This window comes from Hydrotalea sp. AMD (assembly GCF_004100315.1).
GTDB classification, from domain to species: Bacteria; Bacteroidota; Bacteroidia; order Chitinophagales; family Chitinophagaceae; genus Hydrotalea; species Hydrotalea flava.
Window position 1 is genome coordinate 1 of the sequence record NZ_SCKY01000026.1, and the last position, 50,652, is coordinate 50,652.

36 protein-coding genes and 1 pseudogene are annotated in these 50,652 nt (G+C 37.3%); 7 read left to right on the forward strand and 30 right to left on the reverse strand.

Going from position 1 to position 50,652, the window contains the following annotated elements; genetic code table 11:
• The 13 genes from EO766_RS15425 to EO766_RS15485 form a co-directional block, all read right to left on the reverse strand.
• A partial coding sequence (locus EO766_RS15425) for a DUF4974 domain-containing protein (RefSeq protein ID WP_287101481.1) occupies window positions 1–468 on the reverse strand: 468 nt, incomplete at its 3' end.
• Window positions 469–496: 28 nt separating this feature from the next.
• The gene (locus EO766_RS15430) at window positions 497–1,384 is read right to left on the reverse strand and encodes a FecR family protein (RefSeq protein ID WP_074419612.1); all 888 of its coding nucleotides are present in this window, start codon (window positions 1,382–1,384) and stop codon (window positions 497–499) included.
• Between the two features lie 55 nt (window positions 1,385–1,439).
• On the reverse strand, window positions 1,440–2,045 hold the full coding sequence (locus EO766_RS15435; protein ID WP_074419613.1) for an RNA polymerase sigma factor: 606 nt from the start codon (window positions 2,043–2,045) through the stop codon (window positions 1,440–1,442).
• Between the two features lie 148 nt (window positions 2,046–2,193).
• Window positions 2,194–3,240, reverse strand: coding sequence for a DUF6588 family protein (locus tag EO766_RS15440; protein WP_074419614.1), 1,047 nt, complete (start codon window positions 3,238–3,240; stop codon window positions 2,194–2,196).
• 214 nt (window positions 3,241–3,454) lie between these two features.
• On the reverse strand, window positions 3,455–4,585 hold the full coding sequence (locus EO766_RS15445; protein ID WP_074419615.1) for a TIGR03364 family FAD-dependent oxidoreductase: 1,131 nt from the start codon (window positions 4,583–4,585) through the stop codon (window positions 3,455–3,457).
• On the reverse strand, window positions 4,578–5,858 hold the full coding sequence (locus EO766_RS15450; RefSeq protein ID WP_287101483.1) for a DUF5690 family protein: 1,281 nt from the start codon (window positions 5,856–5,858) through the stop codon (window positions 4,578–4,580). The genes EO766_RS15445 and EO766_RS15450 overlap by 8 nt, the downstream gene beginning before the upstream one ends.
• On the reverse strand, window positions 5,852–6,538 hold the full coding sequence (locus EO766_RS15455) for an HAD hydrolase-like protein (RefSeq protein WP_074419666.1): 687 nt from the start codon (window positions 6,536–6,538) through the stop codon (window positions 5,852–5,854). The genes EO766_RS15450 and EO766_RS15455 overlap by 7 nt, the downstream gene beginning before the upstream one ends.
• 1 nt (window position 6,539) lies before the next feature.
• Window positions 6,540–7,127, reverse strand: a complete 588-nt coding sequence (locus tag EO766_RS15460) for an HD domain-containing protein (protein ID WP_074419667.1) — start codon at window positions 7,125–7,127, stop codon at window positions 6,540–6,542.
• A 5-nt stretch (window positions 7,128–7,132) separates the two neighbouring features.
• Window positions 7,133–8,218 (reverse strand): alkaline phosphatase family protein, encoded by a 1,086-nt coding sequence (locus EO766_RS15465; RefSeq protein WP_074419668.1) that lies wholly within the window; start codon window positions 8,216–8,218, stop codon window positions 7,133–7,135.
• 46 nt (window positions 8,219–8,264) lie between these two features.
• A complete protein-coding gene (locus tag EO766_RS15470) occupies window positions 8,265–9,083 on the reverse strand; it encodes a glycerophosphodiester phosphodiesterase family protein (RefSeq protein WP_074419669.1) in 819 nt (272 codons plus the stop codon).
• A gap of 34 nt (window positions 9,084–9,117) precedes the next feature.
• Window positions 9,118–10,728, reverse strand: coding sequence for a SusD/RagB family nutrient-binding outer membrane lipoprotein (locus EO766_RS15475; protein WP_218331075.1), 1,611 nt, complete (start codon window positions 10,726–10,728; stop codon window positions 9,118–9,120).
• Between the two features lie 17 nt (window positions 10,729–10,745).
• On the reverse strand, window positions 10,746–14,057 hold the full coding sequence (locus EO766_RS15480) for a SusC/RagA family TonB-linked outer membrane protein (RefSeq protein WP_074420516.1): 3,312 nt from the start codon (window positions 14,055–14,057) through the stop codon (window positions 10,746–10,748).
• 167 nt (window positions 14,058–14,224) lie between these two features.
• Window positions 14,225–14,800 carry a helix-turn-helix domain-containing protein gene (locus EO766_RS15485; RefSeq protein ID WP_074418608.1) on the reverse strand — a complete coding sequence of 192 codons (576 nt, stop codon included), beginning with the start codon at window positions 14,798–14,800 and terminating at the stop codon, window positions 14,225–14,227.
• A gap of 188 nt (window positions 14,801–14,988) precedes the next feature.
• On the opposite strand from EO766_RS15485, the gene EO766_RS15490 reads away from it, so the two are divergent.
• The 3 genes from EO766_RS15490 (at window position 14,989) to EO766_RS15500 (ending at window position 16,678) form a co-directional block, all read left to right on the forward strand.
• Complete coding sequence (locus EO766_RS15490) at window positions 14,989–15,330, forward strand: hypothetical protein (RefSeq protein ID WP_074420515.1); 342 nt, start codon at window positions 14,989–14,991, stop codon at window positions 15,328–15,330.
• 107 nt (window positions 15,331–15,437) lie between these two features.
• Entirely contained in the window at window positions 15,438–16,349 is a 912-nt protein-coding gene (locus tag EO766_RS15495; protein WP_287101486.1) for a hypothetical protein, read from the forward strand.
• A gap of 20 nt (window positions 16,350–16,369) precedes the next feature.
• Window positions 16,370–16,678 carry a YHS domain-containing protein gene (locus EO766_RS15500; RefSeq protein WP_218836991.1) on the forward strand — a complete coding sequence of 103 codons (309 nt, stop codon included), beginning with the start codon at window positions 16,370–16,372 and terminating at the stop codon, window positions 16,676–16,678.
• A gap of 27 nt (window positions 16,679–16,705) precedes the next feature.
• Here the strand turns inward: EO766_RS15500 and EO766_RS15505 are convergent, their stop codons facing one another.
• Window positions 16,706–18,160, reverse strand: a complete 1,455-nt coding sequence (locus EO766_RS15505; protein WP_074420470.1) for a gluconokinase — start codon at window positions 18,158–18,160, stop codon at window positions 16,706–16,708.
• Between the two features lie 180 nt (window positions 18,161–18,340).
• Here EO766_RS15505 and EO766_RS15510 point away from each other — a divergent pair, with 180 nt between their 5' ends.
• Window positions 18,341–19,993, forward strand: a complete 1,653-nt coding sequence (locus EO766_RS15510; protein ID WP_074420471.1) for a SulP family inorganic anion transporter — start codon at window positions 18,341–18,343, stop codon at window positions 19,991–19,993.
• Window positions 19,994–20,391: 398 nt separating this feature from the next.
• On the opposite strand, the gene EO766_RS15515 is transcribed toward EO766_RS15510, so the two are convergent.
• From EO766_RS15515 to rhaT, 6 genes are all read right to left on the reverse strand, one after another.
• A complete protein-coding gene (locus tag EO766_RS15515) occupies window positions 20,392–21,552 on the reverse strand; it encodes an alpha-hydroxy acid oxidase (protein WP_074420472.1) in 1,161 nt (386 codons plus the stop codon).
• An 87-nt stretch (window positions 21,553–21,639) separates the two neighbouring features.
• A complete protein-coding gene (locus EO766_RS15520; protein WP_074421248.1) occupies window positions 21,640–23,025 on the reverse strand; it encodes an FGGY-family carbohydrate kinase in 1,386 nt (461 codons plus the stop codon).
• Window positions 23,026–23,154: 129 nt separating this feature from the next.
• Window positions 23,155–24,429, reverse strand: a complete 1,275-nt coding sequence (locus EO766_RS15525; protein WP_074421249.1) for a sugar isomerase — start codon at window positions 24,427–24,429, stop codon at window positions 23,155–23,157.
• Between the two features lie 34 nt (window positions 24,430–24,463).
• On the reverse strand, window positions 24,464–24,841 hold the full coding sequence (gene rhaM, locus EO766_RS15530) for an L-rhamnose mutarotase (protein ID WP_228733177.1): 378 nt from the start codon (window positions 24,839–24,841) through the stop codon (window positions 24,464–24,466).
• A 92-nt stretch (window positions 24,842–24,933) separates the two neighbouring features.
• On the reverse strand, window positions 24,934–27,054 hold the full coding sequence (locus EO766_RS15535) for a bifunctional aldolase/short-chain dehydrogenase (protein WP_287101491.1): 2,121 nt from the start codon (window positions 27,052–27,054) through the stop codon (window positions 24,934–24,936).
• A gap of 23 nt (window positions 27,055–27,077) precedes the next feature.
• The gene (gene rhaT / locus EO766_RS15540) at window positions 27,078–28,157 is read right to left on the reverse strand and encodes an L-rhamnose/proton symporter RhaT (protein ID WP_074420948.1); all 1,080 of its coding nucleotides are present in this window, start codon (window positions 28,155–28,157) and stop codon (window positions 27,078–27,080) included.
• Window positions 28,158–28,301: 144 nt separating this feature from the next.
• Between rhaT and EO766_RS15545 the strand changes: the two genes are divergently transcribed.
• Window positions 28,302–29,327 (forward strand): GntR family transcriptional regulator, encoded by a 1,026-nt coding sequence (locus EO766_RS15545; RefSeq protein WP_074420947.1) that lies wholly within the window; start codon window positions 28,302–28,304, stop codon window positions 29,325–29,327.
• Between the two features lie 264 nt (window positions 29,328–29,591).
• On the opposite strand, the gene EO766_RS18555 is transcribed toward EO766_RS15545, so the two are convergent.
• Both EO766_RS18555 and EO766_RS15550 read right to left on the reverse strand, forming a co-directional pair.
• Window positions 29,592–29,642 carry a hypothetical protein gene (locus EO766_RS18555; RefSeq protein WP_492991251.1) on the reverse strand — a complete coding sequence of 17 codons (51 nt, stop codon included), beginning with the start codon at window positions 29,640–29,642 and terminating at the stop codon, window positions 29,592–29,594.
• A gap of 85 nt (window positions 29,643–29,727) precedes the next feature.
• A pseudogene (locus EO766_RS15550) lies at window positions 29,728–32,301 on the reverse strand (family 78 glycoside hydrolase catalytic domain); the annotation flags it as partial.
• A gap of 365 nt (window positions 32,302–32,666) precedes the next feature.
• Here EO766_RS15550 and EO766_RS15555 point away from each other — a divergent pair.
• Complete coding sequence (locus tag EO766_RS15555) at window positions 32,667–33,995, forward strand: IS5 family transposase (RefSeq protein WP_287101493.1); 1,329 nt, start codon at window positions 32,667–32,669, stop codon at window positions 33,993–33,995.
• A gap of 52 nt (window positions 33,996–34,047) precedes the next feature.
• On the opposite strand, the gene EO766_RS15560 is transcribed toward EO766_RS15555, so the two are convergent.
• The 8 genes from EO766_RS15560 to EO766_RS15595 all read right to left on the reverse strand — a co-directional run bounded on the left by EO766_RS15560 (window position 34,048) and on the right by EO766_RS15595 (window position 49,120).
• The gene (locus EO766_RS15560; RefSeq protein WP_074419870.1) at window positions 34,048–37,095 is read right to left on the reverse strand and encodes a glycosyl hydrolase; all 3,048 of its coding nucleotides are present in this window, start codon (window positions 37,093–37,095) and stop codon (window positions 34,048–34,050) included.
• 305 nt (window positions 37,096–37,400) lie between these two features.
• Complete coding sequence (locus EO766_RS15565) at window positions 37,401–38,837, reverse strand: arabinose isomerase (protein WP_074419869.1); 1,437 nt, start codon at window positions 38,835–38,837, stop codon at window positions 37,401–37,403.
• Between the two features lie 26 nt (window positions 38,838–38,863).
• Window positions 38,864–39,940: a glycoside hydrolase family protein gene (locus EO766_RS15570; RefSeq protein ID WP_218836931.1), complete on the reverse strand. Its 1,077-nt coding sequence runs from the start codon at window positions 39,938–39,940 to the stop codon at window positions 38,864–38,866.
• 93 nt (window positions 39,941–40,033) lie between these two features.
• Window positions 40,034–41,521 carry a GH39 family glycosyl hydrolase gene (locus EO766_RS15575; RefSeq protein ID WP_074420945.1) on the reverse strand — a complete coding sequence of 496 codons (1,488 nt, stop codon included), beginning with the start codon at window positions 41,519–41,521 and terminating at the stop codon, window positions 40,034–40,036.
• Between the two features lie 13 nt (window positions 41,522–41,534).
• Complete coding sequence (locus EO766_RS15580) at window positions 41,535–43,046, reverse strand: RagB/SusD family nutrient uptake outer membrane protein (RefSeq protein WP_074419867.1); 1,512 nt, start codon at window positions 43,044–43,046, stop codon at window positions 41,535–41,537.
• A gap of 12 nt (window positions 43,047–43,058) precedes the next feature.
• Window positions 43,059–46,127 carry a SusC/RagA family TonB-linked outer membrane protein gene (locus EO766_RS15585; protein WP_074419866.1) on the reverse strand — a complete coding sequence of 1,023 codons (3,069 nt, stop codon included), beginning with the start codon at window positions 46,125–46,127 and terminating at the stop codon, window positions 43,059–43,061.
• A 558-nt stretch (window positions 46,128–46,685) separates the two neighbouring features.
• Window positions 46,686–47,549 carry an alpha/beta fold hydrolase gene (locus EO766_RS15590; RefSeq protein WP_074419865.1) on the reverse strand — a complete coding sequence of 288 codons (864 nt, stop codon included), beginning with the start codon at window positions 47,547–47,549 and terminating at the stop codon, window positions 46,686–46,688.
• 101 nt (window positions 47,550–47,650) lie between these two features.
• Window positions 47,651–49,120: a TlpA family protein disulfide reductase gene (locus EO766_RS15595; protein WP_081301262.1), complete on the reverse strand. Its 1,470-nt coding sequence runs from the start codon at window positions 49,118–49,120 to the stop codon at window positions 47,651–47,653.
• Window positions 49,121–49,244: 124 nt separating this feature from the next.
• Between EO766_RS15595 and rlmD the strand changes: the two genes are divergently transcribed.
• The coding region (gene rlmD, locus EO766_RS15600; protein ID WP_287101494.1) for a 23S rRNA (uracil(1939)-C(5))-methyltransferase RlmD at window positions 49,245–50,652 on the forward strand (1,408 nt) is incomplete at its 3' end.

Genomic DNA, 50,652 nt, shown 5'->3' on the forward strand with positions numbered 1-50,652 from the left:
AACGGTACCGGTTATTACATTGGCCTGTACCGAAGCATTTGTAAAATTTGGATCCTGATAAAGGGCTTGTAAAATTTGTGGATTATTAATCAAATCTTTGAGCGTTTCAATTTTAGTGTTTTTACTAAATAAAACATAGGTTTGATCCAGAACTTTTTTATAATGAATACCCAATGGTATTAAAATGCTGTTCAACGCCTGTTCTACATTTTTAAATTTAGTAATTGAAAAAGCTACTTTGGTGTCGGGCAATGTATTACTTTCATACACAAAATCAACCTGATAAACCTTTCGCAGTTCCGAAAGAACATCCACCAACATTTTAGTATTATTGGTATCATCTTTCCTGATTGTATGGTAAAGCGTACCATTTTTAAAAGGAACTGGCGTTTCTGAAAAGGCAATGCCAATAGACATGGAAAATAGTAATAGCTGCAATAGCAGTAGTTTTCCTACATTTTTTCTCATAATACAATCGTTTTAAAAATTAAAATGCTTATTGTTTGGGATATATATAAATGGTGTTTCCTTTCATTTCAATATTTACATTCATGGCAACAGATATTACCTTAATAAAATCCTGAATGCTTTTTGCTGTAAGATCTCCGGTTAAAAATTTTGTTGTAATAAGTTTTGCATCAATCACAGTGTGGTATCCATAATTATCCTGTATCATCTCGGCAATATCAGTAATGCTGGTATGCTCAAAATGATATTCATTAAATTGCCAGCTACTTCTAAAGCGCACATTATTATCAGACGCTACGCTCATTTTTTTATCTTTTGTTACAATAGCAACCTGTCCCGGAGTAATTTTCGTGAGTACTTTATTTTTGTCGGTAATTAATTGTATAGACCCTTCCTCTAATGAAATCACTGATTTATCTCTGCGGTCTTTTATATTAAAAATAGTTCCCAAAACCTCAACATTGGTTTGTGGCGTATGCACAATAAAATTCTGTTTTGTTACTGTTTTTTTTCGAACATGAAACCAAGCTTCCCCTTTTATCCATACCTCTCGTTGCGCATCATCAGCCCAAACTGCCGGAATTTTTAAAGTTGAATTTGCATTCATCATTACTTCAGTACTATCGGGCAAAACAATTCTTTTCATTTCACCAAAACCGGTTTGAACAATAGCATACTGTTCAGTACTATGCAAATTTTGATTCACAAAAAAATAAGTAAGGGCAACTAAAAGAAAAAAACTTGCAGCGATAAGAATGTGCTTCAGCATAGGATAAATGGATCGAAGCTGCTGACCGGTTATTCTATTTTCGATAGATGACCAGTTGGCATTTCGCTGAGCTTCAGTTGAAGGCTTGTATCTGAATTGAAAAGGAAAATTTTCGCCACTATTTTCTTCCCAAAAATTATCGGGCATAGCAATCTTTTAGTGTAAGACACTCGATTTTATTTTTTATACCCTTTTTTTAGGATTAATTTTTCACAAACTGAAAAAGAAAAGATAATGAAATGAGGGTAGATAACATTTTAGCATCTCGAAGCTTATGCAGTGCTTTTTGCGTGAGATTTGAAACGGACTGATAATTAATTCCCATAATTTCAGCAATTTGCTGATTGTCCATATTTTCGAAATAACGAAGGTAAATTACCTCTTTTTGCCTTTTTGGCAGCTGATTTAAAAGAATTGAAATTTTTTGTTGCAGTATAAAATCACTTTCTTTTTTTACAATAATTTCTTCCGGAGAAAATTCAATATTGGGTTGTTGAAAGAATTGTATTTTAATATTTTTTAATTTTAAATCGCGAAAATAATTTAAAATCTGCTTTCGCAAAGCAGCATAAAAATATGGCTTTACCTGCTGTATGGAATGAAGTGACTTTTTTTTGACCCATAATTTCACAAACAAATCCTGCACTGCTTCGTTTGAAAGGGTCTCATCATCCAGCAACTTCAAGGCATACGCATACAACCCTTCGAACAAATGATGATGCAGTGCTTTAAATGCATGCACATCACCTTCTCTGGCTGCCCTCCACCATTGCAATAATTGTTCGTTATTATGACTATCCTGCAGCATTACAGGATAAAAGTAACTATTCTCTATTTATAAAACCGATACGTGGGTATAATCAATATTAAATGCCATTGTATTATTCAAGCCCATCCATTTCAATTTCAAAAAATTTTAACTCTACTTAAATTTTACAAATAAATACCGGCTTTCATTACCTAAATGCAAATGCCACCCCTGCACCAATACCATTGTATTTGGCAAAAGTATAGTCGGCATAAATTTTTAGAATAAATAAATTGAAACGAACCCCCCATGTATTTGAAATACCGGATGCTGTATACGACATTGCCAATGGATCGGTAGCATTAATGGTAACAGTGTTATTCGGCGGTGGAAAATTGGTATTTAGTGTAGCCTGATACGTACCATTTACATTGATATTAGATTTACCCGAATTATAACCTATAGCTGTGTAAATTTCTAAAAATGAAAATTTTACAGATGCAATGGCCTGAACAGTATAGGCAGAGATATCATACTTCAAATCTGCATTATTGCTTCGAACAGAACCGGAATTGGTTAAATTAGGATAATAATCGGCTGAAAGGTGGTTATAGGCAGCCAAAGCCGACAAATGCAGAAATGGCACTTTTTTAAGAAATGGCAGGTAATTAGAAAATTCATGCTGCAAGCCTATGCCAAAAATGCCCATTGAAACATTACTTAAATCTGTTTTTGGGAAGTAACGCACTTTTAAATCGGTATGCTTAAAAATACCAATGCCCACCTGTGCTACCGGCAGTGGAACAGATACCGGCAAAAATGAAATATTCTTTTTAAAATCGTTTCCTATACCGGTTGGGGTTGTAAAATCGGTGTACGCCTGCTGTCCGTTTTCGGTAACATTTACATGAATGCTTTGTGATGAGCTGCCTCCCATAAACGTGGGCAGACTGGCGCTCGTTGCACCGCCATTTAATTTAAAGGTTGAATAATCAGCATTATTAAATGTAAAATTTTGTTTATCGGTTGGCACTACAGCAGCCTGTAAACTAACGGAAAGATCAAAACCCAATAGTTTATGAGCCCTTGCCGTACTATACCAGCCGCGATTCATATTGTAAATTTCTCCTTCGCCAAAAGGTTGTAAATAATTGCCAACAAATTTATTGGCATCGGCAATGGCCGCAGCAACACCTTGTGCATGAGATGGCAACATAGCAATAACGGTAATAAATAGCAGGGCTATCTTTTTCATATCAACACATTTAAAATTTAAAAATAGTGTTTATTTGATACAGCAAATGAAAGCGCTAAAATAGTTCAACAGCAATAAATATCATGATAAACATACTACAAATTGATGATTATTGATATTTTTTATGCAAATAACATGAAAAAGAGAAATTCAAGCTGTATTATGCTGCTTGAAAGAGAAAAATATTTTATAAAACAATAAAAATTTCTTAAGGCTATACAATTTCGTTTATTTTCTCTTCAGCCAAACCAAACGAAAGGGTCATTCCTGCTCCGCCCAATCCATTTAAAACATATACACCCGGCAAGGCCTTAAAAAATACTTCGGTATCACCATTGGTCATTTTAGGATAAATGCCATTCCAGCTTTGCAATAATGTCCAGTTGGTACAATGAGCAAACTGTTGTAAATATTGTATTACCAGATTGTTTAAATGTGCAGCATCAAACGGATCGAGTGTTAAGCCATACTCATGTGTATCACCAACAGTAAGCTCGCCTTCATCATTTTGTGAAACCATTACATGAATACCCCATTTTAAATATTCGGGCATATCGTTTTCATATCTTGCCTTTAATTGTGGCAAAGAGGCGGCGGCTTTAAAGCTTTGGTAATGAATTAAAGATAATCCGCCACATAATGAAGTACCAATATGCATACCATCATTACCTGCACTATAACGAAGCATTTGTAACTTACACTTTGTAATAGCCAACGCCGCAAATGCCTCGGGAAACAAAGTTTCAAAATCGGCACCACTGCATACCATCACCAAATCGGCCTGCAGGGTTTCATTCCCCATCCATACTTTACCCGATTCTACCCGGTTCACGGCCTTGCTCCAAATAAACTGAACATCTAAATATTCTGATAAATAAACAGGTATGGTTGCAATAGCTTTACGTGGATCAACCACCATTTCAGTGGCACTGTATAAACCACCTAATAAACCCAATTCAACTACGCCTTCAAATTCCTCAATAATATCTTTTTTACGCATTAACTCTACCGGCCTCCCATTTTGATGAAAGGTATCAAATAATTCTTCCAGCACCTGCATTTCATCTTCATAATAAGCAACATGTAAACTGCCGGATTCTCTATACCATATATTGGTACTATCTGCCACTTCTTTCCAAATTTCCTTACTCCGCATGGCTCTGTTATACAATACACCATCGGGTTGCCCTACAGGCCAAACCATTCCAAAATTACGAATGGATGCACCAACTGCTTTTTCGCTACGTTCTATTACAGTAACGGAATATCCTTTTAAACTCAAAGCCCTTGCCGTTGCCAACCCAACAATACCGGCGCCAATTACAATTGCAGACTGATTAGGCATACACAATATTTATTTTATTATATTTCGATTTAAAATAGTACAAAGCAATGGCGGTAACTGCAACACCTATTACAGAAAAAATAATAACGCCGTTTCCGTACAGAACAGACCATTCCATATGTCCACTAAAAAATGTTTTGAGTATAATTACACCTACACTTCCTAAATATCCGAACGAATCGGCCACATACATTAAAAAACCTACATTACCCATATACCGATAAGTGGCAATCATTCTATCAAATAATATACAGTTAAAGGGAATATAGCCCACATACAAACCTAAACCCACCAGCGTCATCCAATACAATGGCGGTAAATGTTGATATAAGAAAAGCCAGGAACTGATACCGACTATCATAAAACCGGCAATAATTAAATAATGCGTTATAAAAAAAGCACGTGCATTGTTTTTAATAAATATCATACTGCTAATCAAAATCAGGACAATAATTGAAATGGGCGTTTCTGTTTCAGTAAATACGGCAGCATTTTTACCAAAACCCATTTCGCGGAACATATCTGCCGCAAAATTGTCACGGATATCACGAAACACCGTTAATATTACATATACTAATACCAATAGCACCAATCCGGTACTAAAATTTTTAAAAAAGATTTTTCTTTCTGCTTTGTTTAATGAAGCCCTGATAACGCGTTGTGCTTTATCTGCCTCTGTTGGCGGCGGAATTTTTTCTAATAACCATAACAGTATTATCATGGGTATAGCAAAAACCAATCCGGTTACAAAAGGCATCCATAATTCTTTAATGTGAAATTGCACCATCAAAGTTTTACCTACCGATTTTACAAAACCGGAGGAGAAAATAAAACTAACTGCTAATGCTGCTCCAATAAAGTCGGTTGCCTTTCTTCCTTCAACAAAGGAAAAAACAATTCCCCAGATAATTCCTAACGGGAAGCCATTGATGAATAAGAAAAGAATATTGTATGGTGCCGGCACAATGGCAAATAGCAAAAGTGCCAACCACGAAACACCTACTAACATTAATATTAACTTGCCTCTTCCAAAATGTTTAAGCTCGGCAATAAATTTAATACCATAAAACTTACTGAACATATAACCTAATACCTGACTAATTACTAATGCATCTTTATACGCCAATCCAAAAATTGCAGGCATATCATGATATGTACCGGCTGTAAAAGGCTTACGGAAGGCGTATACCGTTGCATAGGTAAGAAAAGTAATTACGGCAGCATATAAGGCTACAAAAAACTCCCGATGCTTTTTAATATAATTTACTACCATTGCGGTTGTATAATTCCCTTAAGTTCATTAAGTGAATGAATGATATAATCGGGAGCATAGGTACGCAGTTGCAACTCGGTATATGTGCCTGTTGTAGTGGCTATTACAATACCACATTCTGCATTTCGCCCTTCTAATACATCTACCTTCGTATCACCTACTTTTGCTATATTTTTAGCATCCTGCACACGGGTTTTTTCCATAATAGATTGTATCATATAGGGTGCCGGCCTGCCTTCGGGCACTTCATCGCTGCAAACTACACAAGCAATATCGGGATGATGATTCCAATGTAATCTGTTTAAAATTGCATCCGTAATAGGCCTGGTAAATCCGGTATCTAATGCAACCTGAATACCCAAATTATTTAACCAGGAAAAAATTTGTTCTGCGAAAGGCAATGGTTGTAAGGATGGTGTTGTTTCATAATAATGCACCATACGATTGGTAAAATCGGTATGAATAGATTCGATGCTATGGCCGGGCAATAAAGGTTGTTTATATTGGCGCAGAATAATTTCAATGGCTTCTATTTTCTTATACCCCATTACTTTATCTACATCATCCGGTTGCACGTTTAATCCTGCTGCCTGAAAAGCATCTCTAAAAGTTTGATTGATGTTGCCATGATCGGCTACAGTTGTTCCTGCAATATCGAAAACTACTAATTGAATGGGCATATTAATTTTGTTGTTTTAAGTGTTCTATGATGCGCTGCTGATAAGTTTCTAAATCGGGTAATGATTTGTTGGTTACTTTGGCCTGTTCATCCCAACGGCGTAGTGCTATATATAATGGAAACAAGGGATCTGCTTCAAAAGCTGCAGCTTCTTCAGGTAACATTACCCCTCCCTGAAATTGAAGGGTTTGTTTACTGGCTTCAGATAATTGTGCATAATATTCGGGATCTTTATAAGTTAGGTATCTTTTTGCATTTACATGCGATTCAATCAGTTTTGCAATTTTCAAAGAAAAACCCATTTCCAAAACATAGGCTGCACCTAATTTTTCGTGATCCACCAATCCAAAATTATCCATATGGCCGGCAGCACTCCCTTCGGGCATTATGTGTTCATATAAATGCCCAATATCATGAAAGAAAGCAGCCAATATTACCTCATCATCATACCCGCCTTCTTCAGCCAGTTGAGCGCATTGGCACATGTGCTCTAATTGTGAAACCGGCTCACCTATATAATCTTCATGCCCATATTTTTTATATAACTCAATTATTTCATGGGCCATTTGTTCAATTTGTTCTTTGTTCATGCCGTTTATTTTTGTAACAGTTGCTCAATTGGTTTTGCAACGGGATGATTGGCTGTAAAATGAAATCCCAACATAGCCGCAATAGTAGCAGCAATTTGTTCCTGATACAATTGCATGTGTGTTTTTACTTCTCCTTCCGGTGTAATATCCGGCCCCATTACCGCCATCCAAATTTGTGAAGATTCCGGAATACGTGAACCATGACTGCGCCAGTTATCTTTATTTACATCACCTCTTCCATGATCGCAGGTAACAATTAAAGTGGTTTTGTTACGATATACAGGATTGGATTGCAGATAGTTCCACAAATCGTGTATCATGGCATCTTCGGCATGTGCACTTTTTAAATACTGATCATACATTCCGCCATGTGCAAAATCATCGGTTTCATCGAAAGCAATATACAATACCTTTGGCTGATAAGCTTTCAGATATTCGCGGGCTGCCATATAAGTTAAAATATCCGGGCGCACACTCAAGGGCTGTGCCGTTAAAAACTGCATATCATTAATTAATGCTAAGTTACTGTTTTTAAAATGCAAGGTATCTGTATCTGAATTTACATAAATGCCACTCCGCCATTTATTTAAAATATAAGGAAACACATCCCAGGTAGAAAAGGCAGCCACTTTTCCGTTGAATCCCTTCTGCTTATTCAAAAACTCTAAAACATTTTCGTTTTTATTTTTGATTTTATCGTTTGAATTAACCGTTGTGTCTGGATAACCGGTCATTATTTCATTGTATCCCGGATATGAAAAATGGTAGCGGTTGGCTACGTTCATATCATTCTCATATAAACGGTTGCCATAAAGCCGTCCCCGTTGTTCAACAGTAGACCAAAGAAAAGGAAATAATTTAGCCCTGCTTTCAGCGGGTGTTACCGCTGTAAACTTTTCAGCTATATAGTCGCTGTCGTGCATATAGTTTTTGTCGGCCAATAAATAAGAATCTACCCCTTTAAATACTTCCTGCCAACGTAATCCGTCTAAGGTTACAATAACCACATTTTCAGTTTTACGTTGTGCCAATAACGGATTTGTACAAAAAACCGCTAATAAAATTGCCAAACAAATCATACTTCTTTTCATAAATGCGTTTTAAAGTTATTAAATATTAGCTATTCGTTCATTGAATTTATTCAAGCTCCATTTGCCTTTGAGTTATGTATTTCAATAGTTGTTGCGGGTGGTCGGTTTGTAAACCATCCACTCCCATTTTCAAAAATTTATCCCAAATTGCTGTTGATTCTTGTGGGCTTTCTACATCTAACCAAACCTTTACATGATTTACATGGGCTATTTTAATTAAGTTTTCATCATACAAATTATCTACAACAGCTACATGCATGGTTATAAAAAATTTATTTAATTTTTTTTCTGTTGAACTTGTTTTGGGTACGCTGGTAATGATAGGTACTTGTGGTGCTAACTTTTGCCATTCATGGTATTGTTGTAAGGTATTGGGATATACAATAATTTGATTTTGCATGCCTGCCTGTTGTATCATGTTCCATGCTTTTGCAACATTGGCATTTTTAAAATCAAGGTAAATATTGATTTTGTTTTTACAAAGTTGTAATACTTCTGAAAATAACGGGATAGTATATAATTGCCCATCTTTAGCCGTTGTATGTAAAGCTTTAATTTGTGCATAACCCAAACTGCTCACCGCACCTTTACCATTTGTTGTCCTGTCAACTGTTGCATCGTGCATGAGTATCATTACACTATCAATGGTTTCTCGTAAATCTATTTCAACATATTGCGCACCTGCCTCTATAGCTGCTTGAATTGCGGAAATGGTATTTTCAGGATAAAACACATGGTTACCTCTATGCGCTATTACAACAAAAGCAGTTGAGGAATGAGGTAGTGCCCCATTCCTCTTCTGCGCTTGAACAGAAAAACTACTACTAAAACCAACTACCAAAATCAGTACAATATATTGATACACATTTTTCACTTTTATCATTAATGCATCAAAAAAGTTATTTCAACAACCACATTTTTTGGTTCAAATCATCGGCTGAAAATTGCTGGCTTTGTAGTGCAGTTTTCCAGTTGGCGGCATTTTGTGCCTGTTCAGAAACCGGGTAAGCCCATCTGATTGGAATAATGCCATTGTTACCCACACCACTGCCCCCTTCAAAAGCTGGAACGCCTGTTCTGCGCCAATTGTAATATGCCTCATAGCCTGAATTTTGGAACATGGCAATATATTTTTGCAATACAATTTGTTGTATAGCAGTTGCCGGATTTGAAGAAAGTTGTACTGCAGGCTGTGCATAATAATTGGCAAAGTTGAACGAAACATTATAAGGTGTTACCTGTGTGGTTGATGTTTTACCCGGAGGAAGAAAGTAAGCATTAAAGCCGGGCTGTGTTACATCTATGCCATAAAATTTCATCGACTCAATGATGCCTGTTTTATAATAGCTTTCTGCATTTCCTGAAACCCAACCTCTTTCAATACCTTCGGCAATATTGAAGTTTTGTTCTTTAAAACCAACCAATACATCAGGTTCACCGGTAAAAGTTGAATAATATCTTTTACGGTTTGGAAAGGAGTATAAATTGGCAGAAGCATTACCATACATAATTGAAAGTGGTAAACCTGTGCTGGCACCCACAAAATATTGAAATTTAGCAGGCTGTAAGGTATCGCTTCCAACCAATGCCCATGCCGGTTCGCAGGTAACAAACACACGGGGATCGTTGATAGTGGTTAAAGCTTTTACATAAGTATCGGCCATGTTGTTACGCTGTGCAATAGAACCGAAATTGCTGGGATTGAAAGGATATTGCAAATAAGTAGCATCATATTTTGCTGCCATATCATCTGCCTGACTGGTGAAGATGGGGTACTTGGAAGGATTATTGACAATATTTGCAAACTGTGCAGCAACATTTAAAGTTGCATCTGATGTTTTTGAACTTAACTGAATCAACACCCTTAACTTAAAAGCATTGACCAATTTTTGCCATTTTGATAAATTGCCCTGATAAAACAAATCTTGTGAGGCAGATAATGTTTGATCGTTATTGGCAATTAATGTTGCAAAATGTGTATTGGCAGTATCTAACTGATTCAATATATAAGCAAACACCTGTTGTTGCTGGGTATATGACGGGGTAGGATTTGCGGAACCTTGTAAAGCCTGTGTTAATGGAACATCACCAAACAAAGAAGTAAGATTGTAAAAGTAATAAGCACGAATAAATCTGCCTACTGCTTCATAAGGGTTAACAGATGAAGCGCCTTTTACAACAGCCTCACGCTCCATTTGTACCACATTTTTCAGAACTAAGTAGGGGTCAAACGAACCATTGGTCCAAGAGTAAATATTATTTCCATAATAGTCGTAGTTATTACAGAAATACTGGTTCCAGTTGTGCACATTATTCCAGGAATTGAGGCCACCTAAAGAACCGGCACTGCCATTTCCGGCCATATCTGTTAATACCGTTCCTAAAATTAAGCCCGCAGGAACGCTGGTAGGTTTATTGGGGTCGGCCTGAAGTTCCTGAATTTTTTTAGTACAGGAAGCCAGCAGCAAAACACCCAATAAAAAAAGAGAAATATTTTTTATCTGTTTCATACAATTTGCTTTATGAATTAAAAGGATAGGTTTACATTAAAACCATAACTTCTGGTGGTAGGTGTTTGAAGACCGGAACCACTGTCTTGTGTATACTGGTCTACATCTAAATCTTTATACCGATTGGGGAAGAAGTACAGTAAATTTCTACCCACCAGTGAAACACTCGCTCCGCGTATAAATGAAGTAGGTTTCAGTTTGTTTGCCGGAATGTTATAAGTTAAAGTAACCTCTCTTAATTTAGCATACGTTTTCTTAATAATATCTAAATCGGGGATAGAAGCCATACGGGTAACAAAGGGCTGAACCTGGCTTTTGGTAGTATTTTGTGTTTCGGTTAAACTTTTCATATTATTAATTTGCCCGGTAATGGGGTCTAAACTAATTGGTGCTCCGGTTAAATTAACGCCTTGTCCGGTATAGGCTGCTATGTTGGCCTCATCAAAAGGTCTGGCTACACCAAATGCACCTGTTGCACTTTCAATATGTCTTCCACCCTGCAGTGTTTTTTTACGAACATAATCTTCCATTACACCTCCCACCATTCCATCAAACTGAAAGCGGAGGACAAAGTTTTTATAGCTGAAGGTATTGATGGCTGCCCATTGAAAATTGGGATCAGAGTGGCCATAAATTTTTTGTGCAGAAGAACCTAAATCTGAAAAACGCAAATAAAGGCCTGATGCAGGATCAATCACCATTTTACCATCGGGTGTACGCACAAAGGCATTACCGTAAACTAAATCAACCCGGGTACCATTTTTTGAATAGTTGTTTGGATTAGAATTGTTTACCCATTTTTTTACATAAGTAGATACATTGGCAACTACATTCCAACTAAAACCATTGGCATTGCTAATGGGGTTGGCATTCATGGTAAATTCCCATCCATCATTGGTATAAGCATTACCATTGGTTAAGAAACTAGAATAACCGGATGCTGCTGAAGTTCCCTGATTTACAATACCTGTATTCAGATAGTGATAATGGGTTACATCCAATCCTAATTTGTTATCTAAGAAGCGAATGTCTACACCAAATTCTGTAGCTTTTCGTTCAGCTGTTTGTATATTGGCACTTACTGTTTGGTTGGTATAGCTGGCACTATTGCTTAACTGATTGGTAAATGTTGGGCTTAAAGTATAAGGCTGTGAGAACTGATAACTAGGGCCGCCATAGGGAGAATACCAGTTGTAACCATAACCTGCTGCCGGTGTTGCACTAATATCGGGAGTAAAGAATGCATTAGTGCCTCCACTTTTACTTTCAGCATAAGAACCTCTTACTTTTAAGAAGGAAATGGCTCTTGGTAATTTAATGTAATCAGATAACACTGATGCCAGGTTAAATGATGGATAAAAATAGCTGTTGTTATTGGCAGGTAAAGCAGATGATTTATCAACCCTTCCTGTTACGTTGGCTATGAGGTAAGATTTATAACCCAGATCAACGGAATAATAAGCACTCAACACTTTCATTTGCGAATGGAATGTACTTCCTGTTAAAGGATACAATGAGTTTGAAAATGAGTAAATACCCGGAACATTCAAATAGTTGGTAGAAGTGAAGTTGGAGTTGAAATTAAAGCTACGCACTGTTCCTCCACCCAAAGCTTCCACATCTAAAAATCCGAATAAATTCTTTTTATAACGTACCTGACCATCCACATATGAATCGTATTGTCCTCTTCGGTCTTCTCTGTAATCGCCCATACGCAACTCTCTGCCATAAGCACCGGCAGAATAAGGCATTTTTTCAGAATTGAACATATCATAAGTTGAAACACTGGGCCTTAATTGAAATTCAAGATTTTTGGTGGGTTTATAGTTCAATGAAACATAACCATACATGTTGTTTTGATAGTGGCCTCTTAACCACTCATACGACATAAAGTAAGGGTTATTATATCGATAAAACTCTTCGTATTTTTGTTGAATACCTGCTAAACCCGGTTGCCAGTAATTTCGCATATCACTCATCGCCCAGTCTGCACCACCCCAAAGAATAATATTATAAATAATGCTGTTTGGACCATACTGTACATCCGGAATATTTGGAGTAGATTGTCGGCTGTAGTTAATGTAACTACTCAATGTTAATTTTGGATTGAAGTGTTGTGTAACACTTGCAGTTACATTAAAATTGTTTAACTGCGTGTTGGGTACAATCCCTTTTTGATAAGTATTACCTACAGAGAAACGTACATCTGTTTTTTCGGTAGAAGAAGAAATAGAAACGCTGTTACTGGAAAGCAATCCTGCCTGTATAAATTTTCGAAGGTTATCTTTACCACGGGCAATCCATGGTGTAGGCTGTACATGGCCAATATAAGTTGAGCCATCTGCAAAAGTTGTGGTATAATTTTGTGTAGGATCGTATGTACCATCGTACTGCGGCAATAACTGCCCTCTGAATTGAGGACCCCAAACATCATAATCATAATCGTTAACACCTACGCCAATGGCACCGCCGCCACGATAGTTAGCCGGACCGGAACCACCACCACCAAATGCATATTTACCATTATCACCGGGGCCATATAAATCCTGGTATTTCGGCAAAGCAATAAATCCTTTGTTAATCTGTGTGCTTGAATTAAAATCTACATGCAGGCCCTTGTTTTTAGAACCCTTTTTTGTAGTAATAATAATGGCGCCATTCTTTCCCTGAAAACCATATAAAGAGGCGGCATTAGGACCCTTTAAAATTGTAATCGTTTCAATATCATCGGGATTGATATTATAAGTATCCGACGTAAATGGTACCCCGTCAACAACATACATAGGCTGATCGTTGGCCCCATTCTCACCACGTATAATAATACCGGGTGAATGGCCAATTTCTGAATTGATATTAATGGCAAGACCTGCAGCGTTGCCTTTTAAAGCATTAATAGGATCGGCCTCTCTTGCTTTGGTAAGTTTGGTAGCATCAATAGTTTGTACTGCATAACCCAAACGCTTGGCTTCTTTTTTAATACCTGTAGCAGTAACAACTACCGCACTTAAATCGGCATTTTGCGGATTCAGTGCAATGGCAACGGCATCGCCATTGTGTACTACCAATCTTTTACTTTCAAACCCTACATAAGAAAACTCAATGACATCATTTTTTTCAACTGAAATGCTAAAATCACCATCCGCATTGGTAGTAGTGCCTCGATTGGTTTTTTTAACAGCAATGGAAACACCTTCAATAGGTGTTTGTGAAACCGCATCTACAACACGTCCTTTTAGCACCATACTCTGCGCCTGAACGGTAGAAGCAGTGAGCAGACCAACTGTTACAAACAACAGTAGCCTGAAAAATTTGGGGACAATTTGCTTCATAAACAATATGTTTAGTTATAAGGCAAAACTATCCGGCCAATGTTATGGAATTATTGCGGGAATATTAACAAATAGTAAAGTAATATTTAACAAAAGAAGCAAAATGAAGCATACAGTTAACCAATATTAAACTTTTATGAATTAATTGTTAACAACATCGGCAGGTATTATCCCTTTTGAAGAAAAAAATACACTACCAGCAACAATGCATCTTCCTTTCCGGTATTTACAGGATTATGTAGTTCTGTGGCATCAAAAAACAACGAATCGCCGGCTTCCATATCATAATTATCTTCACCAATGGTATAACACAAATTGCCTTGTAGTAAATATTTAAATTCAAATGCCTGCGTACTCACCGGCTGGCGCTGAGCACCGGGTTCTATACGCAACAAAACAAAATCTAAATGATACTCTTCAAAAGTAGCTGTGAATATGCGCTGGTAGTAAAAACCTACAGCGTTTTCTTTTTCAAAATATTGATATGCTGATTTCTTTTTAAAAATTACTTTACTGCCGGATTGAAGATTGATATTCTTAAAAAATTCGTTCAGGTCAACTTCAAGCCCTTTAATTAAATTCAGCAATACACTTAACGAAGGAATACTTCTGCTGTTTTCAACCTGACTTAACATACTTTTAGTGATACCCGCTTTTTCGGCTAATTCCTGCAGTGTAACATTTCTGTCTTTTCTAATTTCTTTTAATCGGTTACTGATTTGGATAATAATATCTTCCTGCATGACAATTATTTTAACCTGTGTTTGAATTTAAGGCTGTAATATATTTAATCCATTTTAAACAGTATTCCGCAAGTTGTACCACACATTATTTTATTGCATTACTTATTAAATTATGCTTAGCATCATAATTTTAGGTAGGTTTAATCATAATTTTGCCACTGATGTTGAAACCCCTGATCATAGTTTTCATGATAATTGGTATTGGAGCAGAAAGCTTTCAAACCAACTTAATTGAACTGCATTACAGACTAAATACTGCTGCCATTACACAGGAATACTGTGTTAATAAAAATAAACCACAAATGCATTGTAATGGCCAGTGCCATTTGGCCAAAGAGCTTAAAAAAGCGACACAACCTGCCACTAATAGCAATAAAAGTTTTAAAACAATTGATTTATTTGCTTATCAGCATTACCTGCTTCATATAAATCACGCCTTTTATACTGCAACTTCATATTTTCTGTATGCAGCAACACTCAATAAAGGCGTTACTGTGCCTTTATTTCATCCACCTGCAATGCGGGCATAATTTTTCTGTTTTTTCTTTCAGCAATATTTGTAATGGTTTGTTTTACATGCAATGATGTACAACACAGTTACAATACTGCCTGTATTTTAATTTCTAAAAAAAGATTTATGTACAAAAAATACATTACAACAATTTTGTTTTTATGTATTACTGCATCATCATTTGCATGCGCTATTTGCGGGTGCGGCGGTAGTAATTTTTATTTGGGGTTAATGCCCCATTTCAGAACTAAATTTATTGGCATTCGATACCAGTATATGAACTACAATACGGTATTGGTAAACGATCCTACACAGTACAGTCATAACTATTACAATACTATACAGGTTTGGGGCGGGTTTAATGTAGCAAAGCGTTGGCAATTATTATATATTGTGCCAGTTCATTTCAACAAACAAATAGATGATGATGGTATTACCAATAAAAATGGTTTGGGCGATGCATCACTCATGGCAAATTATTTGTTGTTTCATAAAATAAAAACTTACGAACACAGAGCTGGCATTGAGCAACAGTTGTGGGTTGGCGGAGGTATAAAACTACCCACCGGCAAAATGGATGTAAATTTAAAAGACCCAAACATTACCGTAGCTGATGTAAATGCACAATTAGGTACCGGCAGCATTGATTTTATGTTGAACACCATGTACAATATTCGTATTGGCAACTGGGGCGTTAACTCCACCCTAACCTACAAAGCAAATACTGCAAAAAACGAATACCAGTTTGGCAACAAATTTACCGGCAGCGCCATTGGTTATTACAACATTTTGCTGAAGAAAATGAACATAATGCCCAATGCCGGTATGATGTATGAAAATACTGCAGCCAATACCCTCAGTAAAATGAGCGTAGCTGCTACCGGTGGTTATATTACCAGCGCCATGGCAGGAGTAGAAGTGGGTATTAAAAAAATGAATGTTGGCATTACTTGTATGGCCCCTGTAGGCCAGTATTATGCAGCAGGACAAACAAAATTAAATTGGAGAGGTGATGCACATGTAAGTTTTAGTTTTTAACTTTACCCAAAACGATGAATATGAAGCAATTAATTGTAGCAGCATCGGCTTTGCTTTTTTTAGCAGCTTGTGCTAACAACAACGAGAAAACTGAAGTGAAAAAAGATACTGCCGCCGCCATGGCACCCATGCCTATGCAGGCTAAGTTTACCGCAGATATGGTAGATAACCAGCGCGACCCCTCTTGCGGCATGCCTGCCAGAGCAGGATTAGAAGACACCGTGCATTATAAAGGCCACGTAATTGGTTTTTGCAGTAAGGAATGTAAAGATGAATTTATGAAAGACCCCGAAAAAGGTTTAACTGCAGCAGATTTAAAGAAAAAATAAATAGTATGGATAAAAGCCGCTGAACATTTATTCAAGCGGCTTTTTTAATAATCCCAAATTTTTCAGCGCTTCATTATACTGCAAAAATACTTTTTGGTATATCTGATGTGAAGCCGCTTTGGGCATATAGACCGTTAAATTATTTTTTGATGATGCTACGTTGGCATGTCCGGTAGCTTTGGCACCTATCATAACAGCACCCAAGGCAGATGTTTCAACAGTTGCAGGTAATTGAACGGGTAATCCACATATATCGGCCAGCATTTGCACCCATTCAGCACTTTCAGCAAAACCACCTCCGGCGTAAATACTTTCCACATTGCTATTGGTTTTTAGCAAAGCCAGTATAATGGTATAAACATTCAATAAAACCCCTTCCATTACTGCTTTAATACAATGAGCACGGGTATGCTGTTGGGTCATTCCTAAAAAAGCTGCTGTAGCATTTGCATTCCACAATGGGGCTCTTTCTCCGGCAATAAAAGGTAAAACCAATAAGCCATTGCTTCCCGCAGGTATGGCTGCTGTTTCTGCTACAAGTGTAGTATATGTGTTATTTGATTGCAATATTGCCTCTTTCAACCACTGTAAAACACTGGCACCATTATTAGAAGCACCACCCATTACATAAGTAGTATGTTGAAGATGGTAACAAAATGTTTGCATGCCATCATCTAACTGAGGAGATTGAATTATCCTTCTGGCCGCAGCACTGGTACCAATAGTAACTGCTATATTCCGGTCATCAATAATACCCATTCCTAAATTAGCCAGCGGGCCATCTCCGGCACCAATTACCAAAGGAATGGCATTTGCCCAGTTGGGGAGCACTCCATTTTTTACATAAAAAACGGCATCTGTTTGCACAATTTCAGAAAGTTGTTGTTTGGATATATTGGCCAGCGATAAAATACTATCATCCCATTGTAACAAATAAATATTACACAAGCCCGTTGCCGTTGCCAATGAAGTATCAATAGCATATTTACCTGTTAATGCATGCAGTACATATTCTTTCATTCCTATAAATCTGGCTGATTTTTTAAAAACATCCGGATTGTTTTTTTGAAGCCAAAGCAGTTTGCAAAGCGGTGTCATGGCATGTACAGGAACGCCTGTTTTCTGATAAATTTCACTTGCTATACCGTTTTGGTGCAAGGTCAGCGCTTCTTGTGCAGCTCTTGTATCACTCCATAAAATGCAATTGGTTAAGGGTATACCTGCGGCATCAATGGCAATGAGCCCATGCAGTGCCGCACTAAAACTGATACACAAAGGTGGCTGTTGCAAATAAGCTGCCACTTCCAACACACAGTTGATTACGGCCTGTAAAATTTTATCGGGATGCTGTTCTGCAAAACCGGGCTGAGGATATAAAGTTTCATTTTCAATTGCATAACGATACAGCATTGTAGCATTTTTTGAAAATGCAACTGCCTTGATTGAGGTGGTGCCCATATCTATCCCTAAAAAATATTCCATATCTGCCAACTTTATGAATCAGGAAACAATTTACAGTAAGTTATTGCATTCCGGCAAAATGGTTGTTCTCCCTGTTTTAAAAATTGATAAAACTCACTTTACTGATTGATAAGGTTTACCACTAAAGCTGCCTGCCTGTGCTAATTTTGTGGAAATCATTTCTAAAATCAATTTTATAATATGTTTTTTAAACCAAAAATATTAGATACGCTTCAACATTACACATTACAGCAATTTATAAAAGACTTACTGGCGGGGTTAATTGTTGGCGTTGTAGCATTGCCCCTGGCAATAGCTTTTGCCATTGCTTCCGGAGTTTCGCCGGAAAAAGGATTGTATACAGCTATTATTGGTGGTTTTATTGTTTCTGCTTTAGGTGGCAGTAAAGTGCAAATAGGAGGCCCTACCGGCGCTTTTATTGTAATTGTATATGGCATTGTAATGCAATACGGTATTAGTGGCTTAGTGATTGCAACTTTTATAGCAGGCATTATTTTAATTATTATGGGCCTAGTGCGTTTGGGTACCGTTATTAAATTTATACCTTACCCATTAATTGTTGGCTTTACCAGCGGTATTGCTTTAATTATTTTTTCATCGGAAGTAAAAGATTTTTTGGGCCTTAACATGGGCAGCGTACCGGCAGGATTTTTATCGAAATGGTATCAATTTAGTTTACACATAAACACAACTAACGTATATGCATTAGCGATTGGAGCAGTAACACTACTGATTATTATTTTCTGGCCGCGTATTTCACATAAAATACCCGGCTCACTAATTGCCATACTTCTTACTACTACTGTAGTGCAGTTTTTTCATTTACCAGTTGAAACCATTGGTAGTCGTTTTGGTGCTATCCCCAATCATTTACCGGAACCCATTATTCCTACCATTAACTTTTCCGTTATTAAAGCATTAATTCAACCTGCATTTACCATTGCCTTACTGGGTGGAATAGAATCATTGCTTTCTGCTGTGGTAGCAGATGGCATGATAGGGGGTAACCATCGCTCCAATACTGAATTAATTGCACAGGGAACCGCCAATCTCTTTTCAGCCATTTTTGGTGGTATTCCGGTAACCGGCGCCATTGCACGTACAGCTACCAACATCAAGAACGGCGGACGTACACCTATTGCGGGTATTATTCACTCCATTACACTTCTTTTAATTCTGGTACTGGTGGGCAAATGGGCTGCTTTAATACCTATGCCGGCCTTAGCCGGCATTTTGGTAATTGTTGCTTATAACATGAGTGAGTGGGAAAACTTTGTATCTATTTTAAAAGGCCCTAAAAGCGATATGCTGGTTTTATTGGCTACTTTTTTCTTAACGGTTTTAATTGATTTAACTGTGGCCATTGAAATTGGGATGGTACTTGCTGCTTTTCTGTTTATGCGCAAAATGATTCAGTTTAGCGAAGTAAATCTGTTGCCAAAAGAAATGGAGAATACTGATGCCGACAATGCCTCCATTGGTAATTTTTCCATACCGAAAGAAGTGGAGGTTTTTGAAATTTCCGGGCCTTTATTTTTTGGCGCAACTTATAAGTTTAAAGATGCCATCAAATTCATAGAAAAAACGCCTAAAGTGCTTATTATTAGAATGCGGCAAGTACCCATGATTGATGTTACCGGCATTAAAACATTACAGGAAATTTATAAAGAATCGAAACACAGAGGTACAAAACTCATTTTATCGGAAGTAACCAGTGCACAGGTAATGCAAGAAATGAAAGCAGCCCGTTTATTGTTTGCAATTGGAAAAGCCAATGTTACTGAAAGTTTTGAAGGAGCACTAAAAAGAAGTCGAACAATTTTACAGTCCTAAATAAGGCTGTAAACAAAACTGTGTCGAAGTTCAAAAATGATTTATTTTCTATACAAAATGCAAAGCACCCTGCGTTTTGACAAGGCGCCCACATCTTTTATTTAACATAATCACATTTTCCTGAAAGACAAAGACGGTGTTTTCGGGCTTTTTTTAAATTTCTTCAACAGGTATTCGAAACATCTTCGAAACAATCCAATATTTATGCAGGTTCTATCGAACCAGTGTCGAAAATGGCAGGGAAATTGCTACTTTTGTATTTGCTTTGGAATATGTTGAAAAACCAGACAGATTTATTTGGCAGGTGCATTGTTAATTTAAATCGCTTCCAGAAATACAATTGTTTGCTATAAAATTAGTGAGAAAAAAGGGACGGTTATCAAATGAATTTTTTTATTTTAAGATGAACGTTTTGTAACAAGGAAGTTACTGAAATCTTCTACCCGTTCACAACAAATTTGCTGCATTACTTGTTGCAACTGTGTTTTTAGAATAGATATCGAATGATTGCCCCCCTCTTTGCCCAATGCTGCTACACCATACATAAATGATCTTCCAAGAAAGGTAAATTGTGCGCCCGAAGCCAGTGCTCTGGCAATATCGGGACCTGAGCGCAAGCCACTATCTAACATAATTTTTATTTTATCTCCATAAATTTTAACCACTCTATTGAGTGAATGAATAGAAGACTCTCCTGCATCTAATTGTCGGCCGCCATGATTAGAAACAATGATACCATCGATACCCAGTTTAATAGCTGTTTCTGTATCTGCTTCACTTACAATACCTTTTAAAACCAGCTTTCCCTTCCACAGATCACGAATGGCAGCTACTTTTTCTTGATTCAACCTACCATCAAAAGTCTTGTTCATAAATAATCCCAGATGATGCATATTCATCTTTTTCGGTATATATGGTTTTAGCACCTGAAAAGAAGGCTGGCCGTGTATCAGTGTTTTAATGGCCCAATTAGGTTTGCCCATTATTTGAAGTATATTGTTTAAGGTCATACGCGGAGGCATGGCCAATCCATTTTTTATTTCTTTGGGACGATAACCAAAGGAGGGCACATCACTTAAAATAACCAAAACCGGATATTGTGCAGCTTCAACTCTTTTAATGATTTGATCCCGCAGACTGTTTTCTGCCGGATGGTATAACTGAAACCACGCTCTTCCTTCTGTAATTTCACCAATACGCTCAATACTACTGGTACTTACTGTACTTAATGTAAATGGAATATTATGTTCAAAAGCTGCTTTGGCCAATATTTCCGGTGCATTGGGCCATATTAATCCTTGTAATCCTATAGGTGCAATTCCAAAAGGGGCATCATAGGTATGCCCAAATAATTCAGTTTTCATGTTAATACCTGCATAATTCTTAAGGTATTCAGGCAGCAACTCTACCTCACGGATTTCAGCGGTATTTTTCTGAAGATTAACTTCTTCATTACATCCGCCATCGAGGTATTCAAAGGCAAACCGGGGTATTCTTTTTTTTGCTTTTTCCCTTAAATCTTCAATGGAAGGAAAATTAGAATTATAAATAAATTTCATTTAAAAATATTTTACTTTAAAATTTTATTTGTTGCCCAATTATTAAAAAATTGATTCAATTTATTTTGAAGCATTATCGCACTGCTTTTATACTTTATCATCATGAATTCCGGAATATAATTTCAAATCAAAAATATCGGTAGGTAAGGGTTTGGGATTCCAGTGTTGATGTATGGCTAAGGCAGCGCCTAATGCTGAAGCCTGAGGCAAACAGGCACTATAGACCTCCATTTGAGGATAGGCCATTGCCAGTAAATGCATGTAAATCTGATTTTTACTAAACCCTCCATCTACAAACAATCGCTTTACAAAACAATTCTCTAATACCAGATTGGTACTTTTTATTTGTTGCACAATTAAATCGGCCACAAACTGGTGATATGCTTCTTCATAACTGCTAAAATCATTTAAGTTTCTTTGATCAAATCCTGATTTAGCTCTCATCGCTTCCTCTGTAAACTTATCTGAAAAACCATGTACAGTTTTCAGACTATTATATATGTTCAAATCAAATTGAACAGTTTTATAATAATGCAACGGTTTATGAAAATGCTCCGCAAGTGTTTTTATTTGCTGCTCATGTTCATATCCTGCGAATAACCGAGACGCTTTAACAGGGATTCCTTTATAAGAAAGATAGCAAAGGCAATCTTGTTGCAATTCAAGATCACTTAAAGGAGTTTGATTAAATGGGTTTAAAGTAATACACCAGGTGCCGGTTGAAAGAAGCAGGAATGGTTCATTAAACGAAATAAGATAAGGAATTAATGCCGCAGAGCTATCATGCAAACCAATACCAACTGGTATGGTATTGTTAATGTATCCGGCAATACTGTTACTACCAATAACAGGTGCCATTTTAGGCAAAATGCCTTCTTCTTTTACCCAGGTATGGTATTGATTATTTTGAAAATCCCAAAGATGGGTATGGCAACCAATACTGGTTATGTCAGAGCCAGGATTGCCTGAAAAAATAAAACTTAAATATTGGGGAAGGTGCAACGCATATTTTATATTGGCAAACACCTCCGGCTTTTCATATTTCATCCGGTATAGCTGCATGCCAGAATTAAGATTTCCCAATATGGGCGAAGCAGTTTGTTTTGACAGAGCATTTTCTCCACCATAAGTTTTATAAAATTTTTCTCTGAGGCTGGGAGGATACGGTTTCAGATAATTATATAAAGGAGGAATTATCTTTAATTCTACATCCAGATAAACAAAACTGGCACCATATCCTGAAATATTTATACCCTTAATTTTATATTTTTTATCATTTAATATATCATTACGAGAAATTTGAATCCATTTAGTTAACGCCTCTACATCTTCGCAGGGAAAATCATCCTCATCTTTTATTTCTTTCAATTGGGTACTTTCTTCTTGTACCAGTTTATATTGTTCATCAAATAGCAATCGTTTTTTATTAGTTTTACCCACATCAAAAATTACAATTACATTTTTTTTGTTCATATGGTTTAGGGTCATCTAAGAAATCATATTAAAAAGTATTCTCAGTGCATTACAACTTTAAATTAATGTTCTATTCTTCTCTGTAATTTACAAACTATTACATTATAATGGCTTTATATTTAAAGCTTATTATAATCCTGTTGCTAAAGTTTTTATGCCTCTTTCCTTAATTAATTGTTTCCTTACCTTTTGGCTACGGTACAATGCTATCGGATTTATGGCGCCACCTGCCCGTACCCTTGCTTCTGCTACCAATGGCCGAACATCCGTTCTAAATGCATTTTGTAGAATTTCTTGTGCGGTTACTACATCATTGCACTGTTGTGCTTCCACTAATTTTTCTCTATCCACCAATAATGCCTGTGCATAAGCAATCATAATGGCTTCTACTGACTGCAATAAATCTTCTAATGGGTCTTTAACATTGTGTGATGCATCAATCATCCATGCTAAATCAGAAGCATGATTCATTTTATTTGCATCCATTCCTTCTATCAGTTCATTAAAAATTAAAAATAACTGATAAGGTTTTATGCTTCCAACAGTAAGATCATCATCACCATATTTTGAGTCATTAAAATGAAAGCCCCCCAGTTTTCCTTCCATTAATAATAGTGCAACAATTTGTTCAATATTGGCATTGGGCAAATGATGGCCCAGATCAACCAATGTATATGCTTTTTTGCCCAGCTTTGAGGTATATAGCAACGATTGTCCCCAATCACCAACAGTAGTTGAATAAAAATTAGGCTCAAAGGCTTTGTATTCTACAAACATCTTCCAATCATCCGGTAAAGCACTATAAACTTCCTGTAAACTTTCCAATGTATTTTGGAAGGCTTTTCTAAAATTGAGCTGCCCTGGAAAACAGGAGCCATCGCTTAGCCAAACGGTCAACGATTTTGAACCCAGTTCAATGCCATGATGTATTACCTCTATGTTGTGATCAATGGCTTGTTTGCGAACAGCTTTATCAACATGTTGCATTGAACCAAATTTATAGCTCAATTTTTGATGGGGTTGATCCTGAAAGGTATTGGAGTTCATCGCATCGAACTTTAGGCCATGCTGTGTTGCAAGTAATTGAATATTGGATGCATTTTTGGGAATATCCCAGGGGATGTGCAAGGAAATAGCACCGCTTGACTGATTTAGTGCATGAAGCAACCCGATATCTTCTATCTTTTCTTCGAGATTACGTGGTTCTCCACCTCCGGGGAAACGACCAAACCGGGTACCTCCTGTCCCTAATGCCCAACTTGGAATAGCGATCTGAAAGTCAATTATTTTTTTAATTATTTCGTCTATGTTGGATATGCCGGCTGCAACAAATTCATAATTACGTTTATGTACTTGACTGTAGTTTTTGTTGTTTTCCTGTATTAAGGTTTTGTTGATTATCATGGCTGCAATTTTTCATTATCGTTTTTTCAAAATATCAAGGCAAATAAAAAACCTCCTGCAATGGGACAGAAACCGGAGAATTATCTGTATTTGTTTCCATTATATCTTTCATATAATTCCACCATTTTTGCATAACCGGGTGCAATGCTAAATTATCCGGCTTTCCTGCATTATTCATTTTCATTACCCCAAATAAGTTATAAGTTGTTTCATCTAAAAAAATAGAATAATCGCTAATGCCGTTAGATTTAAGCAGAAACGAAAGTTCCGGCCATAATGCTTCATGCCTTTTTTTATATTCTTCCTTACATCCTTTATTCAATTGCATTTTAAAAGCAACCCTAACGATTCCTGAATACACCGGTGATTGTTTTTGAGTAGAATTATTTTGTATTTCATTATTAACTTGCATATTATAATTAATTAAACAAGCATACATAAGAATCAAAAGGTTGACAGATTAGAAAATCATCAACGATTTGAAACTAGCTTATGCGAAAAAAATTATCTTACAAATGCCATAGCAACGCCTCCATCTACATTTAAAATATTTCCGGTGGATTTATTGAGAAGACCGCTCACAAAAGCAAAACAGGCATTGGCAATATCTTCAGGTAATATCGTTTCATGTAGCAGAGTTCTTTTAGCATAAAAATCCGGAAGTTCTTCTACTTTAATTCCATAAGCTTTAGCCCGCCCTTCAGCCCATCCATTGGCCCAAATATTAGAATCGCTAATAACAGCATCGGGATTCACAATATTAACCCGTATTTTATCCCCTCCTAATTCAGCAGCCATTAACCGGGATAAATGAGCCTGCGCCGCTTTTGCTGAACCATAAGCGGCATTATTAGCACCTGCAACAATTGAATTTTTTGAAACAATATTAATAATATCACCACCTAATCCTTGTTTTCGCATCATGTCGATTGATGACTGTGAAACCAAAAACTGGCCTTTCACCAATATATCATATAATTTATCCCAATCTTCTGTGTTATGTTCTTCAATGGGTTTAGAAATACTGATACCTGCATTATTCACTACAATGTCTATCCCGCCAAATGTAATTGCGGCCATTTTCAATGCTTCCGATATTGATAGCTGGCTGGTTACATCCAGCATCACCGAAACGGTACTATCTTTTCCAAAAAGCTCTTGAAACTTTTTTGTAGTAGTGGATAATCTTTCATCATTAATATCATTCAGAATAATACAGGCCCCTTCTTCTGCTAACTTTTTTGCAATTGCTTTTCCTATTCCCCCGGCACTGCCGGTAACCAGTGCGATTTTGCCGGTTAATGCTTTGGGGGTTGGCATACGTTGCAGCTTCGCCTCTTCCAATAACCAGTATTCAATATTGAATGCTTCCTGCCGGGGCAATGAAGTGTAGGAAGAAATGGACTCTGCACCTTTCATTACATTAATAGCATTAATATAAAATTCAGAGGCAACCCGAGCGGTTTGTTTGTCTTTTGCAAAGGTGAACATACCCACACCCGGATATAAAATTACAACCGGATTGGCATCACGCATAGCAGGGCTATTGGAGTGCTTACAAGTATTATAATAATCTGCATACATTTCCCGGTAAGCATCAAATAAGGGGGCTAATTTTTCCTTGACCGATTTTACATCATTTAGTTTTTCACCTGGTTCTAAATTCAGTACTAAGGGGCTGATTTTAGTGCGTAAAAAATGATCAGGGCAAGAAGTGCCTAATGGTGCCAGCCTGTCAAGGTCATTACTATTAATAAATTCTAACACATTTTCATTATCTGTAAAATGACCAATCATATTGGTTTGTGATGAACAAAAGCCGCGTAACACCGGCGCTAATTGTGCAGCCTGAATTAACCGTTTTTCTTTTGGTAAGGCTTCTAATTTTTTCCCGCCAAAAATTGATTTGTTCTTTTTTAAATGGTCTTCGATATAGGAAGCACATTTTTCTACTACATCTAATGTATTTAAGTAACATTCGTATGCCGTATTGCCCCATGTAAATAAACCGTGTGAACCGAGCATAATGCCTCTAATACCAGGATTTTCATCTAAACATTGTTTTAATTTAAGGCCCAAATCAAATCCTGGTCGTTGCCATTCAACCCAGCCAATTGTTCCACTGAATAATTCTTTGGTAATTTTTTTACCATCTTTGGCTGCTGCTATGGCAATAGCTGCATCGGGGTGTAAATGATCAATATGTTTAAATGGAAGAAAGCCATGCAATGGTGTATCGATGGATGGCGCTTTAGAGGCTAAATCGAATATACAATGATTAAACAGCTCAACCATTTCATCTTCGTGCTCAATACCACGATATACCTTTTTTAAGTTACGCAGGCGGTCAACATATAATGCAGCTAAACCACTTTTCTTTAAAGTACCAATATCTCCGCCACTGCCCTTTACCCACATTACTTCTGTTTCGTTGCCTGTCAGCGGATCTTTTGCAAATGTTTTGCAAGAGGTATTGCCACCGCCATAATTGGTCAATCGTAAATCTGCGCCTAATAAATTTGACCGGTAAATTAATAATGCCACTTCATCGTCTTTCATTGAAGCTGCCACTTCATCATTCCACAAATAACTTACATGTTTAAATACAATTGTTGGTTCTACCATAAAACTATTTTTTCTTCGTTAAATTATTTGATTGAATTGCCATAACCTACCATAATAACTGAAACAATAATGGTAATGATGCCAACAATAATGGTTGTTTGGGTTTTTTTACTCACTTCTTTCCATTCTTTCAATGCAAAACCCCACATATTAGCCACTAAAATGATAAACGACATGTGCAAAATCCATGAACTGGCTCCGTTACCCAACTTGCTTTCGCCCATGCCATAAAAGAAAAATTGTAAAAACCAAAGTGTGCCTGCTAATGCACAGAAAAGATAATTTTTGATAAGTGGCGTTTTTTTATCGGTGTAATCACCAAAAGTTTTATTACGAATATTTAAAAATAATGTCCATATTAAGTTAGTGGTAAGTCCACCCCACAATAAAACAATATAAATTACATTATTGCGATATAAAAAATTACCGGTTTCTAAAGGATTGGATGCCTTCCACGCCTCATTAGCAGCATCTGCCATTTTAGAACCCGCTTCAATGCCATAATTAAAACAAGCGCTAAGAATACCTGCCAGGATGCACACAATTAATCCCTTTACTAAGTTGAATTCTTTTACACTTTCTTTCTTTTTTTCTTCTGATAATTCATGTTCTTTTAAAACACCTGCTCTTCCACAAATAAAAATACCGACTAAACAAAGCACTACACCTATCAGCACAACTTGCCCCCATGATTGAGTTAGCAGGTCATGGAAAGTAGTCTTGCCATCTTGCGGGTAAAAGTTATAATAAATAGATGGAGCCAAAGCGCCAAAAGCAGAAGTAAAACCAAGTAAAACAGAATTGCCCAATGACATGCCCAAATAACGCATACCCAAACCATACATTAAGCCACCGATACCCCAAAGCACTCCCCAAAAATAAGTCCAACTAAAAGTAGAAAGCGATGATTGTGAAATAATTTCTGCAAAATGTGGAATGGTAAGCCAGGCTGCAATGGGTGGAATAATTAACCATGAGAACAAACCACCTACTATCCAAAAAGTTTCCCAATGCCAGCCTTTTACTTTAGTATAAGGCACATAAAAACTACCCGATGCCCCACCACCAATAAAATGAAAAATAATGCCTAATATTATTTGCATAATAGCTATATGAATATTAAATTTAAGTAAAAATAATCTATCCATTTTTACCTCTGTCCTGCACTATGCTGATTCGTGCATCCATCCCTTTTTACAGTTTATATTTGTTAAATTATTGTATTAAAATATTATTTTAACCAAAAGATGTCTTACTTTTTTAAATTTATAGAATTAGATACTTTATCTGCCACACCCAAATATTTGCAGATTGCTAATTCAATTATAAAAGCAGTAATTAGTGGTAAATTACAAGACAATGATATTCTTCCCTCTATCAATGAGTTTAGTAGTGAAATGGATGTATCGCGGGATACAATTGAAAAAGGTTACAGCTATCTAAAAAAAATTGGCATATTGGCTTCTATTGCAGGTAAAGGCTATTTTATTAAAAACTCAAAATTATTGCAGTTTTATAAAATTTTCCTATTGTTTAATAAACTAAGTACCCATAAAAAGATCATTTACGACTCCTTCATTGAAACCTTAGGCCAGTCGGCTACTGTTGATTTTTATATTTACAACAATGATTTCAATTTATTTAAAGAATTACTCAGTAAAAGTATTGATAATTATACCCATTATGTAATAATACCTCATTTAAGAGAAGACAATAAAACATCTACAGAAATTTTAAAACTTATACCAGCTGGGAAATTGATTTTATTAGATAAAAATATTGACAGCATGTGTGGGAATGCCAGTACAGTTTATGAAAATTTTGAACAGGATATTTATAATGCATTGGAAGAGGCGCTTCCCCATCTCAATAAATACCACACTATTAAAATAATATTCCCAAATTACACTTATCACCCCAATGAAATTTTGAATGGATTTGCCAGGTTTTGCAGCGAATATGCCTTTAACCACACTGTTATTGATGAAATAGAGGAAGAAAATATTGAGGATGGTATAGTATATATTAGTTTAATGGAAGATAATCTGGTAACGCTAATAGAAAAGATTATAGACAGGGAAAAAGTAATTGGAAAGGATGTTGGCGTTATATCATACAATGAAACACCTTTAAAAAAAATTATTCTCAACGGCATTACTACAATATCTACAGATTTTAAGTTGATGGGGGAAAAGGCGGCAGAGATTATTTTAAATAAAGAGCAAGCTCATTATGCCGTTCCGTTTCAATTAACATTAAGAAATTCATTGTGAAACTGTATGAATTGAATATTGTAAGCAAAATGGAAATACAAGCATATTAGCGTAAACATCCTAATTTAGTAGTAGGGGTAAAACTGTTAACTTTTGTCAGCAATATTTAAACAGAATGTAATTTTGAAATTTTAAAAAGGGGGCTACTACAACAACCTAACAATTAAAGGAAAAAAGATTAATGAGCCCCCTTGCTTTTCATAGGATTAGGGAGTATTTATTTTAGCTGTGATGTAAAATGATAATGACCGGAACCTGCATTAATTACCATATATCCTCCTTTCTGGCTGATAATTTCAAGGTCTTTTGAATCAGAAACAGGTAGGTCGCCTTCCCAAATTGTGGTTCCGTTTTTTGCGGGAACAAATATTGTTGCTGATGTGTTGGCTGGTATTTCAATATCCATGATTATTTTATCCCCTTCAATTTTCCAACTATTACTAAGTTTTCCATAATAAGTAATCAGGCTTGCTGATGCAAAACTGAAACCACCACCAATATGCGGTTTTATTTTGATGTGCTTATACCCTACTCCGTCTTCATACGTATCCAGCCCCACCATTTTGCGATACATCCAATCGCCGATGGCACCATAAGCATAATGATTAAAAGAATTCATGCCTGGGTTTTCAAAAGTTCCATCAGGTTTTTCTCCATCCCATCTTTCCCAAATAGTGGTAGCGCCCATCTTTACAGGATATAACCAGGAGGGATAGGTTTCCTGCAACAATAATTTATAGGCTATACTATCATAACCAAAACGCGTTAACACATGGCATAGGTATGGCGTGCCTAAGAAACCTGTTGTAAGATGAAAATTGTAACTCTTAATATTTTCAGCCAGTCTTTCTGCAGCCTGTACCCGCAGGTTTTCTGGCAACATATCAAAATTGAGTGCCAGCACATAGGCCGTTTGTGTACTGGAAACAAGGCGCCCGTTGGGGGTCATGTATTCTTTTATAAAGGCATCTTTTATTTTTTTCAAAAGGCCGGAATAAAAAGAAACATCTTCTGTTTTGCCCAAAACATTTGCAGCATTCATTAATAATTGTGTGGAATGCGCATAAAAGCATTGTGCAATTAAATATTTATCAGTAACAGCAGCACGGCCATCATTATCATCATCGGGGCGATAGAATAACCAATCGCCAAAATTAAATCCGGTATTCCAAAGGTTATTAATACTTTTTTTGTGCATGTATTCTACCCAAGCTTTCATACTGTTGTATTGATCATCCAGTATTTTTTTATCGCCATAGGCTAAATACATATTCCAAGGTATAATTGTAGCCACATCAGACCAACCTGCTGAGCCTGCTGATTTGAGCCCAAGCACATTTGGTATTACAAAGGGAACGCTACCATCCGGCAATTGGTCGGCTGCCACATCTTTCATCCATTTTTCAAAAAAATTATACACCCCCATATTAAAAGCAGCTGTTCTGGAAAATACCTGGGCATCACCAGTCCAACCAAGTCGTTCATCGCGCTGTGGGCAATCAGTTGGAACATCTAAAAAATTACCTTTCTGCCCCCACTGTATATTATGTTGCAATTGATTAACCAGGGGATTGGAAGTAATAAATGTGCCTGTTTCTTTCATGTCTGCATAGATTGCAACGGCCGTAAAATCATCAGGATTCGGATCTCCTTTTATCCCTTCAATTTTTATATACCGGAAACCATAATAGGTAAAATGCGGTTCAAAAAATTCATCCCCATTCCCATTAAGGATATAAGTAGAAGTGGCTTTGGCAGCCCGAAGGTTTTCGGTATAAAAGTTGCCTGCCTTATCCAATACCTCGGCATGCTGTATCACTACCGTATCACCCGCATTCCCCTTCACATGAAGCATTACCCAACCCACCAGATTTTGTCCAAAGTCGATTACTTTTTCTCCTTTGGGTGTAGTGATAACCTTGATGGGTTTAAAAGTTTCATGTTTTTTTGCTGGTTCGTTATAAGTAGCCACGAGGTTGCCGTAGGAAAAATTCTCCACTTTTACGCCGTTCCATTTTGTATCATCATATCCGGGCATTTCCCAGCCTGCTTTATTTTTTCGGGCATCGATGGTTTCCCCATTGTAAATGCTGGAGCTGATAATACTACCTGTGGAGCATTTCCAACTTTCATCAGAAAGTATGGTTTGCTTAGATCCATCCGCATAAACAATTTCAAACTGGAGCAGAAGGGAAATGTCTTTCCCATAAATATTCTTATTATTTTCCCATGCCAAATGCCCGCGGTACCAGCCACTGCCCAGCGTTACACCAATGACATTACCGCCTCTTTTTATCAAATCGGTTACATCATATACCTGGTACTGAAGCCGTTTGTTGTAGCTCGTCCATCCGGGTGTAAAATAAGCATCTCCTACCCTTTTGCCATTTATCTGTGCTTCATATAAACCATGTGCTGTAATATAGACAGTAGCCGATTTTATTTTTTTAGAGGCATTAAATTGTTTTCTAAACATGGGGCTTGGGCGCAGAACGGAATCTTCTATATAACCTGGCGCAATCCATTTTGCTTTCCATTCATTATTATTTAAGAGTGCCATTTGAAAAAATGCAGGGGCACTCCATGCAGAAGATTTTCCTTCATTATCCCAAATCCGAACCTGCCAGAAATATTTTTTCCCCGATTGCAAAGCTGCTCCATTATACATTACATGAACTGATTGATCAGAAGTGATTTTACCGCTATTCCATTGCAACTTTTTCCCTTTTTCCAATGTGGATATGTTTTCGCCCACCCTTATTTCATAAGCTGTTTGCATTACCTTCCTTTTGGGGGAATTTAATTGCCAGCTCAATTGTGGTTGTATAATACCAACGCCAACAGGATTGGTAAGGTTTTCTGTAAGCAGGTTCTCAACTTTTATCTGAGCCACAGATGTATTTACTAACAGAAGAAAAATAGAAAATAATAACAGAAAAATAGAAACCCGAAAAAGTGAATATATTTTAAGCATCGTAAAATAGATTTAACAGTGAAGTATCAAACATAATGAATCTAAAGTGAAATTAGTTTAACATTTAATAATAACCATCCTGCACTATCCGGCTTATTAATTCAGATTTGGCAAATAAAAATATCATTGTTGCCCGATTAAAATCGGGGTTAACTAAGCTGTATCCCATTTCAATAAAGGATTACAGCTAATAAATTAATTGTTTTAAATTTAGTAGTAGTACCCCTTTTAAAACCATATCATCTAATTAGTCGTTCCTCAAAAACGAATAGAACACAATGGGATCAATAGTTTATGAACAAATGCGGATAAAAAAGGTTGCAGGAAAAGAAAGAAAAGGATAAAAAAGCTTGCAAATTTGTAGCATGTTAGCAAAGCAAAAATCAACAAGCCAACTTGGTTTTTACAGTACGTTTGAAGAGCAGTTAAGCCACGGGCATCCGCTGTATATTTTAGCAAATAGGATTGATTGGAAAATATTTGACGAAGCGTTTAAAAAGCATTACAGTGCCTCTCAGGGAGCACCTGCCAAACCAATCAGGCTAATGGTATCACTACTGATTTTAAAACAGCTTCGCAATTTAAGTGATGAGAGTGTGGTAGAACAGTGGGCTGAGAATGCGTACTATCAATACTTTGGTGGCGAACAATTATTTTCAGTTAAACCACCATGTGTTGCAACGGAGTTGGTGGAGTTCAGAAAACGTATTGGTGAAGAAGGTGTAGAATTAATTTTCAAAGAAAGTATCCGCATCAATGGTAAAGATGCAGATGATGATAATCTAAGCGGTGATACAACAGTGCAGGAAAAGAATATCACTTATCCAACCGATGATAAGTTGTACAAAAAAATAATTGTAAAATGTCAGAAGATAGCAGCAGAAGAAAACATCGAGTTGCGTCAGAGTTACAAGTTTACAGTAAAGAAACATAGCACCATACAACGGTTTAAGAAAAACAAAGGCGGCTTTGCAAAAGCAAGAAAGGCAAGCAAAAAAATTAAAACCATAGCAGGCAGATTGGTTCGGGAGATAGAAAGAAAACTTGAACCCGATGATGCAAGTAAGTATGCAATGGATGTATCATTGTTTAAAAAAGTATTAGCACAAAAAAGAAGTGACAGCAATAAAACCTACAGTCTTCATGAGCCAGAAGTAAAATGTTACACCAAAGGCAAAGAGCATAAGAAGTTTGAGTTTGGTAGCAAAGCATCATTTTTAATCACACAAAACACCGGAGTAGTTGTAGGTGCATTAAACTTTAGCGATAATGTACACGATTCAAAAACATTACCGGCAGCAATACAGCAATATGAAAGATTGATGAAAAAAGAACCCAAGAATATTTTTTTAGACAGAGGTTACCGAGGTGCGAAGATGATTAACAATACAACATTGCACACGCCAAAGCCTGATAAAAACATTACAGCAACGAAAAGAAAAAGACACAGTCGCAGAGCCGCAATAGAACCGGTGATTGGTCATCTAAAACAAGATTACCGAATGGCAAGAAATTATCTGAAGGGAACAGTTGGGGATGCCATCAATGTAATGTTAGCAGCATCAGCCATCAATTTTAAACGAATGATGAACAAATGGAAAGAGCAACTTGCTATTTGGGCACTCAAATTTTTGCAACTTTTTAATTTTTATTGCAACAATATTTTTAATCGAACATTGAAAATTACTTTTTGAGGGTTGACTAATTATGAAAAAATCGTGTTTTTATTTCGCACCAATACATTCATTAAAAAACCTCTCTTTGAATGATAACCGGCCCAATCAATCCTGATTCTAATAAAGGGGAGTTTTTGTTATATGGGTCATAAGTTGTAAATGTATATCTTTCACTTGTTCGTTTTTCACCTTTTAAAAGCCATTCGGGAAATTGCCCATCTTTTACACCATCATACGGCAAATGATCATCACCAATCAAACGGTTTGGCCATAGATTAGCTACTGATATCTCCAACTGATTATTCTTTTGTTTTACTATTCCTGTAATATCTACTTTCCATGGGGCGGTCCATACCACTCCCAAATCATGTCCGTTTATCACTACATGGGCCATGTTTTTCACATTTCCCAAATCAAGGTAAAGCCGTTTATGATTGCTGGTATCGCCTGCTGTAGGGAGATCAAAATTCTTTTGATAAACTGCTATTCCCGAATAATATTTTATACCATTTTCCGAGCGGCAAGTCCAATCCATAAGGGTATCAAATTTTACTTTTTCAGGTCCTCCCAATTTAGAATCGAAAGCTAACATCCAAGGCCCATTTAATGTTGCTATTTTTTCCATTTCAGGAAAATTCTTTCCCCGGACTGTTGCTCCTATTGAGCCTTTTGCAAATACGATGAAGTAACTCTGGTAAGTATCAAATTGCAATGGCATGGTGGTTTGTTCATCATTTACAGAAAATTCAGGCAATCTCCTTGTTTTGCCGGTTAAAGGATCCCAAAGTTCAGGATATCCCTTATTCGAACGGAAAATACAATTAGCTTTTACAGGATGATTGCTATAATTAGATACAAAATAAATATCCCAGTCTTTTGAGGTTCGATGTGTATAACGAAGCGATGCAGATGATTCAAAATCTTTTTTCACATCCATTTTATTTAGTAGGTTGGAAGTAAAATCATAATCAGGATAAAGCGTCCCCAACTTTTGATTGATAAGATTTTTACCCCATATAATTTTCCCTTTTCCATAAATACGATCAGACACTTCATCAGGAACCTGCATACTTCCCCACAGTTCTTTAGCCATTACCCCTACTTGGTGGTCACATTCTGGATAATTAGATAAACCTGGTGATTTTCGGGGAGGATTGCCTATAACAACAGCGCCATCTTTAATAAGTTCTTTAACTTTTCCAAGCAACGCTGGACTCATAGTTGCAACAGCTGGCAAAACCATTAATCTGTAGGTAGCACCACTTGGGAATATGATTTGATGATTCTTTACCGAAGCAGAATATAGTTGCCCGGGAGCACATCCATCAAAATTATATCCACGCCTATCGGGAAGAATAGAATCACCCACCATTGCCGATGATGGCGGAAGAAAAACCTGCGGGGCGCCTTCTGGTGTTAAGTACAAAATGTCAGCAACTGATTTTCCTTGTTGTAAAATATACTGACAACGGGAAATATAAGTATGATAATCAGATACCATCGGCCACCATGTCTGTTTTCTATCCCAATGAACTCCATACGGACCCATCGTCATGCCGGGACGTAATGAATCAGCTAAGGGTTTGTGTTCAAAAGTGTGATAAAAAAAACGATTAATACCGGCTGCAAAAGCCCAGTCTCCCTGGTTCTTCATAGATCCGGGATATTGTTTCCACGCTTCGCTTCCTCCGGCGGTAAAGGCTTCTGCCTGAACGACCGGGATTCCTTGAATGTGTGCAACAGAAGTCGCTTCTATACAACTAAACGAAGAGTTAAATCCATACCCTTTGCTCCAAAACTCGCACATTGGATTATCTGCTACTGAGCCAAGTTCCAGGTCTGCAGTTGGGTTCATATCATAGGGTTCAATAGATAATCTCAACCCGTGTCGGTGCGCATATTTTTTTACTTGCCAGGCATGATATGCTAAAACTAATTCCTGACTAGTTTGCCGCAAATCCCATAAGAACCGTTCACTTACCTCCCGGTTCTCTACAATATTGCCAGCATAAACGGGAAAAAACGGTAAAGGATCATATCCTCTTCTTTTAATAAATTCCTGCCGGAATTTTGGTGTCCAATTTTGAGATCCCATTTCCCAGCTATCTATGTGGAGTACATGTAACCCTCCGAACTTTGTTGTATCAATAGTTCCTATATTATTGAGAATGGTACCTACGTATTTTTCAAGATGAGCATTTAAAGCAACTGTGTCAAATTTATCAGCTTCAAATCCTAAACCCTGGACAGGTGCGGGGCGGGTAACAGCCCCATTGTTGCGACTTCCAAATCTCATGATCGTCCAGTTACCAACAGGAGCTACCCAGTTTAATGTTCCATCAGGCCGAAGTTTATCCGTAAGGTCAATAATCTGATTTTTTTTGATGTCTGCAGCAGGTGCATCCGCATAATCACTAAATGAAGCTAAAAACGGTTTAACGCCTGGTTTTGAGCTAAATGGAGCACGATAATAAAGTGCTTTTTCATCAATGTCTTCTATTTTTTTATTAAGCGCAGGAGTTGGAAAGGCAAGCACGGCAACATCTTTATAGAAATCATTCCATTGTTTTTTTAATTCCGGAGAAAACACTCCTTCACCAAAATATGGCTTTTTGGGTAATGGTACGGGGAGTTTAATTTTATGGTTACCTGGTCCTGAAACATAAATTGTACTGGAAACCAAATGTTGCATCGACTGGTCAGGAGCAACCCAAGGCCCGCCACTTCCGTTCCATCCAGGCCCTATTCCCAATGTCATTCTGATTCCTAACTTTTCACATTCAATCACTGCGTGCTTAAACAATTGCTGCCATTGGGTACTTAAAAAATCAACAGGGCCGCGGGGAATTCCTACATTTACTTCAAGGAATATGACATTTCGAATACCGGCCTTTTTCATTGATTCTAAATCCTTAGTCATGCCATCCTGTGAGAGATTCCCATCCATAAAATACCAATAAACGCCAGGACGGGATGAATCAGGAGGATTAAGAAAAGCCTCTTTGAAAGTTTTTATATCAGACTGAACAGGTTTTATACCACAACCATAAAAGAGAAGCACTACAATTACGAAATAAATACTAATAACAACTATTTGAGTTTTTTTATTTACTGTCATTATGATTTATTTAAATGGTTACTATTCTCAATCGTATTTTTCTATAAAAATCATGGCTATTTAGAATATTTTAAAAAATCAACTAAATTGTGTGTAGAATCAATTTCCCTTTTTCACAGCATCCAGAAATTTCACTATGTGAAATATATCATGCACATGATAACTTCCTTCCTGGCATTCCTTCTATCCATTGATGTTGATCAGCTTTGATTTATAATAATTGACTGGCTCAAGATTCTCAATCTTTTAAAAGATATTTCTTAAATTTTTCAGGTGGCCTTAAGTGTACCCTATAAAATAAGTGATCAACACACCTTTACCACTTCCATATTTAATAAATCTCCCAACTTCTGAATTTTGGAACTAATGTGGCCAATACCCACAGCACAATGATGAGCAGGGCCATTACTATTCCAATCATTTACAAATTTTCTGGCACCGATTGAAAATTTATACCGGCTGTTGGTGTTGCCGATCTCCAAAATGGGTCCTGGCACCGATTCTGCTTCTGCTGTCAATAACATGAGTCTCCCATCTACTTTTTCTACAACCGATAGCAATGTTACCGGCCCATGCTTCACAGACATCTCCACTGATAATCCATTCCCTACTTTTCCATGATAAACATGAAGAGGACGTACTTTTGTTTTCCCTTCTGCTATGGCAATATGCCCCGGCCCATCATGACCCATCAGTACTATATCATCTTTAAAATCCATGGCATAATACTCTGTAAAAGATCCTCCGGCTCCAAAGCTGTCCATTATTTTCATTGCCTGGGCGTTCTTTATCTCGTACTCACCTGCTACAGGAATACCCTTTGCGGTAAGTAAAGAATTACCCAAAATAATAGAGCTAATCGCATCTTCATTTGCTTTATTCCCTGTTCCTTTATAATAATAAGCCATTGAACCCAAGTCGTATTTTTCTACTAACCTGTCTAAAGCAACTGAGGTTTTTGCTGCTCTTTCCAGCTCTTCTTCTGCGCAATCCTGCTGAACATCAAATTCGTTGTAAAAAAGTTTTACCCTTCCCCTAATTTCTTTCTTTGAAATATTTTCACGAAGTGATACCAGTTCATCTACTTCAATGAGTTCTATGTGCCCTCCAAAATGCGCATATAGTTTCGCGAGATCGGTATAAATATCCAACATCCCGCTATAATAATGCCCCATACATCCCAAACGGTTGTAATACATGATGTGGGCTACCTTTGCCGCTGCAACCCATTCTCTTACTTCATTCCAGCATGCTTCATCATCATGCAGCATACCGGTTATCTGATGAAATTTGATGCCTACACGATGGAATACATTGGCTATTTCCGGTACCGGACAGGCCGAACAGTATGCCAGCCATTCCCCGGTCATCTTTATCCGGTCTTCCATCTTATTGAATGCTGCATAATCTATGGCCGCTTCCGGAGAAAGATTCAAAATAATCACAGGCACCTTAGCCCTTTGCACTACCGGCAAAACGGTTGATGACAATGCATAAGTGGTTACATACAAAAAGATGATATCCACATCTTCTTTCCGAAACAGGCTGCCTGCCTCAAATGCTTTTTCGGGAGTATCTATTAAACCCAGGTTGACTACATCACATTCATAACTTTCAAGGTTAGACGCTACAATGCTGATATAATTTTCCAGCCTTGTTTTTAATCCTGCAAACTGCTCCCAATAAGCTTCTAAGCCTATTCCAAACAAGCCAGTTCTTAATGTAATATCATTTTTTTTCATTTACCTTTTCCTGCTTTTAAATATTTTTATTTTTCAGAACCTGTTTCTCTCCCTAGAATTTTAAGTGGTAATTCAAGCCAGGCTAATCCGATATTTCTTTTCATGTGATAAGTACTGTAACCTTCAAAGCCATCGTACAATATAGCAAGCCTGTTACCTGTTTTTATTACAGAGGGCATTCCAATAGCGCCTTTCGACCAAATACAATTGCTGCTGTCAAGAACAATCGCCTTATCAGCGGCATTCCATTTATTAATATCTTTCGACCAGTAAACCCATATAGCGTCTGTATATTCTGTTTTGTTGGTATCAATACCTATATGGTTAGTAAATAAAAACCAGTATTTACTGGTTTTGTCATAATACATGGATGAGTTTTCAATTTGCTCCTCTGATGAAACAACAGGCAAACTATCAATAATCCATGAAGCATTTAAATCCTGTGTACGTGCTATACCCAGTGTTCTTTTTATTCCAGTACTATCTTGTGTTGCACCACTGAAAAATTGGACGTATTCATTTTTAATTTTTACAATAAAGCCCGGACTGGCTGTAACGGTATAAAAACTTTTCTCCCCGAGTGGAAAAGGCGTAACATCATATTGCTTTATCCAGGGGCCTTCCAAAGATTTGGATTGAGCCTTCATAGTAAGATATGGGAAAGCAGGGATACGATCTGGTGCAGGGGTAGTATTGGGCGTTCCCAAATAGAACATGTGCCAGGTATCTTTTCCCTTTATAACCCAGGGTGCTGATGCACTTTTTGAATCATCAGTTCCCGGCTCGCCTAATTTCAGAATAGCGCCTTTTTTGACCCATGATTTTAAATCTCTGCTCTCTGCAAGGCAGGCCCTCCAGCCATCTTTGCCAGCTCCATCGTAAAATAAATAATAGACTCCATTATCTTTATTTACAATAGCTTCTCTGGCTCCATATACATCACAACTATCCGGACCATTACCATATCTTAAAACAATTCCCTCGTCAATAGCGTTCATTCTAAGATGAGCCTTAGGCCGCTTATCAATATAACCTTCTTCCTGCGCTGTTATATTTTGACAAAAAATTACTGAGAGCAAAAACATAATAATCCGGTACATCATGATTTGCCTTATTTTAATTGCTTACGTGATAAATCTTTTTTACAATAAATCTTTACTAATGCAAATAGAGGTAATAAATTTATAAAACCAAGTTTAGTTCCTGAATTGAATAACTGCAACAGAAAACGGGTTAAGCAGGATGCTATTATCATTTAATTTAATTTTTTGTGGTGGGTTTTCACCGGTGGTTATATCCACATAGTTAGCCCATCCACCTGATGCATCCGACAGTTGAAGGCGGATAGCCTTATTCCTTTTATTGATTAGCAATAGTTTTCTTCCTTCCTTTGTTTCAAAGGCCTGCGTGCTTACATCTGAGGTATTGATACCGGTAGCTACTAATTTATCACCGGGGCCAAAATTTTCTTTTAAAAGTTTTAATACCCAATAGCGGGCATTAGGTTTCCCATTTTCCCAGTCCATCATGCTTACTGACGGAAATTGCGTAGGATAGCCAACAAGTTGCGACTCGCCTGCAGCATCAATACCGATCTTTGAAAGTTCTAAATAAATATAGGCGTACATGGCTCCGGATAAATTCCAATAAGCATCCGGAATGGGCTTATCGCCGTCCCTAGACAGTATGTTCCCTATTTCGTCTATGGTAGTAAAAGTGTGTGGTGAAAGCCTTTTACGAATACTCTCGATATAGCGGACTTTATTAATAAACCCGTCTGCCTGGTTGAAGAAAGAATATTGATACACATCCAATGGCTGATCAGCAGCATCTCTGCCTCCATAAAAATGATAAGATATACCATCTAATGGAACACCTTTTTTATGGTTTGCAGGATTGAGAAAATATTCAAACCATTCCGGATTATTTGAAAAGGCTAGGGCCATCCCCACAAATTTTGTTTCCGGCGAAACTTTTTTTATGGCCATAACTATTGCATCATACATTTTTGTATAAAGTTGTGGAGAAATGTTGTGCTCTAAGTCCGGCTCATTAAGTACTTCCCAATATGGAATTTTATAATAATGGCCTGACTTGTGATATTTACCCAGTTCATCAGTGAATCCTCCTTTCGTATACCAGCTTACCAACCGGGCAAAGTAACCGGCTACCTCCTTCATGGTGGTATCCCTGAGCTGGGTTCCCTGATTATAATCCCAACAGGTTTGATAAGGATCCTCCGGATATTTCACCACTGCATCTGTCTTCCACATCCAAGCAGGAGTGGTACTGAAATTTATTATTACGGAATGCCATTGTGTGGCTTCCATAAAGGCCTGCATGGTACTATCCAAATAAGTAAAATCCCAGAAGGTTTTGTTACCAGTTGGTGGTTTTAATTCTGCTACGGCCATTTTAGGATAGGGAAACCACGGAACATATCTAACATAATCGGCCCCTAATTCTTTTAAAGCCTTAAAAGTTGGTTTATGTATGGGCGAACCGGGACGCACCATTGGATTTTCAACTAATTGTAACGTTGGAGTAGTTTTAGATATAATTATCGTTTTGTTCCAACTAATCGAGATATTATTATTTTGTGCTTCCAAATGCTGAATGGATAAAAACAAACTAACACCTACAAATATTGTTCTACAAGAATTATAAAAAAAAATTTGTTTCATAATTTACATATTTTTAGTACCCAGGGTTTTGAGTTAATTTACTATTAATTAAAATTTCATTACTAGGAATTGGATATAAACTTTGAAAAGGCTGGAAAATGTAATCTCCGCTAGAATAAGGAATACCCTGTCTGCTTACTGTTGGATTAGCCTTTTCGGTGGCTCCATAAGAATTAAGAAATTGCGAAAGTTCTTCTGGGGTTTTTGTTCGTTTTAGATCAAACCAGCGCCAGTTCTCAAATGCCAGTTCAACCCTCCTTTCGTGCAGTACTGTATCACGGAAAGATTGTTTGTCCAGTCCGCTTACTGCGGGAAGGCCTGCCCTTTGACGTACCTGATTTAGATAGCCATAAGCTTCTGAGGTAGGCCCAGTTTGTTCATTGATGGCTTCAGCAAGCATCAACAATACATCAGAGTATCTTAACACAGGCCAGTCATCATCTGTACGGCCGTATATAGTATGTGGATGATCATATTTTTTAATATAAGGAACCACATCTCCAGTAATTGGACTTCTAAAGTCTAAACCAATGGAGGAATTTTTACGTAAATCACCAGGCTCATAAGTAGCAATCATATCATTAGTCGGAATGTTCCACCCACCCGGATTACTCTGAGGCCATCCTGTAACTGTACCTTGTGATAACCTTGGTGCAAAAGTATAAATAAAACTACTCCACTCTCCCAAATCATTTCCACCCTGGTATTGTACTTCAAAAACAGATTCAGGACCATTCTTTTTTTGGGGATCAAAAACATCTGCATAGTTAGGTACCAAAGAATATCCCAACGGTAGAACCTGGCTAAGAGCGTTGACGGCATCCGGGTACTTTTTTTCAGTAAGATAAACCTTGCCCAATAAAGTCAATGCAGCTCCTTTGGTTATCCGACCTACATTTGCAGAATTGTATTTCAACGGAAGCGACGAAACGGCATCTTTAAGATCTGTTTCAATTTGGGTATATACTTTTACCTGAGGCTCTCTTAAATAATCCCATGCTTTAGAAGGTACATCTAATGGCTGAGTAATAAGAACAACATCTCCAAAATATTGGGTTAATTCAAAATAGTAATATCCTCGGAGAAATTTAAGTTGTCCTTCAAATTGGGCTTTTATGGAATCGGAAATAGCTGTGGTGCTGGCGTTTTTAAGTTTTGCCAGCGTGTTGTTGATATTAAAAAGTGCGTTGTAATAAGCAATATACATCCCATCAATATTACCAGTTCCAGAATTAAAGGTCCAAAATTCAAACGCCTCTATTGAGGGTGCTTGTCCACGGTCACCCGGATTAAAGTCAATCGTTGTATTATCTGAGGGTAATTCATTAAATAGCCACTGGTCGTTAATGATCCCCTGTAATTGCCCATAGACCCCATTAACCGCCTGTTCCAGTTCAGATTGATTTTTATAAAAGACGTCTGTCCCAATTTGGGTAGGATCTGTTTTATTAAGGAACTCCTTTTTACATGAGCATTCAACAAAGCAGAGAGTAATACCAAGCAAAATTATTATTATATTCTTCATTTTTTTAAAATTTTAAAATGTTAGATTAGCTCCAATAGAGAAAGTTCTGGAAACAGGGTAAGCGGCATCGTCAAATCCTGGTCTTGTGCCACCCAGGTTATTAACATCAGGGTTATTCCCAGGATAACTTGTAATTAAAAATAAATTCTGGGCACTTACAAAAAGCCTCACACTATTAAAATTCAAGACCGATTTAGGAATAGAATAACCCAAGCTTACATTTTTTACCCACATATGACTACCGTTATAAACATAACGTGAATTGCTTTCACGCTCCCACTTCCATGTATTAGTAGTAGCGTAAATCCCATTCCCTGGTTGTTGTGCCGATCTGAACCTATCTTTACTTACGGTTAACACATTAAAAACCCCATCCATATTCATAGTGGACTTCTGTATTTGTGCCACTATATCATAACCATAAGCACCAGTTAACAAAACGCTTAGATCGAATTTTTTATAATCTCCGCCAAGTGTGAAACCCCAGGTACCTTTTGGCCAAGGATTTCCTATCTCAACCATATCCTTAGTATCATAAGATATTATTCCATCACCATTAGCATCATAATATTTATAAACACCCGGAATTGCACCGTCCTGTTTAGGCGATTTATTAATTTCATCTTGGCTTTGAAAAATACCAAGTACTTTAAAACCATATATCATACCAATGGGCCGGCCAACTTTTGAAACATTATAATCACTATACAAATCACCTTGCCAAATTTCATCATTAACACCACGGATAGCAAGTACCTTATTACGATTAAATGAAATATTAAAATTAGTCCAAAAACCGATTTCGTTTATTTTAGTTTTAAAATTAGCAGAAAATTCCAATCCTTTATTTTCCACTTTTCCAACATTACCTAAACTACTAGTAAATCCTGAGATTGCAGGCAACTGAATTGATAATAACATGTCGCTTGTTATTCTTTTATAATATTCTACAGTAAATGTTAGTTTATTTTCAAAGGCAGAAACATCTATACCAATATCTGTTTGCGTAGCTCTTTCCCAGCCTAACTCAGAGTTTGCAAAAGATCTCACAACCAATCCGCTAACATAATTGTTATTGAAAACATAATTACTTGGGCTCATAAAAGATAAACTTGTATAGTTCCCAATATTATTGTTACCTGTAATGCCCCAGCTTCCTCTTAGCTTTAAGTCATTTAACCATCTGAATTTAGGCATAAACGACTCATCTGAGATTCTCCATCCAACAGATAATGCAGGAAAATTTCCCCATTTATTTTGTAAACCGAACCTGGAACTTCCTTCCCTTCGAAAAGTGCCAGAAAACAAATATCTACCTTTATATGAGTAGTTTAACCTACTAAACAAGGCTGCCATACTCCAGCCATATTCTGTTGAACTAGCAGATTTTATTATCGCCGCATTCAGAAATGGAACCAAATCATTAGGAAATTGATCCCCACTACCAGAAAGTCCTTTTGTAGTTTCCTCCTGCGCTGTGTATCCGACCAATACATCAAAATGATGATCTCCGAGTTCTTTATTGTATGTAAGCAATTGATCAGCCGAAAGATTCATTCTATCAGAGTAGGAATCATTTTCATAAGCATCTCTGGGGGCAGGAGCATTTTCCCCGGAAATAGTAGATGGGACAAACTGCTTGACAGAACCTCTATAGAGGCCAACATTTACTGCTGTTTTAAATTTGAAATTTCGTAAAAAAGAAAATTCCAAAAATCCATTCGTTGTAATATTAGTATTGGTATAATTTGAATTTGTCTTTTTTAAAACCATAACAGGATTGGGAAATCCAAAAATTCCGTCATGGCCACCGATGTAACCATTGAAAGTACCATCTGCATTATAAACAGGTTCTCTTGGATCCATCAGCAAGGTAGAACCCACTAAGTTATCACGCCCTTCAGTATTAGCTTGATTCTGATCAGAAAAGGAACCATTTAAATTCAGTCCCATATTAATAAATTTATTTACTTGCCCACCAATATTAGCACGAACAGAATAAAGTTTGTAATTAGTATTAAGTAACAACCCATTCTGATCAATATATCCAACCGAAACTAATGATTTAATAGGTCCTTTCCCACTAGAAAGTGTAATATCATAATTTTGGTACAATGCATTTTTGTTAAGGATTTCATTAAACCAATTTGTAGAATATTTAGTTTGTTCAGGATACCGATAATCCAAAGGAACTTCGTCAATAGCAGGCTCCCTGTTCTCGAAATATCGAATTTTATCCATAAAAATATCCTTCTTAAACTGGGCAAATTGCACACCATTTAACACCTTTGTTTTTCTAGAGTCTGGTATGTTTTGGACACCATAATTTGCAGAAGCCTTTAAACTCACTTCACCGCTTTTAGCATTTTTAGTGGTAATCAAGACAACACCGTTTGACCCCCTGGCTCCATAAATGGCTGTAGAAACAGCATCTTTTAATATAGTAATTGATGCAATATCATTCGGATTTAAATTTTGACCAATAGAAGTACCTACTGGAAATCCATCAACTACATATAAAGGTGCACTTCCTGCTCCCAAAGAACCCGTACCCCTAATGGTAACCGTAAATTCCCTGCCGGGAGAACCGGTTGCCTGCTGTACAGTCACACCAGCAGCCTGCCCATACAATAATTGCGATACATTCTGCACAGGAACATCCTTTAATTTTGAAACATCAACAGAAGATACAGCAGCAGTTACATTTCTTTTCCTCTGAGTTCCATAACCCACTACCACTACTTCCCCTAATGCAGAAGCTGTTGAAACCATCTGAATATTTCCAATACTTCCTCCATTATTTACTTTTACTTGCTTTTCTTCGTAACCCACAAACGACAAAACAAGCGTAGCACCTTTATTAACTTGCAACGTAAACTTTCCTTGCGCATCCGTAGTGATGCCGGTTGTAGTTCCTGCTACGTGCACAGACACACCTGACAATGGAACATCATTTTCTCCCACAACAGTTCCATTTACTGTAATTTTTTGCTGGGCAATTGAAAATGATGAGAAAAACAGAAAGAAAACAATCATTGAGCCTCTTTTCTGTTTTAAAAACAGAAGTAGTTTTTTTAGCATAGCAATCAGTTTTAGATTAATTATTAAACATTAAAATAAAAATATTACGCTATATAACTAATAATTAGTAGCATTAGTCAGATAAAAATCAATAGCGATAAATTATTTTAATTACCTAAAAATAAAAAATGTTATTTTACCAACTGTCCTGCACTATGCTGTAATGATTTATTCCCCCTAATAAAATATTCTTTTTTATATATATCAATTTAACGTAAAGAAGTTAAAAAATATCTTAACTGATAGGAAACTGAATATTGAAAATTAAAATCATTTCAATCAGATAGTAAACTTACACTCAGTTTTATTTCTATGAAATGATTTGTAAATTTTGTAGTGCTTTAGCTGCATCCAAACTTCATTTCAATTGAACCTATCCAAAAGTCATTTTAGTTTTTTGGGCAAGTATATCAGATCAAGATTGTTAATGACATTTAAATTAAGCAATCGCCCATCATTCCGGCAGGCAATTACGGAGTTACAGCGTTGCGCAACGCTGTTGTTTTGAAGCAGTATCGAAGAGGGGTGCTACCGGCCGGGTAATTTTTAACCGATGGGTTATTCAAACCGCGCCTCTTTTTCAATGTTGCGGTAGGGTGTTTTAAAAAACAAATCGACCTGCCGGTTAAAATCGTCTTTATACACAATGGGGGTGGAATGGCCGGAATTGGGTAAAATCCATAAATACGATTGGGGAATGTTTTCTGCTATCAGCAGGGTTTGAATGGGGCGTATCACATCATGATCGCCACCAATCACCAATGTGGGACATTGTATGGTATGCAGTTGTGCCAGGGTAATATGCGGTTCGTACGATAGCAAATGTGCCAACTTGCGTTCTCTTTTTACCGCCGGGGTGGCGGGCATTTTGGCCAAAGTATCGTTTAAATGTAGTGCCCATTGGCGTACCCAAGGGTCAATGGCGGTTGTATCGGGCCATAAATTGGCGCCGGTTACGGCTAATTTTTTTACTTTATCAGGGTGGCGAATAGCCAGCAACAAACCGTTAATGCCGCCATCGCTCCAGCCAATTACATAGCAGGAGTCTACTTGCAGGGTATCGAGCAGGGCATTTAAATCATCAGTCATCATTTCATAACTTAATGAATCGCCGGTATCGGTTGTTTTGCCCTGTGCCCGGCTATCGGCTAATATTACCCGATATTCTTTTGAGAAATAAGGTATTTGATATAGAAAATTATTGATGGAACCGCCATTGCCATGTATAATCAGCAAGGGGGCACCGTTGCCATAGGTTTCATAGTACATATTGATACCTCTTGTATGCACATAGTGTCCGGCTTTTTCATTTCGACCATACATGGTGGTATCAAACGGAGAAGTGACTGCACTTTGTGCCATTACCATTTCAGCGGAAGTAGATATTAAAAGCAGTAGGAATAAAGCTTTGATGTATTGCATATCGTCTGTTTTAAGCAGCCTGCCTATTTAAAAGGAATAGCCGCAATGTTTGAACCAGTAAAATACATCAAGCTGTTTACATTAGGAAAGAAAAAATGCTTTTATTGTTTTTGAGTGCGTTTAACCTGCATCAAATTATTTATCTGCTCAATGGTTAATTGTTTGGCAATGATGTGCTTTTCATCATCTAACAAATACAAAGTAGGTGTTTTAAACACATCATACAATTGCCGGTAATTGGGTTCATTGGCTTTTTGTTCAGCTAACCGGGCTTCTTTGGTTTGATAGGTAATCAACCAATCGGGACTAAAATGATGCTCCTGAACAAACTGCTTCATATCATCCATTCTTGCTTCATTTACATTTACGCTGTATAATTTTACCCCCATCGCCTTCCAGCGTGCTTTGTATATAGAATCAATACGGGGCAATTCTTCTTTGCAGTGACCACAGGTGGGATCCCAGAATACTACTACGGTAAATGGCGCCTTTAAACTGTATAAGGAAATATTTTTACCTACTGTATCGGTTAAATTCAGTTCGGGTGCCTGTGCACCAATTTGATTGGCCATCATACTATAAGCCCTGTCCGTAATCATTTTTTTAGATTCGGCATTCAGAATAACGGTATCGCCTTTGGCATAAAAGTTTTCATATAAAAAAAGAAAAACTTTATCCTGCCCCATGTATTCGGGATTGAGGTATTTGTTGGTGAATTTGGTAAGCAAATACGGATATATTTCTTTACCGGTACGGGCAGAGAGTAACATATAATTTACTTCATTGATAATAGAATCGGGCGCTGGTGATACATAATACTTAAAATAATCATCTAATTTTGGTTCGAAGAAGGGTGTATGCAGCAAGCGGTCATCATTAAACAACACATCATCCCAATAATGTTCTTTTACATATCTGAAAGGATACAACGAATCGGGCTTGCCGTTTACTACCGGTATAGCAGGTATTTCGGGGCGCTGCATGGCTTGTAATAAAAAAGCGAGTAATGAGTTAGGGTGTTGATGAATAATATTTTCGCGGCTCTGGTGTAATTTTTCAGAAAGGCTTTTTAATTGTGCTTCTATCTTTAAAGAATCAGCACGGGTATGTTGCAAGGCCAATGATTTTTGCAGGGCATCTATATCACTACCCAACCGGTAACTTTCTTGAGAATATTGCAAAAACAAAGTATTATCGGGTGAGCCGGTAATTAAGGGATGCAATTTATTAGCTGAATCGGCCACAATGTTAAAATGCTGTTCTTTACCAATCAACACTTCAAATTGTATGGTGTATTGGGGCGATACCACAAAATAAATCCCTTCCGTTAAGGACTTACTGCCTTTAAAAGCACCTTCGCTATTGCTGTTTAGCACGGCAGAATCGGCTAATGTTTTACCCTTGCCATAATAGGTACCCAAATAAATAGTGGTGTTTTTAAATGGTTTTAATTGTATATGTATGTTATGCCCGGTTGCAGAAGTAGTGTGAACGGGTGTTTTTTTTTGTTGTGCTATGACACAAAAGGGTAACAACAATGCGATGCAAAAAACGAGGCGGAGGTTCTTCATACTGTAAAAATAGATATTGTAAATGTAAGGAATGGTAGTAAAGGTTGCGTTAATCCTTCCATAAAAACCTTTTTTAATAGTTGTAAATACGCAATCAAAGGCTTAGGATGTTATTTTTGCGCCTGTGAGAAAAAAGAAGGAAAGAATTATTCTGGAAAATATTTTGGTAGAAGATTATGCTGCCGAAGGCAAATCCATTGCTCGTATAAACGGGAAAGTGCTGTTTATTGAAAAAGCAGTACCCGGTGATGTGGTAAATGTATTATTGCACAGAAACAAGAAAGATTGGGCGGAGGGTGAAGCGATTGCCTTTACACAATTATCGCCTCAACGCGAACAACCTTTTTGCAGTCATTTTGGTACCTGTGGCGGATGTTCCTGGCAAATGCTGCCTTATGCCTTGCAATTACAATACAAGGCAAAACAGGTTAGCGACCATCTTATCCGTATTGCCAAAATTAACCTTCCACCGTTTGATCCCATTGTGGGCGCTGCCGAAACCAAGGGCTACCGCAACAAATTAGAGTTTACTTTTTCCAATAAAAAATACATTCCCAAAGCCGATTTTAAACAACTGCCGGCCCATGAAATTGCCGGGAACGAAGTAGCCGGCTATGGTGGTTTTCATGCCAAAGGAGTTTTTGATAAGGTGGTGGAAATAGATACCTGTTACCTGCAAAACGAACCGGCCAATGCCATCAGGAAGGCCATTGTGGCTTTTGGCCGGCAACAAAACATTCCCTTTTATGATGCACGCCTGCATACCGGATGGCTGCGGAATGTTATGATTCGTTTGGCCCGTTCGGGCGAACTGATGGTGAATATTGTAATGGGCTATGAAGACAAACCGCTGCGCGAAGCTCTGCTGCAAAACATTGACCGCCAATTTCCTGAAATTACCACCCTGCTGTATACCATCAATCCAAAATTTAACGACAGCATTTATGATTTGCCCGTGCATACCTGGAAAGGGCCAGGTTTTATTATTGAAACCCTGGAAGATTTTCAATTTAAAATTGGGCCTAAATCATTCTTTCAAACCAATACTGCACAGGGTGAACAACTGTACCGCCTCATTCGCGAATTGGCCGAATTAAATGGCACGCAAACCGTGTATGATTTATATTGCGGAACCGGAAGTATTGGTATTTTTGTAAGCAAACAGGCCAAAAAAATTGTTGGGGTGGAAACGGTTCCCGAAGCCATTGAAGATGCCAAAGAAAATGCTGCCATAAACGGCATTCAGGATGCCGCCTTCTTTGCCGGGGATGTGAACAAAGTTTGTACCGATGATTTTTTTGAACAAAATGGCCGTCCTGATGTGATTATTACCGATCCGCCAAGGGCAGGCATGAACGAAAAATTAACACGGAAATTATTGGATATTGCTGCCCCTTTGGTGGTATATGTAAGCTGTAATCCGGCCACACAGGCAAGAGATTTGGCTTTGCTGGATGAAAAATACACCGTTACAAAGGTGCAGCCGGTAGATATGTTTCCGCATACCTTCCATATTGAAAACATTGTGCAGC

Coding starts and splice junctions, on each gene's coding strand:
- EO766_RS15495 (WP_287101486.1), top strand. CDS start 15,438: ATGTACAAAAAATACATTACAACAATTTTGTTTTTATGTATTACTGCA.
- EO766_RS15430 (WP_074419612.1), bottom strand. CDS start 1,384: ATGCCCGATAATTTTTGGGAAGAAAATAGTGGCGAAAATTTTCCTTTT.
- EO766_RS15520 (WP_074421248.1), bottom strand. CDS start 23,025: ATGAACAAAAAAAATGTAATTGTAATTTTTGATGTGGGTAAAACTAAT.
- EO766_RS15475 (WP_218331075.1), bottom strand. CDS start 10,728: ATGAAACAGATAAAAAATATTTCTCTTTTTTTATTGGGTGTTTTGCTG.
- EO766_RS15455 (WP_074419666.1), bottom strand. CDS start 6,538: ATGCCCATTCAATTAGTAGTTTTCGATATTGCAGGAACAACTGTAGCC.
- EO766_RS15505 (WP_074420470.1), bottom strand. CDS start 18,160: ATGGAATATTTTTTAGGGATAGATATGGGCACCACCTCAATCAAGGCA.
- EO766_RS15535 (WP_287101491.1), bottom strand. CDS start 27,054: ATGGTAGAACCAACAATTGTATTTAAACATGTAAGTTATTTGTGGAAT.
- EO766_RS15490 (WP_074420515.1), top strand. CDS start 14,989: ATGATAATTGGTATTGGAGCAGAAAGCTTTCAAACCAACTTAATTGAA.
- EO766_RS15560 (WP_074419870.1), bottom strand. CDS start 37,095: ATGACAGTAAATAAAAAAACTCAAATAGTTGTTATTAGTATTTATTTC.
- rhaM (WP_228733177.1), bottom strand. CDS start 24,841: ATGCAAGTTAATAATGAAATACAAAATAATTCTACTCAAAAACAATCA.
- EO766_RS15480 (WP_074420516.1), bottom strand. CDS start 14,057: ATGAAGCAAATTGTCCCCAAATTTTTCAGGCTACTGTTGTTTGTAACA.
- EO766_RS15575 (WP_074420945.1), bottom strand. CDS start 41,521: ATGAAACAAATTTTTTTTTATAATTCTTGTAGAACAATATTTGTAGGT.
- EO766_RS15450 (WP_287101483.1), bottom strand. CDS start 5,858: ATGGTAGTAAATTATATTAAAAAGCATCGGGAGTTTTTTGTAGCCTTA.
- EO766_RS15545 (WP_074420947.1), top strand. CDS start 28,302: ATGTCTTACTTTTTTAAATTTATAGAATTAGATACTTTATCTGCCACA.
- EO766_RS15590 (WP_074419865.1), bottom strand. CDS start 47,549: ATGCAATACATCAAAGCTTTATTCCTACTGCTTTTAATATCTACTTCC.
- EO766_RS15460 (WP_074419667.1), bottom strand. CDS start 7,127: ATGAACAAAGAACAAATTGAACAAATGGCCCATGAAATAATTGAGTTA.
- EO766_RS15580 (WP_074419867.1), bottom strand. CDS start 43,046: ATGAAGAATATAATAATAATTTTGCTTGGTATTACTCTCTGCTTTGTT.
- EO766_RS15435 (WP_074419613.1), bottom strand. CDS start 2,045: ATGCTGCAGGATAGTCATAATAACGAACAATTATTGCAATGGTGGAGG.
- EO766_RS15440 (WP_074419614.1), bottom strand. CDS start 3,240: ATGAAAAAGATAGCCCTGCTATTTATTACCGTTATTGCTATGTTGCCA.
- EO766_RS15510 (WP_074420471.1), top strand. CDS start 18,341: ATGTTTTTTAAACCAAAAATATTAGATACGCTTCAACATTACACATTA.
- EO766_RS15525 (WP_074421249.1), bottom strand. CDS start 24,429: ATGATAATCAACAAAACCTTAATACAGGAAAACAACAAAAACTACAGT.
- EO766_RS15585 (WP_074419866.1), bottom strand. CDS start 46,127: ATGCTAAAAAAACTACTTCTGTTTTTAAAACAGAAAAGAGGCTCAATG.
- EO766_RS15515 (WP_074420472.1), bottom strand. CDS start 21,552: ATGAAATTTATTTATAATTCTAATTTTCCTTCCATTGAAGATTTAAGG.
- EO766_RS15445 (WP_074419615.1), bottom strand. CDS start 4,585: ATGCCTAATCAGTCTGCAATTGTAATTGGCGCCGGTATTGTTGGGTTG.
- EO766_RS15595 (WP_081301262.1), bottom strand. CDS start 49,120: ATGAAGAACCTCCGCCTCGTTTTTTGCATCGCATTGTTGTTACCCTTT.
- EO766_RS15570 (WP_218836931.1), bottom strand. CDS start 39,940: ATGATGTACCGGATTATTATGTTTTTGCTCTCAGTAATTTTTTGTCAA.
- EO766_RS15565 (WP_074419869.1), bottom strand. CDS start 38,837: ATGAAAAAAAATGATATTACATTAAGAACTGGCTTGTTTGGAATAGGC.
- EO766_RS15485 (WP_074418608.1), bottom strand. CDS start 14,800: ATGCAGGAAGATATTATTATCCAAATCAGTAACCGATTAAAAGAAATT.
- EO766_RS15465 (WP_074419668.1), bottom strand. CDS start 8,218: ATGAAAAGAAGTATGATTTGTTTGGCAATTTTATTAGCGGTTTTTTGT.
- EO766_RS15500 (WP_218836991.1), top strand. CDS start 16,370: ATGAAGCAATTAATTGTAGCAGCATCGGCTTTGCTTTTTTTAGCAGCT.
- EO766_RS15555 (WP_287101493.1), top strand. CDS start 32,667: ATGTTAGCAAAGCAAAAATCAACAAGCCAACTTGGTTTTTACAGTACG.
- rhaT (WP_074420948.1), bottom strand. CDS start 28,157: ATGCAAATAATATTAGGCATTATTTTTCATTTTATTGGTGGTGGGGCA.